This window comes from Streptomyces sp. NPDC104381, from assembly GCF_055583745.1.
In genome coordinates this window covers 113342-167044 of record NZ_JBVJNK010000012.1, presented here as the reverse complement: position 1 = coordinate 167044, position 53703 = coordinate 113342, and the positions used below count along the sequence as shown (strand labels likewise).

Annotated in this window: 40 protein-coding genes, 6 tRNA genes, 1 pseudogene and 1 riboswitch; of the genes and pseudogenes, 20 read left to right on the top strand and 27 right to left on the bottom strand. The window is 72.0% G+C overall.

Annotated elements, in window-relative coordinates; translation table 11 throughout:
- Nucleotides 1–343: 343 nt before the first annotated feature.
- Entirely contained in the window at nucleotides 344–901 is a 558-nt protein-coding gene (locus ACZ607_RS33530; protein WP_099173040.1) for a MarR family winged helix-turn-helix transcriptional regulator, read from the bottom strand.
- A 140-nt stretch (nucleotides 902–1041) separates the two neighbouring features.
- Between ACZ607_RS33530 and ACZ607_RS33525 the strand changes: the two genes are divergently transcribed.
- Nucleotides 1042–2340, top strand: a complete 1299-nt coding sequence (locus ACZ607_RS33525; RefSeq protein ID WP_469741368.1) for an MFS transporter — start codon at nucleotides 1042–1044, stop codon at nucleotides 2338–2340.
- Nucleotides 2341–2349: 9 nt separating this feature from the next.
- On the opposite strand, the gene ACZ607_RS33520 is transcribed toward ACZ607_RS33525, so the two are convergent.
- Nucleotides 2350–4020, bottom strand: a complete 1671-nt coding sequence (locus tag ACZ607_RS33520; protein ID WP_469741354.1) for an ATP-binding SpoIIE family protein phosphatase — start codon at nucleotides 4018–4020, stop codon at nucleotides 2350–2352.
- A gap of 328 nt (nucleotides 4021–4348) precedes the next feature.
- Complete coding sequence (locus ACZ607_RS33515; protein ID WP_469741352.1) at nucleotides 4349–5782, bottom strand: NAD(P)/FAD-dependent oxidoreductase; 1434 nt, start codon at nucleotides 5780–5782, stop codon at nucleotides 4349–4351.
- 339 nt (nucleotides 5783–6121) lie between these two features.
- On the opposite strand from ACZ607_RS33515, the gene ACZ607_RS33510 reads away from it, so the two are divergent.
- Together ACZ607_RS33510 and ACZ607_RS33505 are read left to right on the top strand one after the other, a co-directional pair.
- Nucleotides 6122–6928: a TetR/AcrR family transcriptional regulator gene (locus tag ACZ607_RS33510; protein ID WP_469741349.1), complete on the top strand. Its 807-nt coding sequence runs from the start codon at nucleotides 6122–6124 to the stop codon at nucleotides 6926–6928.
- A gap of 215 nt (nucleotides 6929–7143) precedes the next feature.
- Entirely contained in the window at nucleotides 7144–9099 is a 1956-nt protein-coding gene (locus tag ACZ607_RS33505) for a sigma-70 family RNA polymerase sigma factor (protein WP_469741345.1), read from the top strand.
- 62 nt (nucleotides 9100–9161) lie between these two features.
- On the opposite strand, the gene ACZ607_RS33500 is transcribed toward ACZ607_RS33505, so the two are convergent.
- Nucleotides 9162–12491 (bottom strand): ATP-binding protein, encoded by a 3330-nt coding sequence (locus ACZ607_RS33500; protein WP_469741343.1) that lies wholly within the window; start codon nucleotides 12489–12491, stop codon nucleotides 9162–9164.
- A 72-nt stretch (nucleotides 12492–12563) separates the two neighbouring features.
- On the bottom strand, nucleotides 12564–14675 hold the full coding sequence (locus ACZ607_RS33495; protein ID WP_469741341.1) for an asparagine synthase-related protein: 2112 nt from the start codon (nucleotides 14673–14675) through the stop codon (nucleotides 12564–12566).
- A 943-nt stretch (nucleotides 14676–15618) separates the two neighbouring features.
- Here ACZ607_RS33495 and ACZ607_RS33490 point away from each other — a divergent pair.
- From ACZ607_RS33490 to ACZ607_RS33475, 4 genes are all read left to right on the top strand, one after another.
- The gene (locus ACZ607_RS33490; RefSeq protein WP_469741339.1) at nucleotides 15619–17130 is read left to right on the top strand and encodes a sporulation protein; all 1512 of its coding nucleotides are present in this window, start codon (nucleotides 15619–15621) and stop codon (nucleotides 17128–17130) included.
- 142 nt (nucleotides 17131–17272) lie between these two features.
- Entirely contained in the window at nucleotides 17273–18526 is a 1254-nt protein-coding gene (gene lhgO, locus ACZ607_RS33485; RefSeq protein WP_469741337.1) for an L-2-hydroxyglutarate oxidase, read from the top strand.
- A complete protein-coding gene (trmB, locus tag ACZ607_RS33480) occupies nucleotides 18519–19451 on the top strand; it encodes a tRNA (guanosine(46)-N7)-methyltransferase TrmB (RefSeq protein WP_469741335.1) in 933 nt (310 codons plus the stop codon). The genes lhgO and trmB overlap by 8 nt, the downstream gene beginning before the upstream one ends.
- A gap of 71 nt (nucleotides 19452–19522) precedes the next feature.
- On the top strand, nucleotides 19523–20971 hold the full coding sequence (locus ACZ607_RS33475; RefSeq protein ID WP_469741333.1) for a PrsW family intramembrane metalloprotease: 1449 nt from the start codon (nucleotides 19523–19525) through the stop codon (nucleotides 20969–20971).
- Nucleotides 20972–21027: 56 nt separating this feature from the next.
- Here the strand turns inward: ACZ607_RS33475 and ACZ607_RS33470 are convergent, their stop codons facing one another.
- The 6 genes and pseudogenes from ACZ607_RS33470 to ACZ607_RS33445 all read right to left on the bottom strand — a co-directional run bounded on the left by ACZ607_RS33470 (nucleotide 21028) and on the right by ACZ607_RS33445 (nucleotide 25877).
- The gene (locus ACZ607_RS33470) at nucleotides 21028–21531 is read right to left on the bottom strand and encodes a GNAT family N-acetyltransferase (protein WP_469741331.1); all 504 of its coding nucleotides are present in this window, start codon (nucleotides 21529–21531) and stop codon (nucleotides 21028–21030) included.
- A gap of 92 nt (nucleotides 21532–21623) precedes the next feature.
- Nucleotides 21624–22568: an aldo/keto reductase gene (locus ACZ607_RS33465; RefSeq protein WP_469741329.1), complete on the bottom strand. Its 945-nt coding sequence runs from the start codon at nucleotides 22566–22568 to the stop codon at nucleotides 21624–21626.
- A 288-nt stretch (nucleotides 22569–22856) separates the two neighbouring features.
- Complete coding sequence (locus ACZ607_RS33460) at nucleotides 22857–23897, bottom strand: M23 family metallopeptidase (RefSeq protein ID WP_469741326.1); 1041 nt, start codon at nucleotides 23895–23897, stop codon at nucleotides 22857–22859.
- An 11-nt stretch (nucleotides 23898–23908) separates the two neighbouring features.
- Nucleotides 23909–24061, bottom strand: a riboswitch (cyclic di-AMP (ydaO/yuaA leader).
- Between the two features lie 233 nt (nucleotides 24062–24294).
- Entirely contained in the window at nucleotides 24295–25452 is a 1158-nt protein-coding gene (locus ACZ607_RS33455; protein ID WP_469741323.1) for a PP2C family protein-serine/threonine phosphatase, read from the bottom strand.
- 137 nt (nucleotides 25453–25589) lie between these two features.
- Nucleotides 25590–25718: pseudogene (locus ACZ607_RS33450) on the bottom strand (TipAS antibiotic-recognition domain-containing protein); the annotation flags it as partial.
- 85 nt (nucleotides 25719–25803) lie between these two features.
- Nucleotides 25804–25877: transfer RNA gene (locus ACZ607_RS33445), tRNA-Met, on the bottom strand.
- Between the two features lie 245 nt (nucleotides 25878–26122).
- Here ACZ607_RS33445 and ACZ607_RS33440 point away from each other — a divergent pair.
- The 3 genes from ACZ607_RS33440 to ACZ607_RS33430 all read left to right on the top strand — a co-directional run bounded on the left by ACZ607_RS33440 (nucleotide 26123) and on the right by ACZ607_RS33430 (nucleotide 28174).
- Nucleotides 26123–27508, top strand: a complete 1386-nt coding sequence (locus tag ACZ607_RS33440; protein WP_469741321.1) for an FAD-binding oxidoreductase — start codon at nucleotides 26123–26125, stop codon at nucleotides 27506–27508.
- A gap of 208 nt (nucleotides 27509–27716) precedes the next feature.
- Complete coding sequence (locus tag ACZ607_RS33435; RefSeq protein ID WP_469741319.1) at nucleotides 27717–27875, top strand: hypothetical protein; 159 nt, start codon at nucleotides 27717–27719, stop codon at nucleotides 27873–27875.
- Between the two features lie 77 nt (nucleotides 27876–27952).
- Nucleotides 27953–28174, top strand: coding sequence for a hypothetical protein (locus tag ACZ607_RS33430; protein WP_319655778.1), 222 nt, complete (start codon nucleotides 27953–27955; stop codon nucleotides 28172–28174).
- 18 nt (nucleotides 28175–28192) lie between these two features.
- Here the strand turns inward: ACZ607_RS33430 and ACZ607_RS33425 are convergent, their stop codons facing one another.
- Nucleotides 28193–29533 carry an ABC transporter substrate-binding protein gene (locus ACZ607_RS33425; protein ID WP_469741316.1) on the bottom strand — a complete coding sequence of 447 codons (1341 nt, stop codon included), beginning with the start codon at nucleotides 29531–29533 and terminating at the stop codon, nucleotides 28193–28195.
- Nucleotides 29534–29875: 342 nt separating this feature from the next.
- Here ACZ607_RS33425 and ACZ607_RS33420 point away from each other — a divergent pair, with 342 nt between their 5' ends.
- Nucleotides 29876–30331: a MarR family winged helix-turn-helix transcriptional regulator gene (locus ACZ607_RS33420; protein ID WP_469741315.1), complete on the top strand. Its 456-nt coding sequence runs from the start codon at nucleotides 29876–29878 to the stop codon at nucleotides 30329–30331.
- A gap of 24 nt (nucleotides 30332–30355) precedes the next feature.
- On the opposite strand, the gene ACZ607_RS33415 is transcribed toward ACZ607_RS33420, so the two are convergent.
- From ACZ607_RS33415 to ACZ607_RS33375, 9 genes are all read right to left on the bottom strand, one after another.
- Complete coding sequence (locus ACZ607_RS33415) at nucleotides 30356–30994, bottom strand: hypothetical protein (protein ID WP_469741313.1); 639 nt, start codon at nucleotides 30992–30994, stop codon at nucleotides 30356–30358.
- A 144-nt stretch (nucleotides 30995–31138) separates the two neighbouring features.
- Complete coding sequence (locus ACZ607_RS33410; RefSeq protein ID WP_469741311.1) at nucleotides 31139–31459, bottom strand: hypothetical protein; 321 nt, start codon at nucleotides 31457–31459, stop codon at nucleotides 31139–31141.
- Nucleotides 31460–32067: 608 nt separating this feature from the next.
- Nucleotides 32068–32141 (bottom strand) — tRNA-Lys (locus tag ACZ607_RS33405).
- Between the two features lie 91 nt (nucleotides 32142–32232).
- Entirely contained in the window at nucleotides 32233–33798 is a 1566-nt protein-coding gene (locus tag ACZ607_RS33400) for an amino acid permease (protein ID WP_469741309.1), read from the bottom strand.
- A 103-nt stretch (nucleotides 33799–33901) separates the two neighbouring features.
- Nucleotides 33902–36061, bottom strand: coding sequence for a DEAD/DEAH box helicase (locus tag ACZ607_RS33395; protein WP_469741307.1), 2160 nt, complete (start codon nucleotides 36059–36061; stop codon nucleotides 33902–33904).
- Nucleotides 36062–36300: 239 nt separating this feature from the next.
- Complete coding sequence (locus ACZ607_RS33390) at nucleotides 36301–36858, bottom strand: hypothetical protein (RefSeq protein ID WP_469741305.1); 558 nt, start codon at nucleotides 36856–36858, stop codon at nucleotides 36301–36303.
- A 120-nt stretch (nucleotides 36859–36978) separates the two neighbouring features.
- Nucleotides 36979–37362 carry a fluoride efflux transporter FluC gene (locus tag ACZ607_RS33385; protein WP_469741303.1) on the bottom strand — a complete coding sequence of 128 codons (384 nt, stop codon included), beginning with the start codon at nucleotides 37360–37362 and terminating at the stop codon, nucleotides 36979–36981.
- Complete coding sequence (locus ACZ607_RS33380) at nucleotides 37359–37856, bottom strand: FluC/FEX family fluoride channel (protein ID WP_469741300.1); 498 nt, start codon at nucleotides 37854–37856, stop codon at nucleotides 37359–37361. Before ACZ607_RS33380 ends, ACZ607_RS33385 begins: the two co-directional genes overlap by 4 nt.
- On the bottom strand, nucleotides 37853–38206 hold the full coding sequence (locus ACZ607_RS33375) for a metallopeptidase family protein (RefSeq protein ID WP_015578045.1): 354 nt from the start codon (nucleotides 38204–38206) through the stop codon (nucleotides 37853–37855). Before ACZ607_RS33375 ends, ACZ607_RS33380 begins: the two co-directional genes overlap by 4 nt.
- Nucleotides 38207–38330: 124 nt before the next feature.
- Here ACZ607_RS33375 and ACZ607_RS33370 point away from each other — a divergent pair, with 124 nt between their 5' ends.
- The 4 genes from ACZ607_RS33370 to ACZ607_RS33355 all read left to right on the top strand — a co-directional run bounded on the left by ACZ607_RS33370 (nucleotide 38331) and on the right by ACZ607_RS33355 (nucleotide 40288).
- On the top strand, nucleotides 38331–39866 hold the full coding sequence (locus ACZ607_RS33370) for a metallophosphoesterase family protein (RefSeq protein WP_469741296.1): 1536 nt from the start codon (nucleotides 38331–38333) through the stop codon (nucleotides 39864–39866).
- A gap of 136 nt (nucleotides 39867–40002) precedes the next feature.
- Nucleotides 40003–40075 (top strand) — tRNA-Glu (locus ACZ607_RS33365).
- 39 nt (nucleotides 40076–40114) lie between these two features.
- Nucleotides 40115–40189: transfer RNA gene (locus ACZ607_RS33360), tRNA-Asp, on the top strand.
- 22 nt (nucleotides 40190–40211) lie between these two features.
- Nucleotides 40212–40288 (top strand) — tRNA-Phe (locus tag ACZ607_RS33355).
- Between the two features lie 40 nt (nucleotides 40289–40328).
- Here the strand turns inward: ACZ607_RS33355 and ACZ607_RS33350 are convergent.
- Entirely contained in the window at nucleotides 40329–41162 is an 834-nt protein-coding gene (locus ACZ607_RS33350) for a cytochrome c biogenesis CcdA family protein (protein WP_469741293.1), read from the bottom strand.
- Nucleotides 41159–41953 carry a DsbA family protein gene (locus tag ACZ607_RS33345; RefSeq protein WP_469741291.1) on the bottom strand — a complete coding sequence of 265 codons (795 nt, stop codon included), beginning with the start codon at nucleotides 41951–41953 and terminating at the stop codon, nucleotides 41159–41161. Before ACZ607_RS33345 ends, ACZ607_RS33350 begins: the two co-directional genes overlap by 4 nt.
- A gap of 177 nt (nucleotides 41954–42130) precedes the next feature.
- Between ACZ607_RS33345 and hrpA the strand changes: the two genes are divergently transcribed.
- The 3 genes from hrpA to ACZ607_RS33330 all read left to right on the top strand — a co-directional run bounded on the left by hrpA (nucleotide 42131) and on the right by ACZ607_RS33330 (nucleotide 46788).
- Nucleotides 42131–46063, top strand: a complete 3933-nt coding sequence (gene hrpA / locus ACZ607_RS33340; protein ID WP_469741289.1) for an ATP-dependent RNA helicase HrpA — start codon at nucleotides 42131–42133, stop codon at nucleotides 46061–46063.
- A gap of 116 nt (nucleotides 46064–46179) precedes the next feature.
- A tRNA-Asp gene (locus tag ACZ607_RS33335) sits at nucleotides 46180–46254 on the top strand.
- A gap of 141 nt (nucleotides 46255–46395) precedes the next feature.
- Nucleotides 46396–46788 carry a DUF6274 family protein gene (locus ACZ607_RS33330; RefSeq protein WP_469741287.1) on the top strand — a complete coding sequence of 131 codons (393 nt, stop codon included), beginning with the start codon at nucleotides 46396–46398 and terminating at the stop codon, nucleotides 46786–46788.
- Between the two features lie 515 nt (nucleotides 46789–47303).
- Here the strand turns inward: ACZ607_RS33330 and bldC are convergent.
- Both bldC and ACZ607_RS33320 read right to left on the bottom strand, forming a co-directional pair.
- Entirely contained in the window at nucleotides 47304–47510 is a 207-nt protein-coding gene (gene bldC / locus ACZ607_RS33325) for a developmental transcriptional regulator BldC (protein WP_003949541.1), read from the bottom strand.
- Nucleotides 47511–48170: 660 nt separating this feature from the next.
- Nucleotides 48171–49013 carry a DUF8083 family protein gene (locus tag ACZ607_RS33320; protein WP_469741285.1) on the bottom strand — a complete coding sequence of 281 codons (843 nt, stop codon included), beginning with the start codon at nucleotides 49011–49013 and terminating at the stop codon, nucleotides 48171–48173.
- A 178-nt stretch (nucleotides 49014–49191) separates the two neighbouring features.
- On the opposite strand from ACZ607_RS33320, the gene ACZ607_RS33315 reads away from it, so the two are divergent.
- Both ACZ607_RS33315 and ACZ607_RS33310 read left to right on the top strand, forming a co-directional pair.
- Nucleotides 49192–50283 carry a Leu/Phe/Val dehydrogenase gene (locus ACZ607_RS33315; RefSeq protein WP_469741283.1) on the top strand — a complete coding sequence of 364 codons (1092 nt, stop codon included), beginning with the start codon at nucleotides 49192–49194 and terminating at the stop codon, nucleotides 50281–50283.
- A gap of 343 nt (nucleotides 50284–50626) precedes the next feature.
- Nucleotides 50627–50884 carry a DUF3073 domain-containing protein gene (locus tag ACZ607_RS33310; RefSeq protein ID WP_014155056.1) on the top strand — a complete coding sequence of 86 codons (258 nt, stop codon included), beginning with the start codon at nucleotides 50627–50629 and terminating at the stop codon, nucleotides 50882–50884.
- A gap of 140 nt (nucleotides 50885–51024) precedes the next feature.
- Here the strand turns inward: ACZ607_RS33310 and purM are convergent, their stop codons facing one another.
- Nucleotides 51025–52098: a phosphoribosylformylglycinamidine cyclo-ligase gene (purM, locus tag ACZ607_RS33305; RefSeq protein WP_469741280.1), complete on the bottom strand. Its 1074-nt coding sequence runs from the start codon at nucleotides 52096–52098 to the stop codon at nucleotides 51025–51027.
- Between the two features lie 60 nt (nucleotides 52099–52158).
- Complete coding sequence (gene purF, locus ACZ607_RS33300; RefSeq protein ID WP_469741278.1) at nucleotides 52159–53685, bottom strand: amidophosphoribosyltransferase; 1527 nt, start codon at nucleotides 53683–53685, stop codon at nucleotides 52159–52161.
- Between the last annotated feature and the right edge of the window lie 18 nt (nucleotides 53686–53703).

Below are 53703 nucleotides of genomic sequence, written 5' to 3'. Positions count from 1 at the left end.
AGTTCTTCGCTTTCGCGTTTCCCTTTCCGGCGAGTCCGACTCTATCAGATCCTTTCGGGCCTGATTCCCAGTCAGCGGGGTTTGCCATCCCGGCCCTTGGGCCGTTCCGACGCTCAAACTCTAGCGGATTCTCCCGGCGACTCATAATCGAGCCTTCGAATTGAATTTCGGCATGCCGAAATTCTCCCCGGTGGGAGATCGTGCTGAGTTTGGTTGCCGCATTCGCGGCGGGATCGGCTGCCCCGGATCCGTACCGGCTCCGTGACAACTCGAAGAACCTTACGGACGGGAGCGAGGCGTGTCAAGCCCGCTCTGGGCACCTCCCGCACCCCGTCGCGAGCCGTCAGTCCAGGTCGGTGAGCCGGCCGCCCGCGTCCGGCTGTTCGTGTTCCACCCGGCGCAGGAGCCGGATCAGGATCTCGCCCAGCGCACCGCGCTCGTCGCCCGAGAGGTCCTGGAGAAGGTCCTCCTCGAATGTGGTGGCCATCCGCATCGCCTCGAGCCACTTCGTACGGCCCTCGTCGGTCAGTTCGACGATGACGCGCACCCGGTTGTTCTCGTCCCGGTCCCGCGTGACCAGGCCCTCGCCCGCCATGCGGTCGATCCGGTGGGTCATCGCGGCGGGCGTCAGGCCGAGGCGCTTGGCCAGCTCGCCCGGGCCCAGCCGGTACGGGGTACCGGAGAGGACCAGAGTCTTGAGGACCTCCCACTCGGCGTTGCTGATGCCCAGGGCCGCGACCTGTCTGCCGTAGGCGACGTTCATCCGGCGGTTCAGCCGGCCCAGCGCGGAGACGATCTGCTCGACCTGCGGGTCGAGGTCACGGAACTCGCGCTGGTAGGCCGCGATCTGCTCGTCGAGGCTCGGCTCCTGGAGCTCGGGCTGCTCGGTGGTGTCAGACATGGCGGGCAGTATCGCACGGCACCCATGGCCATCGAAGTCCTTCAGGGTGAAGAGTTCAGCCTCTAACTTTAGTGCTAAAGTCTACGGGTCTGTGTTCTTGAAGGTTCTTCGTGTTGAGGTAGGTGAGTGTGACCAGGGAGATGGGTGCAGCGCTGCGGCGGATCCAGCTGGGCAGTGCGCTGAGCGCGTTCGGCCTCGGATTCACCGTCCCGTATCTGTACGTCTACGTGGCGCAGGTGCGGGATCTCGGTGCCGGTACGGCGGGCGTCGTGCTGGCCGTCTTCGCCATGGCGGCGCTGGCCGTGCTGCCGTTCGCGGGCAGGGCCATCGACCGGCGCGGCCCCTTGCCGGTGCTGGTCGTCGCCTCCGTGGCCGCCGCCGTGGGCGCCTGCGCCCTGGGGGTCTCGGACGGTGTGACGTCCGCCGTGCTCTCCGCCGCCGTCCTCGGCGCGGGCACCGCGGTCATGCAGCCCGCCCTCGCCACGATGCTGGTGTGGTGTTCGAGCGCGGCCACCCGTACGCGCGCCTTCGCCATGCAGTTCTTCCTGCAGAACCTCGGGCTCGGCATCGGTGGCCTGGTCGGCGGACAGCTGGTGGACGTCGACCGTCCGGCGAGCTTCACCCTGCTCTTCCTCATCGAGGCGGCGATGTTCCTGGTCCTCGGGATCGTCGCGGTCACGGTGCGCATGCCGCGTAACCCCTCACTCGCGGGAGCGGTGCCGGCCGACGGCACGGCGCCCAAGGCCGGACTGAGGGTGCTGCTCTCGCACCGGGCGATGGTGCAGCTGTGCGTGCTGGGCTTCGTGATCTTCTTCGCCTGCTACGGGCAGTTCGAGTCCGGGCTGGCCGCCTACGGCACCGAGGCCGCCGGGATCGACCCGTCCACCCTGGGTATCGCGCTGGCCGCCAACACGGCCGTCATCGTCGTCGCGCAGTTCGTCGTGCTCCGCCTCGTGGAGCGACGCCGGCGCAGCCGGGTCATCGCCGGGGTCGGCCTGATCTGGGCCTTCGCCTGGATCGTGGCGGGTTACGCGGGCCTCGGGCACGGCAGCCAGACCATGGCGACGGCCGCGATGATCTCGACGTACGCCCTGTTCGGGCTGGGTGAGGCCATGCTGTCGCCGACCGTGGCGCCGCTCGTCGCCGATCTGGCTCCGGAGTCCATGGTGGGTCAGTACAACTCGGCGTTCGCCCTGGTGAAGCAGCTGGCCCTGGCTGTCGGGCCTGCCGTGGGCGGACCCATGGGGGCGTCGCTGCACGGGCCGTACATCGTGACCTTCGTGCTGTTCTCGCTGGGCATCACCGTGCTGGCGCTCAAGCTGGGCCGTCGGCTCACTCCCGTACAGGACAAGCCGTCGCTCGCTGCGGTCCCGTCCCGGGTGGTCGCCGTCTCCCTGCCCGAAAGCGAACCGGTCACCGCTCCCACCACCGTGCGCTGAGGGGCACGGTCAGGCGGGGAGGGCGAATTCGCACCAGACCGCCTTGCCCCCGCCCGGGGTGCGGCGGCTGCCCCACGACGAGGCGATGGTCGCGACGATGGAGATGCCGCGTCCCGCCTCGTCGGCGGGCTCCGCGCGGCGGCGCCGCGGCAGGTGGTCGTCCCCGTCCGTCACCTCGATGATCAAGCGGCGGTCGGTCCTGCGCAGCCCGAGCCGCATGGGCGGGGTGCCGTGCTGGAGGGAGTTCGCGACGAGCTCGCTCGCGGCGAGGACCCCCAGGTCGCACAGCTCGACGGGAAAGCGCCAGGACGCCAGGACACCCGTGGCGAACGCACGTGCCCTGGGGGCGGCCTCGATGCCGCCGAGCAGTTCGAGCGAGGCGTTGTGGAAGAGCTCCGCGCTCGCACCGGTGCGGGCGGGGTGCTGGACCACGAGGACCGCCACGTCGTCGTCGTGCTCCGCGGTGACGCCCAGGGAACGGATCAGCCGGTCACAGACGACCTGGGGCGTCCCCTTGGCGCCCGACAGGGCGCGCTCCAGGGCGGCGACACCCTCGTCGATGTCCTCGCTGCGGCGCTCGACCAGGCCGTCCGTGTAGAGCACGGCCGTGGAGCCGGGCGGCAGGGGGATCGTCCCCGAGGTGTGCACCCAGCCCCCCGTGCCGAGCGGCGGGCCCGTGGGGTCCTCGGCGCGGTGGACCGTGCCGTCCTCGTCGCACACGAGGATCGGGAGATGCCCGGCGGAGGCGTAGACGAGATGCCCCTCGTTGGGATCGTGGACGGCGTAGGCGCAGGTGGCGATCTGGCTGGCGTCGATCTCGGCGGCGAGGACGTCGAGGAGCTGGAGCACCTCGTGCGGCGGGAGGTCGAGGCGGGCGTAAGCGCGGACGGCGGTGCGCAGCTGGCCCATGACGGCGGCGGCGCGCACCCCGCGTCCCATCACGTCACCGATGACGAGCGCGGTCCGGCCGGCGCCCAGGGTGATGACGTCGTACCAGTCGCCGCCGACCGCAGCGTCCGTGCCGCCCGGCTGATAGGTGGCGGCGATGCGCAGGTCGTCGGGCTGTTCGAGGTCCTGCGGGAGCAGCGAGCGCTGGAGGGTGACGGCCGTCTCCCGGTGCCGGCGCTCGCTGGCGCGGAGCCGCTCCGCCGCCTCGGCGTGGTCGGTGACATCGGTGGCGTAGACGAGGACGCCCGCCTCACCCTCGGGGTCGTCCGCGGCGCCGGTGGCCACCGGGGTGCAGGTCACCGTGTACGAGCTGCCAGCCAGCACCTTGCGGGACTTGACCGTACGGGGGGTGCCGCTGCGCAGGACCTGGTCCATGAGGGGCAGCAGGCTGAGCTCGGCGAGCTCGGGCATGGCCTCTGCGGCGGGGGCGCCGCTGGGGCGCTCGCCGAAGGCCGACGTGTAGGCGGCGTTGACGTAGGTGATGCGGTGCTCGGGGCCGTGGAGCAGCGCCACGGGAGCGGGGAGCAGGCCGAGGAGTTCGCGGGCCGGCAGGGCTTCCAGTGACGGCCCGGCGGCGGGGGCGGGGGTTTCCGAGGTGTCGTCCGGTGGCGTGGCTGCGGCCTGCGGTCGTACGGACTCGGCGCGGGCGGCGGGGACGGAACTGTGGTCGTCCCGCGCGGCGGCTCGACGCTGCGTTCCGGGAAGGCGGGCGCTCCAGCGCGTGAAGTTCACGGAATTTCTGGCCTCGTGTGTCGGTCGGATCCGCTCGGGCGAGCTGCTGCTTCTGCTGATTCTGCGGCCGGTCCCCGCCGTTCCCTTGCCGGGTCGGGGCGCGGAGGCCGGTCTTCCGGGAACGCGCGGCCGGACCTCTTCGTGCGGGTGGTCGTCGCTGCCGGTCACTGTAGGTGACTGCCTGTCGGGTAACTCTGCGCAGGTGTGAGCCCACCTATGGTCACACGCCCAGTGTGACCGACCGTACTGACAGTTGTCGTACGGCAGTCGGTCCATCCGCTGAACCGCGGACGTTCCAGGGGCGTGCCGGTCCGTGGGGGACCGTGGATCAGCCGGACGTGTCCGGTGGCCTGTCGTCCTTCGGCGGGGTGTCGTGCGGAGCTCCCGGGTGTGCGTGCCCCCGGGCCGCCAGGGCGAATTCGGCGCGCGGGTGTTCGAGCGAGCCGAGGGAGACGATCTCCCGTTTGAAGAGCCCGGCCAGGGTCCACTCGGCAAGGACACGCGCCTTCCGGTTGAACGTGGGTACGCGGCTGAGGTGGTAGACGCGGTGCATCAGCCAGGCCGGATACCCCTTGAGCTTGCGCCCGTAGACATGGGCGACGCCCTTGTGCAGGCCGAGGGAGGCGACGGAGCCGGCGTAGGAGTGCCGGTAGTCCTCGGCGGGCCGGCCGGCGAGCGTGGCCGCGATGTTGTCCGCGAGGACCTTGGCCTGGCGCACCGCGTGCTGGGCGTTCGGGGCGGTGTCCGTACCCGGTTCGGACGAGGTGAGGTCCGGTACGGCCGCCGCGTCCCCGGCGGCCCAGGCGTGCTCGGCACCGTCGACGGCGAGCGTGGCGGTGCAGCGGATCCGGCCGCGCTCGGTGAGCGGGAGGTCGGTGGCGGCCAGGATCGGCGCGGGTTTGACGCCCGCCGTCCACACCAGGGTGCGGGTCGGGAAGCGTGAGCCGTCGCTGAGCACGGCGACCCGGCCCTCGCAGCTGTCCAGCCGGGTGTCGAGCCGTACGTCGATGTTGCGGCCCCTCAGCTCCCTGACGGCGTACTTCCCCATCGCCTCGCCGACCTCGGGGAGGATGCGCCCGGTCGCCTCGACGAGGATCCACCGCAGGTCCGAGGGCTTGATGTTGTGGTAGTACCGCGAGGTGTAGCGGGCCATGTCCTCGAGCTCCGCGAGGGCCTCCACCCCGGCGTAGCCGCCGCCGACGAAGACGAAGGTGAGCGCCGCGTCGCGGATGGCGGGGTCGCGGGTCGCGGAGGCGATGTCCATCTGCTCGATGACGTGGTTGCGCAGCCCGATGGCCTCCTCGACGGTCTTGAAGCCGATGCCGAAGTCGGCGAGACCGGGGACCGGCAGGGTGCGCGAGACGGATCCGGGGGCGAGGACGATCTCGTCGTACGGGATCTCCAGGGCGCCGGTGCCGTCCTCGCCGGTGGCGAGCGTCGTGACCGTCACCGTGCGCTTGGCGTGGTCGACGCGCTCCGCCTCGCCGATGACGATCGTGCAGTTCTTCAGGACCCGGCGCAGGGGCACGACGACATGGCGCGGCGAGATCGAACCTGCGGCGGCCTCGGGCAGGAACGGCTGGTACGTCATGTAGGGCTCGGGCGTGACCACCACGATCTCGGCCTCGCCGCTTTTCAGTCTCTGCCGCAGCTTCCGCTGGAGACGCAGCGCCGTGTACATCCCGACGTAGCCGCCGCCGACGACGAGAATGCGCACGCTTGGCCGGGTGCCGGGGGGTGCCCCTCGGGAATCTGGTGCCATCACCTTCCCATGACGCAACGGAGTCCGGTGTTTGTCCACAGGCCCGGCAAATTGTGTGACCGGAGCTCTCCGATCACCGCGCCGTCCACGGCCCCCGCCCGTTCGGGGAGCCGCGCAGGTCAGGTGTGGCGGAAGGGTGGCACCGCGGGGGTCGAATCAGGGTCCAACCGGTCCTTGCTCCGATCGGGGGGCGCTCCGTGCGGAACTACCCCCTTCTGAATTGACCCGGGCTCAACTATGTTCGTACCCCGTCGGGGTGTCGGATTCGGATGAAGGTCCGCACACCGGCAGACACGGCGGGGAAGTCTCCGGGGGGAGACGTCATAACCGGGGGAAGTTATGCACATTCAGGATTTGCATGGGCCGACCGCTGTCGCCTCCACCGAGGACCACGGGCGGCTGAGCTCCGTGGGAGCGATCGGTACGGTCGCGGCGGCGGGAGCGACGGGCGGCGTGGCCCGTTCCGCACCGCTCCGCGTGGACGCACAGCGCAATCTCGAACACGTCCTGCGCGCCGCGCGTGAGGTGTTCGGCGAGTTGGGTTACGGGGCGCCGATGGAGGACGTGGCGCGCCGCGCACGGGTCGGCGTCGGTACGGTATACCGGCGTTTCCCGAGCAAGGACGTGCTGGTGCGCCGGATAGCCGAGGAGGAGACCGCCCGGCTGACCGACCAGGCCCGCTCCGCCCTCGGCCACGAGGACGAGCCGTGGTCGGCACTCTCCCGCTTCCTGCGGACGTCGGTGGCGTCGGGCGCGGGCCGGCTGCTGCCGCCGCAGGTGCTGCGGGTCGGGGCGGAGCAGGACGAGCAGCCCGGGGCCACGGGCGCGGGCACGGCCGACGGCGAGACGCGCGTCCCGCATCAGCGGCAGGGCGTGGACCAGCCCGGGCTCCGGGTGGCCGGGCACGCCCCCGAGGGGGACGAGCTCGACGACGATCCGGGGGCGGCCGAGCTGCTGGAGGTCGTGGGCAGGCTGGTGGACCGGGCCCGTGAGTCGGGTGAGCTGCGGGGCGATGTGACGGTGGGCGATGTCCTGCTGGTCATCGCGACGGCGGCACCGGCTCTGCCGGACCCCGCGCACCAGGCCGCCGCTTCGGCCCGGCTGCTGGACATCCTGCTGGAGGGCCTCCGCTCCCGCCCCGCGTAGGGTGCGGCTGCCCCTGCGGGTGAGCTCACCTCCGCCGACACCTGTTCTTTCGGGGGCAGTTGCTCCTTCCCCGTAGGGGTGGGATCACCCCTACGGGGCGCGGGAAGACTCCACGGACGAGTGGTTGCTTCTGCTGCGGGGTTCGTCGCGGCGTGGCTCTGTGGCACTGTGGCCCCGGTATTCAGGGTCCGAGGGTGTATACGGGGGCTTCCGCGATGAGCGGTGAAGCGCAGCAGGAAGAACCGTCCGACAAGATCGCCGGCGCGGGCAGGGACGGCACCGTGCTGCCCGGTCCCTGGCCGCCCGTGCCCACGGACGGCCAGGATCCGTCGGCGCCCGGCGCGGAGAGCGGCACGGAGGACGGCGCCCAGGCCGGCGCGGACACGGAGGCCGTTTCGGCGTACGCGGTCCCGCTGCAGCGTGCGGGGCGCACCGGATCGGCCGATCTCGGCCCGTCCGACGCCCAGTTGATCCAGGGGATGCGCGCCGGCGAGGACGAGGCGTACGAGGAGCTGTTCCGGCGCCACTCCGGTGCGGTGCGCCGCTATGCCCGCACGTGCTGCCGGGACGCGCACACCGCCGACGACCTGACCGCCGAGGTGTTCGCCCGCACGCTGCAGGCGGTGCGCGGCGGGAAGGGGCCGGAGGAAGCCGTCCGGGCCTACCTCATGACGGCTGTCCGGCATGTCGCGGCCGCGTGGACCAGGAGCGCCAGGCGCGAGCATCTCGTCGACGACTTCGCGGTGTTCGCCGCCCAGGCCACCCGCTCCGCCGAGATGTCGGAGGCCGACACCCTCGACCTCGGTGCCGATGTGCGGGCGATGCACGAGGCGGACCGGTCGATGGCCATGCAGGCGTTCCGCAGCCTGCCCGAGCGGTGGCAGGCCGTGCTCTGGCACACCACCGTGGAGGAGGAGTCGCCGAGCGAGGTCGCCCCGCTCTTCGGCCTGACGGCCAACGCCACGGCGGTGCTGGCCGTCCGCGCCCGTGAGGGGCTCAAGCAGGCATATCTCCAGGCCCATGTGAGCCAGTCGCTGACCTCGGGCGGCGACTGCGCCCGCTACGCCGACCGGCTCGGCGCCCATGCCCGGGGCGGTCTGCGGACCCGGGCGGAGCGCGGGCTGCGCAAGCATCTGGACGAGTGCGCGAAGTGCCGGATCGCCGCCGGTGAGCTGGACCGGGTGAACGCCGGCATCCCGGCCCTCCTTCCGGTCGCCGTCATCGGCTGGTTCGCCGCGGGCTACTCGCTCAAGGCGGCAGGTGTCGTGGCGGGCGGTGCGGCGGGAGCGGCCGGCGCCGGTGCCGCCGCGGCGGCCACGGGCAGCGCGTCCTCCGGGAGCGGTACGGCGGGCGGGGCCGCCGCGTCGGAAGGGCTCGGCGCTCCGATGAAGGCCGGTATCGCCGCGGCGGTGGCGGTGGCGGCCGCCGCCGGCCTGGTGTGGGCCCTGGTCGGCGACGACCGGCCCGCGCCGGAACAGAAGCCGGTGGCCAAGCCGCCGGCCGCGGCGCCCGCCACCCCCGCTCCCCCGCCTCCGCCGGAGCCGACGCCGAGCCCGCAGCCGCCGGCCCCGCCCGCGGCACCCGCGCCCGAGCCGCCGCCCGCCCCGGAGCCGTCACCGACGCCCACTCCCACGCCGACCCCGACACCGACGCCGCCCCCTCCGGAGGAGCCCGCGCCGACGCCCACGCCGACCCCTTCACCGCCCGCCCCGGAGGAGCCGCCGCCGGCGCCGGAGGTCTACCAGGTGAACGAGCTGGCGTACTCCCTCACCGGTGATCACACGGGCCCCGAGATCCTGCTCGGGCGGAGCCAGGGTGTGTTCTGGCAGCGCCAGGGGCTGTCGATCGCCTCCACGACGTATGCCCACGGGGTGACCGCCCCCTCCCGCTCCTCGGTGACCGTCCAGCTCAACCGGGAGTGCACCCGCTACGAGGCGATGGCCGGGGTCGACGACCTGACCCTCGGGCTCGGCGCGGTGCGCTTCTCCGTGTACGACGGTGAGGGGGCGCGACTGTGGCAGTCCCCCGTGGTCCGGGGTGGTGAGCCGGCCGTGCCGGTGAGCGTCGGCATCGAGGGCCGGGAGACGATCCGGCTGGTCGTGGAGCCGTCCGGCCCGCTCGGCGGGGCCGCGCTGGCCGACTGGGCCTCGTCACGCATCAGCTGCCGCTGAGGCTCGGACGGGCAGCTGATGCACGGCAGGCGCAACGCCGAGATCCAGGGCGGTGTCGCGCGTCAGGTGCCGTCGCGGTCCTCGGCGGTATCGGTCAGGAGGGCCAGGACCTCGTCCGGTGTCAGGGTGAGGCCCAGGGTGCGCTCCTCCTCGTACCGCCGGGGACCCAGCGCCGTGTGCAGCCGCGCCGTCGCCCCGGTCACCTGGGACTCCTCCGCCGCGGAGCGGGGGCTGTCCGCCCGCCAGGCGCCGGCCGCCCCGAGGATCCGGGCCGCGGTCACGCCCCGGTCCAGCTCCGCCAGGACGGCCGCGGCCGTCTCCGCCAGGTGCGCGGTGAAGTTCTCCGCGCACCTGGCGGAGACGGCCAGGCGCAGTGCGCCGGTCAGCCCGCGCAGCCCCTCGACGGGACCGCCGGACGGTTCGCGCACGGTGATGCCCGCCGACAGCGCCATGAGCGCCGCCTCGAACTGCGCCGGCCGGCTGCCGTACGCGTCGGCGCCGTTGGCCACGTCGGCGTAGAGGCGGGCCTGTGGGATCTCGTCGGCCGCCAGGGCGACGGTGGCCCGCAGGAAGTGCACATAGGCGCGGGCGTCCAGCACATGCTGGCGCTCGGCCTCCGCCTCCGCCTCGTCCAGCCCCTTCCTCGCCGCGTCCAGATCCCCCGCGTGGTAGGAGAGTTCGGCGAGACGGGCGATCAGGAAGGGCGCCTCGGCGTGGGCGCCGACCTCCCGGGCGAGCTCCAGCGCGTCCTCGTACGCCGTACGCGCCTCCTCGTACCGCCCGTGCGTCATTCCCGCCTCGGCGGCGGCGCTCGCCACCTGGGCGCGCAGATAGCGGTCGCCGACGCGGCGGCTGAGCAGGCGCAGCTCGGCGAGGTCCTCGTGGATGCCGGTGATTCCGACGGGGGTGTCCACCAGCATGTGGGTGCGGAACATCAGGGTGACGGCGTACTCCCAGGGCCCGCCGTGCGCACGGGTGTTGGCGACCGCCTCGTCGAAGCGCGCGTGGGTGCGGGGCGTGTACGTGCGCCTCATGTACGCGGTCATCGGCCAGAGCAGCCCCGGGAAGCGCGCCGCCTCCGGGCCGCCCGTGCCGAAGACCTCGGTCACCCGGCCGATGAGCGCGTGGAAACCCTCGTCCTCGTTGATGGTGTCGATCGGCCGGCTCTCCACCGCGAGGAAGAACCGCAGCATGTGCAGGTGCATCCGGGGCCAGAAGCGGGGGTCCGTCCGGTCCTCCGGGTCCTCGCCGAGTGCGGCGGTGCGGTCGGCCCAGGCCAGGCCCTCGATGCGGTAGTTGCGCATCCACCAGAACCACCCCATGGCCAGCACGAGGCGCAGCGCGGCGTCCTCGGAGGGGCGGGCGGTGACGGTGCGGTGGAGGACGGCGCGGATGTTGTCGAGGTCCGCTTCCAGGCGCCGGATCCATGGGAGCTGGCCACCCGAGCGCAGCTGCGGATCGGCTTCCTCGACGAGTGCGGTGAAGTACGCGGTGTGGTCCGAGGCGGCGGCCGCCCGGAGTTCGGCGGTCTCGGCGGCCCGCTCCGCCGCGTACTCGTGGATGGTCTCCAGGAGCCGGTAGCGCATCTCGGTGCCGCCCGTGGGAACGGCCGCGACGACGAGTGACTTGTCGACGAGCGCGCCGAGCAGGACGGCGGCGTCCGGGCCGGTCACGGCTTCGGCGGCGGCCAGGTCCCAGCCGCCCGCGAAGACGGAGACCTGCCGCAGGACGGTCCGCTCGTCCGGGGACAGCAGGTCCCAGGACCAGTCCACGACCGCCCGGAGCGTCTGCTGGCGGGGCAGCACGGTGCGGCTGCCGCTGGTCAGCAGCCGGAAGCGGTCGTCGAGGCGGTCGGCGATCTGGCGCGGGGTGAGCAGGCGGAGGCGGGCGGCGGCCAGTTCGATGGCGAGCGGGAGGCCGTCGAGCCTGCGGCAGATCTCGGCGACGGCCCGCGCATGGTCGGCCATGTCCGCGTCAGTGTCGAAGTCCGGGTCGAAGCTCGTGTCGACGTTCGGGTCGAAGCTCGTGTCGACGTCCGGATCGAAGTCCGTGTCGACGTCCGTGTCGAAGTCCGTGTCGAAGTCCGGCCGTACGGCGCGGGCGCGCTCGGCGAACAGCCGGTGCGCGGGTTCCGGTGGCAGGGGGTCGACGGGGCGGACGGCCTCGCCGGGTACGCCGAGGGGCTCACGGCTGGTGGCGAGGATCCGCAGCCGGGGGCAGTGCGTCAGCAGGGTCTCCGCGAGGGTGGCCGCCGCGTCGACGACGTGTTCGCAGTTGTCGAGCACAAGGAGGAACGGGGTGTGCCGTGACCGGTACGAGAGGTGCTCGACGAGCCGCGCCGTGGGGTCCGGCGAGGCGCCGTGCCCCTCGCGGGTGCGGCCGGACAGGAGCGTGGTCTCGCGCAGTCCGAGGGCGGAGAGCACGGCCCCCGGTACGGCGGAGGGGTCGTCGAGCGGGGCGAGTTCGGCGATCCAGGCGCCCTGCCCCGCAGCGGACTCCTCGGCCAGCCTGGTCTTGCCGGAGCCGCCGGGTCCCGTGAGGGTGACGAGACGGGCCCGGGCCAGATCGGAGCGGATGAGGCGGAGCTCGGGCTCGCGGCCCACGAACGAGGTGAGCCGGGGGCGGATGTTGCCTTCGGCCGGCCGGTGCTCGTCCGGGGGCGCCGCGGGCGGCTCACCGGCGGCGAGCAGTTCCCGGTGGAGCGCGGTCAGCTCCGGCCCCGGATCGGCGCCGAGGCCGTCGGCGAGGGCCCGGCGGGCCTCCTCGTACGCGACGAGCGCGTCGGCCCGCCGTCCCTCGGCCCGCAGGCCCCGGAGCAGTTGGCCGTGCAGGGGCTCGTGGTAGGGGTGGGCGGCGGTGAGTTCCCTGAGCTCTGGCACGAGGCCGGCCGTGGCCCCGCGCCGCAGGTCCGCCTCGATGCGCTGCTGGAGCGCGGTGAGCCGGTGGGCCTCGGCCTGGAGCCCGTGTTCGTGCCCGGGAAGGTCGGCGAGGGCGGGGCCGCGCCACAGGTCGAGCGCGGCGCGCAGGGTCCGGGCGGCGTCCTCGGGGGTGCCCGCGTCGAGCTCGGCGGCGCCCTGGCGGGCGAGGCGCTCGAAGACGTACAGGTCGACGTCGTCGGGACCGGCGGTGAGCCGGTAGCCGCCCGGGGTTCCGGCCACCGCCTCCCGGCCGAGGACGCGCCGCAGCCGTCCGACGAGGGCCTGGAGCGCGGCGGGGGCGTCCTGCGGAGGATCGTCGTCCCATACGTCGTCGATGAGTCCGGCGACGCTCGCGGGGCGGCCCGCACGGAGGGCGAGGGCGACGAGCAGGGCGCGCAGCCGGGCGCCGCCGACAGGCAGCGGCCCGCCGTGCTCGTCTCGCGCCTCGGTGACGCCCAGGATCAGATACCGCACCCGGTCATTGTGTCCCGCCGGGCGCGGTGGCGGCCGGGTACCCGACGCGGGGTCGGGGGCCGGCGAAATGCCCTACGGCTGGAGCGTGCGGCGGGCCGGGACCACGCCGCCCGCCACCGCCCGCTGCCGTGGGGCCGCCGTACCGGTCCAGCAGGTGCCCCGGCGGGTGACCAGGCGGCGGAGCCAGAGTTCGGTGGACGCCAGCTCGGCCAGGCCGTCCAGCGGGAGGGGCTCGCCCTCGGAGGCCGCGCGGAGCGCCTTGCGTACGACGCGCGCCTCGATCAGGCCGGCGTCGGCGAGCAGCGGGGCGTCGAACAGGGCGATCAGGTCGGGGAGGGCGGCCCGCAGGCCGATGCGTCCGGCCGCCGTCGAGGTGGCCTGGGACGGGGTGCCCCAGCCGGGCGGCAGGTCGTGGATGCCGGCCCCCGCGAGGACCCGGCGCAGGATCGCGGCGCGGGCGCCCGGCTGGACCCGCAGCGACTCGGGGAGGGCGCGGGCGGCCCGTACGACCTGGTTGTCGAGGAAGGGGGCGTGCAGCCGCTGGCTGCGGATCTCCGCGGCCTGCTCCAGGATCCGCTGGTCCGCCGCGTGCCGGGCGAGCGCCGCGCGGGCCCTGGCCTCCCCCGGGCGCTGCACCGAGGCGGGCCGGACGGCCGCCTCCTGGAGACGAACCGATACTTCCGCGAGTGCCTCCCCGGTGAGCCAGCGCGCGGCCGGGCCCGGCCGGGACCACGTGAGGGAGGCGAGGGAGGCGTCGGCGGGGGTGTCGAGGTCCGGGGCGTCACGGTTGGCCTCGGGCAGCAGGGAGGCCGCGGTCTCCAGCCCGGTGCGGTACGACGTACGGGCGAGCCGGCGGGCCGCGCGGTAGACGGCCAGCGGGACGAACAGGGAGTGCGTGGACGGGCCTTCGGCTCTGGCGAGCGCGGCGACGGGCCGCAGGATGTGGCGTCTGCGCCGGTCCATGAGGAGGTCGGCCAGCCGCGCCGGGTGGGCGTCCAGGACCTGGCGGGCGCCGTGCCCGACGAAGTGGTCGGCGCTGCCTGCGGCCAGCCGGCGGCGGTGGCGTTCGGCGACGACGAGGGAGGGGGCCGGTTCGTCGGTGAGCGGGCCGCTCTCCAGCGACGCGTAGGGCAGGGCCTCCTCGCCCGCAGCCACGACCACGTGGTGCAGCCGGGGGTTGGACGCGATGGCCCGGGCGCGCTCCAGCTCGTCCTCGCGGCCCTGCGCGGACAGGTCGTTGAAGGTGACGGCCAGGAGCCGTTCGCCCGCGCCCGTGCCATGGCCCAGCACGGTCCCCGGCAGCCCGGGCAGCCCCGCGGCCAGCAGGGCGAGGGTGGCGGATGCACTGCCACCGGAGAGGTCCGCGCCGATGCCGGGTACCGGCGCCCCCCGGGCCGCGCGGCGCTCGGCCGGACCCATGCCGGGTACCGGCCCGGGGTCCGGCGGGAGCGTCTCCGGGGCGTGGCGCGGGGCGGTGAGCCGGGCCCGTACGGCGTCGACCAGTGCGTCCCGTACGCCTTCGACCGCGCTCACCGGATCGGTCTGGGGGGCCGCGACGGCGAGCGAGGCCACCGCCTCGTACCCGGTGATCTCCCGTGAGCCCTCGCGCAGGATCAGCGCGTGCCCGGGCGGGATCCGCTTCACCCCCGCGTACGGGGTGCCGTCGCCCAGCGCCTCCGGGGTCTCGGGGCAGGCCAGCAGCGCGGCGAGGTGGCCGATGTCCAGCTGTGCCTCGATGAGGTCGGCGAGCGGGAGGGCGGCGGTGGCGTACGCGGTGCCGTTGGCCCAGGGGGTGTGGAAGACGGGGCGGGCGCCGGCCAGGTCCCCGGCGACGGTGATGCGGCGGCCGATCTGCACGACGGCGGTGTAACTGCCGGACCAGGCCGTGAGATGGCGCAGCGCCCCGCCCCGGGCGGCGAGCAGTCCGACGCGGAGCTGTTCGTCGGTGGCCCCGCAGCAGCCGAGGACGGCGAGCCGGGTGCTGGGCGCCCCCTCGGGGGTCGCGACCGTGATGACGCGGATCTCGTCGGGCCGCCAGTCACCCACGGCCCAGAGCGGATCCGGGTCGCCCCACAGGAGCTGGGAGCCCACGGGGTGGACGGTGCGCCCCTCCGCGTGGTGGCCGACCGCACCCACGGTGCCGAAGCTCGCGGCGATACTGCTCCACCCCACCAACCAACGCATCGCCGCCTCCACAGGCTGTGGACGAACCGGCGTACCAGGACACGGGAAACGCCGTTGCGGGACATGCTGCCACGACAACGGCGCCCTGGAGGGGGTACGGGCGGCGCACAACGGATGCGCATGCGCCCCTGGCAAGAGCCTGGCCACGGCTCCACGGCTTCCACCACAACGGAATTGGATCTTCCGGGAGTTGCGGCGGCCGGACCGGACGCGGGCCCCGCCTCGGCCGGGCGGCGCGACAGGCGCAATCCGGCCATAGTCGGGCGACTGCGCGCCGCCCTGCCCCACCGGCGTTATCCGGCCATTCTCCGGTCGCGGCGGAACCGGGTGTTTCGCCCCGCGGCGACACACCGGGACCACGTCCCCCCCCGGCTCCCCCGGGTCGCGGGCAGGTCTCCCGGGAGCCCGTGCGGGCACCCCCGGGACCCCCGGCGACATGCGACGACGTGCGGGCCGGCGCATCCCCCCGGTGCGCCGGTCCGCCCGTCCATTTCTCCGAACCCCGCCCGTGCGGCGCACAGTCCGGGAGGTGTCATCACCTCCCGGACCGGTTCGCCGCCCGCGGGGATTGGGGCGGCGGTCTCCCCCAGCCCGCCGAGTCCAGTTCAGCGGGCCGACCCACGCAGGACCATCGAAGCGCTTGCCGCACCGGCCGGGCCAGAGCGCACGGCCGGGCGCACGGCCACACATCAGGAGCACGGATCCCACGCCCTCGCGCCGCACGGGCAACATTCCCGCCATACGGAGGTCTGCCCCTTAACGGTGGGGATGCGGCGAACTACGCTGGGTGTACCGATGTTCTCAGCAGGGCGGCATATTCCACGGGGCTCGGCCAAATGCGTGTGCGGCCGGAGTGCCCGGGACCGTACCTGGGGAGAACACGGTACGAATGCCGCGCGCCTGACGGTGACGCGGCGGCCGTCTGTGTGTCGAGGGGTGACGCATGTCCAGGGAACAACGCGGGCCGAACGAGAAGCTCGGCACGGTTCTCGCCCTCGCGGGAATCAGCAACGCCGGGCTCGCCCGGCGGGTCAACGACCTCGGAGCACAGCGCGGTCTGACACTGCGTTACGACAAGACGTCGGTGGCCCGCTGGGTCGCCAAGGGGATGGTGCCGCAGGGCGCGGCGCCCCATCTCATCGCGGCGGCGATAGGGGCCAAACTCGGCCGTCCTGTCCCGCTGCACGAGATCGGGCTCGCCGACGCCGATCCGGCGCCCGAGGTGGGTCTCGCCTTCCCCCGCGACGTGAACGAGGCGGTGCGGTCGGCGACCGATCTGTACCGGCTGGATCTGGCGGGCCGGCGCGGCGGCGGCGGGATATGGCAGTCGCTGGCCGGTTCCTTCGCGGTGAGCGCCTATGCGACCCCCGCGTCCCGCTGGCTCATAACCCCCGCCGATCCGTCGGTCGCGCGGGGCCCGACCGCCGCCCGGGCCACGATCCTCGGCTCCGAGGGCGCACCCGCGCAGGGCGGGGTGCCCGTACAGGCCGGCCCCGAGACCGCCGGCGGTACTGGCGGCGCCATCGACGGTCCGCTGCTGCGCGTCGGCCACAGCGATGTCACCAAGCTGCGCGAGGCCGCCCAGGACGCGCGCCGCTGGGACTCCAAGTACGGCGGAGGCGACTGGCGTTCCTCCATGGTCCCGGAGTGCTTACGCGTCGACGCCGCTCCGCTCCTGCTGGGCTCGTACAGCGACGAGGTGGGCCGGGCGCTCTTCGGCGCCTCCGCCGAGCTGACCAGGCTCGCCGGCTGGATGGCCTTCGACACCGGCCAGCAGGAGGCCGCCCAGCGCTACTACATCCAGGCGCTGCGCCTGGCCCGGGCCGCCGCCGACGTACCGCTCGGCGGTTACGTCCTGGCGTCGATGTCGCTCCAGGCGACCTACCGGGGCTTCGCCGACGAGGGCGTGGACCTCGCGCAGGCCGCCGTCGAACGCAACCGGGGGCTCGCCACCGCCCGGACCATGAGCTTCTTCCGGCTGGTGGAGGCGCGCGCCCATGCCAAGGCGGGCGACGCACCGGCCGCGGGGGCCGCGCTCAGGGCCGCCGAGAGCTGGCTGGAGCGCTCCAGGGCGGGCGACTCCGACCCGGCGTGGCTCGGCTTCTACTCGTACGACCGGTTCGCCGCCGACGCAGCCGAGTGCTACCGCGATCTCAAGGCGCCCCGCCAGGTCCGGCGCTTCACGGAACAGGCCCTGTCGAAACCCACCGACGAGTTCGTCCGCTCCCACGGGCTGCGGCTCGTCGTCTCCGCGGTCGCCGAGCTGGAGTCCGGCAACCTCGACGCGGCGTGCGCGGCGGGGACGCGGGCCGTGGAGGTGGCGGGACGCATCTCCTCGGCGCGCACCACCGAGTACGTACGCGACCTGCTGCACCGCCTGGAGCCGTACGGGGACGAACCCCGGGTCGCCGAGCTACGGGAGCGGGCGCGCCCGCTCCTCGTCACCCCCGCCTGACCCGGGCAGCGCGCCCGGTCCGCCGCTACGCCCCGGTTTCGCCGGATCCGGTGGAGAAACGTCCCGCCACGCGGACGCCGCCCCTGGTTTGAGCCCGTTGTCAGTGGGTCAGTGCACTATCGGGTTGGGAGGTGGCGTGAGGATGACGCACGCGGCGTACGACTGCGACGTACTGGTGATCGGTGGCGGAATCGTCGGTCTGTCGACCGCGTACGCCCTCACGCGCACCGCGCCCGGCACCCGGGTCACGGTGCTGGAGAAGGAGTGGGGCCCGGCCCGGCATCAGACCGGGCGCAACAGCGGGGTGATCCACAGCGGCATCTACTACCCGCCGGGCTCGCTCAAGGCGCGCTACGCGGTGCGCGGCGCCGCCGAGCTGGTGGACTTCTGCGCGGAGCACGGCATCGCCCACGCGGTCACGGGCAAGCTGATCGTCGCGACGGACCGGGCCGAGCTGCCCCGGCTGCACACCCTGGTGCAGCGCGGCCGGGCGCACGGCCTGCCGGTCCGGGAGCTCGGCCCCGCCCAGATCGCGGAGTACGAACCCCACGTGCGCGGCCTCGCCGCGATCCGGGTCGGGACGACGGGGGTCTGCGACTTCACGGCGGTGGCCGTCCGGTTCGCCTCCGAGGTCAGCGCCTCGGGCGGACAGATCCGTTACGGCGCGGAGGTCGTCGCCGTCGACCGGCGCCCCTGGGGCGTCGCGGTGCGCACGGCCGACGGGCAGGTGGTCAGGGCGCGGGTCCTGGTCAACTGCGCGGGGCTGCACAGCGACCGGGTGGCGGCGCTCGCGGGCGACGACCCGGGCGCGCGCATCGTGCCGTTCCGCGGGGAGTACTACGAGCTGGCCAGGCCCGAGCTGGTGCGCGGCCTCGTCTATCCCGTGCCGGACCCGGCGTTCCCCTTCCTCGGGGTGCATCTGACCCGGGGCGTCGACGGCACGGTCCACGTCGGCCCGAACGCCGTGCCGGCACTGGCCCGCGAGGGGTACGGCCGGGCGGTCGTCCACCCGCGCGAGCTGGCCGCCACGCTGGCCTGGCCGGGCTCCTGGCGGATCGCCCGGCGGCACTGGCGGTACGGCGCGGGTGAGGTGCACAGATCGCTGTCGAGGAGCGCGTTCACCCGGGCCGTCCAACGGCTGCTGCCCGAGGTGACGGAGGCCGATCTGCGGCCCTCCCCGGCCGGGGTCAGGGCCCAGGCCGTCCTGCGGGACGGCACGCTGGTGGACGACTTCCTGATCCGGGACGCCCCGCACACCGTGCACGTGCTGAACGCCCCGTCCCCCGCGGCCACCGCGTCCCTGCCCATCGGGAGGGAGGTGGCACGGCGGGCCCTGCTGCGGGCGCGCGCGACGGGGTGGACGCCTCCCGCCGTAGAATCGGGTCATTGTGTCTGAGCCCCTGAACCCCACCCCAGAGACGCCCGGGCCCGCCGCGGAAACGCCCGGCCCCACGCCGGAGTCCGCGCTCCCCACCGAGGGCGCCGCCGCCGAGGACTCCCCCGGCCAGGACTCCCCCGCCGAGGACTCCCTCGCCCAGGACGACGCGGACGCGGCGGCACGGCGCGCCGCCTCCTTCGAGCGCCAGCGCAGGCTGCGCCAGGAGCCCCGCTTCCCCGGCGGCCCGGCGGCCGACCCGGCGGGCTCGCACCACGAGCGCCGGATCCGCAGCTTCCAGCCCCGCCGCAGCCGGGTCACCACCGGCCAGGAGGACGCCCTCCAGCGCCTGTGGCCCACCTGGGGCCTGGACATCGACGGCCGGAGCGTCCTCGATCTCCCCGCCCTGTTCGACGGCCTTCCGGTGGTCCTGGAGATCGGCTTCGGCATGGGCGAGGCGACGGCGCAGATGGCGGCCGACGACCCGGGCACCGGGATCCTGGCCGTCGACGTGCACACCCCGGGCCAGGGCAATCTGCTGGGCCTCGCGGAGCGCGCGGGAGTGTCCAACGTCCGCGTCGCCAACGGGGACGCGATCATCCTGCTCCGCGAGATGCTGGAGCCGGCCGCCCTGGACGGCCTCCGGGTGTACTTCCCCGACCCGTGGCCCAAGAAGCGGCACCACAAGCGGCGCCTGATCCAGCCGGAGTTCCTCGACCTGGTGGCGCAGCGGCTGAAGCCGGGCGCTCTCGTCCACTGCGCGACGGACTGGGAGCCGTACGCGGAGCAGATGCTGGACGTCCTGACGGCCCACCCCCTGTACGAGAACACCCAGGCGGACGGCGGCTACGCGCCCCGGCCCGCGTTCCGGCCGCTGACCCGCTTCGAGGGTCAGGGTCTGGACAAGGGCCATGTGGTGCACGACGTGCTGTTCACCCGTCGCTGATCGGCCATCGGCCCCACGCCCCGTCCACCGCGGCGTGGCCAGGTGTCGGTGGCCCTCGTTAGGGTCGTCGGGTGTACCAGGGGTCCGTGCAGCACCAGCAGCCGGCCGTCCCGGTTCTCGAGGAGCAGCAGCTCGACGAGTTCCTGGGCGCGGTCCCGGAGCGAGGCCAGTGGCGTTACCGGCCCCGCCGCGTCGGCATGGTCTGGCGCAGCAAGGCGTTCCGCGCCGGGGCGGTGATCACCGTGCTCGCGCTCTGCGGTCTGGTGATCCTGGCCCTGGTGCGGCAGCAGACGGGCACCGAGGGCTTCCTGGTGGGGCTCGGGCTGGCCGTGCTGCCCGTGCCGCTGCTGATGGCCGCGTTCCGCTGGCTCGACCGGGTCGAGCCGGGCCCCTGGCGGAATCTGCTGTTCGCCTTCGCCTGGGGTGCGTGCGCCGCCGCGCTCGTGGCGATCATCGCCAACTCCTTCGCGACCCGGTGGATAGCCACGGCCACCGCGGATCCGGCGAGCGCGGACACCCTCGGGGCCACGGTCGTCGCCCCCGTCGTCGAGGAGAGCGCGAAGGCCGTCGCGCTCCTGCTGATCTTCCTCTTCCGCAGACGGCAGTTCGGCGGGATCGTCGACGGCATCGTGGTCGCCGGCTTCACCGCGACGGGCTTCGCCTTCACCGAGAACATCCTCTACCTGGGCAACGCCTTCGGCGAGGACCAGCAGCTGGGGACCACCGGCTTCGCCTCCGTGACGGTGGGGACGTTCTTCGTCCGTGTGGTCATGTCGCCGTTCGCCCACCCCTTGTTCACGGTGCTCACCGGCATCGGCTTCGGCATCGCGGCGCTCGGCGGCGCGCGCCACCGGGTCCGCCGGGTCGTCATGCCCCTGCTCGGACTCGCCTGCGCCATGGGCATGCACGCCGTGTGGAACGGCTCGTCGGCCCTCGGCCCGTACGGCTTCTACATGGTGTACGGCGCGTTCATGGTGCCGTGCTTCGGACTGGTGACCTGGCTGGCCGTCTGGTCGCGCCAGCGGGAGCTGCGCACGCTCTCCACGGAGCTGCCGGTGTACGCGGCGGCCGGCTGGCTGACCCCCGCCGAGCCGCTCGCGCTGGCCTCGATGCGGGCGCGGGGCATGGCCCGCGACATGGCCAGGCACTGGAACAGCTACCCGGACCCGGCCCGGGGCAAGGCCGCGGCCCGCGCCGTCGCGGAGTACGAGTCGTTCGCGACGTCCCTGGCCATGCTGCGCCGCAGGGCCCGCCACGACGGCGCGGGCCCGGACTTCGCCCTCCGCGAGCAGGAGTTGCTGCACCACCTGTGGCACCGCAGGGAGATCGCGGCGCCGACCCTGACGTACGCCGCCCACGCGACGGGCCGGCTGCGCACCCGGCTGCCGGTGCCGCCCCCGATCCCCCGTCAGCTGCCGTACGGCGGCCTGCCTCCGCGGCACCTCCCCGCGCCGCACCGGCACTACGGCGGCCACAACCCGTATCTCGACGACGGCGGACGCCCTGCCCCGCCCTCCTAGGGCCTCCCGTTTGGATCATGCCGGGCAGGCGGGACTTTCGGAACACGCCCTGGACGTCAGGGCAACGCGCGGGTGAGCCAGGCGACTTCGCCGTTCTCCTCCGTGGAGACGTGGTCGTGCGCGAAGCCGAGCTTCTCCAGGACACGGAGCGAGGGCGTGTTCCACGTGCCGACGGTCGACCAGAGCCGCTTCCGCCCGGTCGCGACAGCGGCGCCGAGCACCGCCCCGGCCGCCTCGGTGGCGTAGCCACGCCCGTGCGCGTGCCGGAACAGCTCGTACGCGATCTCGGGCTCCTCCAGCGTGGAGCGGCCGATGATCAGCCCGCAGTAGCCGATGAAGTCGCCTTCCTCCCGGCGCTGGACGGGCAGCAGGGCGATCCCCGTCGTCCCTGTCGCGGCGAGCAGCTTCGCGATGGCCCCCCGGATGTGCTCGACCGTGGGCTTCCCGTCGCCGCGTTCGGCCAGCAGCTCGCAGAACTCGGCGGCGTCCGACTCGGCCCATGGCCGCAGTATCAGCCGCTCGGTCTCAAGGTGGAACGGCATCGTCCCGTACGTAGACATGCCCCCACTCTGGCCCACGGGCCGGAGTGGGACCACAGCCGCGTACGAGGGCGGGGCCGTCCGGCGCCCCGCCCTCGTACGCGTCCCTCACGTCAGGCGGACGCCTCGGTCAGCTCCGCCAGCTCGCCCTCGGTCAGCCGGAGTCCGGCCACCGCCGTCAGCGCGGGCAGCTGCTCGACCGTACGCGCGGAGGCGATCGGCGCCACCACGGTCGGGCGGGAGGTCAGCCAGGCGAGGGCGACCGTGGCGATCTCGGCGTCGTGCTCCTGGGCGATCCTGTCGAGCGCCGCGAGCACCTTCCGCCCGCGCTCGGTCTCCAGGTGCTTGCCGGCACCCTCGGCCCGCGGGCTCTCGACCGACGCCCCCGGCCGGTACTTGCCGGTGAGGAAGCCCGCGGCGAGCGCGTAGTACGGGACGGCGGCGAGGCCGGCGTCGGCCGCCGTGTCCTGGAGCGCGCCCTCGTAGGTGTCGCGCGAGACGAGGTTGTAGTGCGGCTGGAGCGCGACGTAACGCGCGAGGCCCTCACGTTCGGAGAAGTCCAGGGAGGCGCGTAGCCGCTCGGGGCTGATGTTGGAGGCGGCGATCTCCCGCACCGTACCGGCCTTGACCAGCTGGTCGAGCGCCGTGACGATCTCCTCGACCGGGACGCTCTCGTCGTCGAAGTGCGTGTAGTAGAGGTCGATGTGGTCGGTGCCGAGCCGGCGCAGCGACGCCTCCGCCGCCCCCTTGATGGTGGCCGCCGAGAGCCCCTTGTACGCGGGGTGGGCGCCGACCTTGGTGGCGATGACGACATCGTCGCGGCGGGAGCGGGCCGCCAGCCACTTGCCGATGAGGGTCTCCGACTCACCGCCCTCGTTGCCCGGGACCCAGGCGGAGTACGCGTCGGCGGTGTCGACGAAGTTGCCGCCGGCCGCCACGTACGCGTCGAGGACGGCGAAGGACCGGTCCTCGTCGGCCGTCCAGCCGAAGACGTTGCCGCCGAGGGCGAGGGGGAAGACCTGAAGGCTCGACGAACCGAGCGGGCGCAGAGATGTCATACCCAGGCACAACCAACCGGCTGAAGCGACTATTCCGGTTCGACGGTCGCCGCAGGGGCCGGGCCGGGGCCGCGCCCAGGGCTCCCCGGTTCCGGACAGACCGACGGCCCTGACGTCGGGGGGTTGTGCGTCAGGGCCGCCGGGGTCGCGATGCGCCGGTCCTCGGCGCCGGGGTCTTCCGTCCGGGCCGGGCACATGGGCCCGGCAGGATCCGGACGGGTGCCCGGGGCGTGTTCCGAACGTGGCCCCGTCCGCCCGGAGGGGCGGGCGGAGCTTTCACGACACGCCCTAGATCGTCAGGCCCTTTCCGCGCAGCCAGCTCATCGGGTCGACGCCCGAGCCGTCCGCGGTGTGGACCTCCAGGTGGAGGTGCGGGCCTGTCACGTTGCCGGTGGCGCCGACGCGGCCGATGGTCTCGCCGGTGGTGACCTTCTGCCCGGCGGTGACGTCCATCGAGGACTGGTGGCAGTACCAGATCTCCGTGCCGTCATCGAGCTCCAGGACCGTGCGGTAGCCGTACGAGCCGGACCAGCCGGCCGACTTCACGGTGCCGCTGTGCACGGCCTTGACCGGCGTACCGGTCGGGGCCGCGAAGTCCAGCCCGGTGTGGTAGCCGGACGACCACATCGAACCGGCCTGCCCGAAGGTCGAGGTGATCGTGTACGACGAGGTCGGCACCGCGTAGCTGGCGGCGAGCTTGGCGAGACGCTCGGCCTCGGCCTTCTTCTTCGCCGCCTCCTCGGCCGCCTTCTTCTTCGCGGCGGCCTTCGCCTCGGCATCGCTCTGCTGCTTCGCCGCCTCGGCGGCGGCGGCCTCGGCCGCAGCCTGCTCCACCGCGGCCTTGGCCTCGGCGTCGGCTCCGGCCTGCTGCTGCTCGGCCTGCTGGAGGATGCGGGCACGGAGCGCCTCGCCGGCGTCGGTGGTGCCCTGCTCCGCCTCGGCGGCGGTGATGCCCGCGCTGGTCAGCGGGGCGGACGCGGCGACCGTCTCATGGTCCGCGTCGGAGTCGCCGGACATGAACGCACCCACGCCGGGAAGGGACTTGGCGTCGGGAAGATTGTCCGCGATGGAATCGGGAAGGGAAATGGAGACCGGCGGCTTGCTCTGGGCAGTGGCCATGCCACCCGCTCCGACGGCCGCGATGACGCCGACGCCGAGGACGGTGGAGCTACGGGCGAGACCCCGCTGCTTGGCCACGCGGTGCCGGCCGCGTACGGGACGGATGGACTCCTCGGTGGGGTTCCATTCCTCCCAGGTCCTGCCCTCGTCACCGAAGCTGTCGGGCCTGAAGGGTGCCGGGGCCTCGGGGGCAGGCTGATTGGACGCCACGTGGGCGCACTCCTTTCCTTCCTTCTCGCCTACCGGGTTAGCTGACGGGTTCGGAGCAGGAAGGTCTCCTACGGGCCCCTCTGCCTCTCACGAGACACAGGTGTCCGATTCACCCCATGTAGGTGGTTCCCCGGTTCCCTTGCGGAATTCGGCGCTGCGCACGGTGCCGTCTCTTGCGACGGCGGGTACAACCGCACTGCGTTATCGAACGTTAATAGACACCCGGGTCCGATTCCAAGCTGTTCCCCTACATCAGTCATCACTCCGGCCAGGACTTTCAGGGGTCAAACGGTCGCAAACGGGCGAGTTGAGCGCCCTTCAGCCGGAGCGCACTTTCTGACGGTGCGTCAAATGTTATGCGGAGCGAGGTCCTTCGACTACCGACCGTCGCGACGGATCATCCACCGTCCCGCCCCACGATCTTCACCGTCGTCCGCCGCTCCTGCTGCCCCCGCGCGGGACGGCCCACCGCGAGGAGCGCCAGATCGTCCGTGGAGCGGCCACCGGTGTGCAGCCGTACGTCGTCGGTGAGCGCGGACAGCAGTTCGTCGGGCCCCGGGAAGATCCGGCCGCGCAGCCGGGCCGCCGGATCGTAGAAGACGCCCTGCGCGTCCCGCGCCTCCGACAGCCCGTCGGTGAACGCCAGGAACATCGACCCGGCCGGCAGCGTCCACTCGTCCGACCGGTCCGGCCACGCGCCCAGCCCCATGCCGAGCGGCAGGGCGGGCACCGTCGGCGCCAGCACGTCCAGCGCCCCGTCCTGGTGCAGGACGAGCGGCTCGGGATGCCCCCGGTTGATCACCCGCAGGGTGTCCGAGCCGGACGGGATCTCCGCGAGGACGGCGGTGACGAACCCCTCCATGGAGTCAAGCCCGCCCCGCCGCGACCCCTCACGGGCCAGCGCCCGCTCCAGCCGCTGGACGACCCCCTCCAGGGACAGCTCCTGCTCGGCCGCCTCCCGGAACGCGCCGATCACGACCGCCACCGCCGCCACCGCGTCCAGCCCCTTGCCCCGTACGTCGCCGAGGACCAGGCGCACCCCGAACGGCGTGTCCGCGACGGCGTACAGGTCGCCGCCGACGAACTCGTCCGCCTGGGCCGCCTCGTACCGCGCCGCGACCAGCAGCCCGCCGATCCGGTCCTCGGGCGTCGGGAGCACCGCGCGCATGGCGGTCTCCGCGATGACCCTGGCCGAGGCCAGCTGCTCGTTCCTGCGGCGCACGACGCGGTTGATGACGAGGGAGAGCGCGGCGACGGTGATCAGCGTGAGCAGGTCGGTGATCGGCACGACCCGGCCGAGAGCCCCGTCGGAGATCCTGATCCCGAGCACCACGACGATCGAGACCACCCCGACGCGGACCGTGCTGGCCAGCGAGAAGAACGGGGCGGCGATCAGCGGGGCGGCGGCGAAGAGCGGCACGGCGGTCACCGCGGCCGGTGTCAGGAGGTCGAAGGCCACACCGGCGCAGATCATCAGGGCGGGCAGCGCGCGCACGAACCGCCGGGAACGGACGCTCCCGGCATCACTCCCCGGCCGTACGTCCCGCTTCCCCACCTGTGCACTCCTGCCGGCTCCACCCACGGGTGCGGACGGTACCGCGCCCCGCCCGCACCGGCCGGAGCCGCGCCGTACGGCGAGCCGCCGTCGGCCGAAGGGAGGAGCGCGCCGCAGATCCCGCCCTCCGATGGTCGGTCGGAGAGCCGGTGCCGCGCGAAGATCGTCAGTGCGTCCCGTACGAAGACGGCGGTTCCGTCCCCGCAGCGATCGTAGTTGCTCCCCGGGCGCGGATCCGCGACGTACATCTCGGCGAGGCCGGTCACGGGCGGAGGCGGCGTGCGCACCCCGGACGGACGGCATACGACGGAGGCCCGGATCCTCGAAAGGATCCGGGCCTCCGTCTTTCAGTAGCGGGGACAGGATTTGAACCTGCGACCTCTGGGTTATGAGCCCAGCGAGCTACCGAGCTGCTCCACCCCGCGTCGTTGTGATGACAACTCTACGCCATCCGGGAGGGTGCTCCGACCACCCCGGGCCCCGCGCACCACCCGTGGAGGAACGCCGCCCAGCGATTGCACGGCCTCCGGCACGGCGGGACGCTGGACGTACACGCTTTCGGTGTTCGGTCCCGTCCGCGCGGCATCCCAGGTGCCGGCGTCGGCCCAACCAGCCTCACCCGGTGCGGTGCCGCAGGGGAGGCCGGGCGCACACGCGCTAGGAGACGATCATGGACGGCACCCTGCTGGAGACGATGCGAACCGCGTTGCGCGGCCCGGTCATCGGTCCGGACGACCCCGGGTACGACCGGGCCCGTACGGTCTACAACGCCATGATCGACAAGGAGCCGGCGGCCGTGGTCGAGTGCCGCGACACGGCGGACGTGATGGCCGCCGTCGACTTCCTCCGCGAGAACGGGCTGGAGCCGGCGGTCCGGGGCGGCGGGCACAGCGGCCCCGGCCTCGGGCTCCGCGACGGCGCCGTCACGCTCGACCTCTCCCCCATGCGCGGCGTGCGGGTCGACCCGGCCACCCAGACCGCCCAGGCCGACGGCGGTGCCACGCTGGGTGACTTCGACCACGCCACCCATGCCTTCGGCCTCGCCACCCCGGCGGGCATCATGTCGACCACCGGCGTCGGCGGGCTGACCCTCGGCGGCGGGCACGGCTACCTCACCCGCAAGTACGGCCTCACGGTGGACAATCTGGTCTCCGCGGACGTCGTCCTGGCCGACGGAAGCTTCGTCGCCGCGAACCCGAGCGAGCACGCCGACCTCCTCTGGGCCCTGCGCGGCGGCGGCGGGAACTTCGGCGTCGTCACGTCGTTCGACTTCGAGCTGCACCCCGTGGACACGGTGGGGGTCGCGATCACCGTATGGCCCCTGGAGCTCTTCCAGGACGTCATGCGCTGGTACCGGGACTTCCTGCCGGGGGCACCGGACGATCTGTACGGCTTCTTCGCCTCGCTGACCGTCCCGCCCGGTCCGCCCTTCCCCGAGGAGATCCACGGGCAGAAGATGTGCGGTGTGGTCTGGTGCTCGACGGCGGACCCGGAATCCCTGGGCGAGACGCTCTCCGTGGTGACCGAACCGGGCCCGCCCGCCTTCCACTTCACCTCTCCGATGCCGTACCCGGCCCTTCAGTCGATGTTCGACGCCCTGCTGCCGGCCGGGCTCCAGTGGTACTGGCGCGGTGACTTCTTCGACCGGATCACGGACGAGGCGGTCGACGTGCACGCGTCCTTCGCCGAGAAGCTCCCCACCGGCCTGTCGACCATGCACCTGTACCCGGTCGACGGAGCGGCCGGCCGGGTCGGCTCCGACGAGACCGCCTGGGCCTACCGTGACGCGCGCTGGTCGGGCGTCATCGCCGGCATCAGCCCCGACCCGGCCGACGCGCCCGCGCTGCGGGACTGGGCCGTGAGCTACTGGGAGGCGCTGCACCCGTACTCCATGGGCGGCGGCTACGTGAACTTCCTCGGCACCGACGAGTCCCAGGACCGGGTCCGGGCCACCTACCGCGGCCACCACGACCGGCTCGCGGAGATCAAGCGGTCCTACGACCCGCACAACCTCTTCCACGCAAACCAGAACATCGAGCCCGCGCCGCCGCACTGAACCGTCACGCCGGGCTCGCAATACCGGGGGAAAGCCGTGCCGGGAGGGTTACAGTCTGCATGCACCGCACGATGATCCGGACGCCCCCGGAGCGGAGCGGCACCGGTGGCGGCACCTCGTAGCCCTGCCGGTCAGGACCGGTCCGGCATGTACCGCGGCCATTCGGTCACGGGGCTCTCACCACACACCTACGTACAGGACACCTGAGATGACCGACTCGTCTGCCCGCACGACCCAGCGGCACTCCGACGGCACGTCCGCGGCCACGGCCGCCGACCCGGGCGCCTCGGCGCCGCTGCCGACACCGCAGTACGCCGGGCTGTTCATCGAGCCCGATCTGCCGCCGTTCACCGACGAACCCGAATGACGGCCGGCCCCTGAGTGACCGGCCGCCGGGTGACCGGCCCTGAGTGACCGGCCCGGCCGCACGGTCGTTGGGAGACCATGCGCATCCGTATCGGCGTGGTCGTCCTCGCAGTGGTCCTGCTCATCGCCGCGTTCATCTCGAACATCCCGTCCGAGGCCGAGACCGAGGCGGCCTGCCGGCGGGCCCTCGACAACACGTCGACGTGGACCAACCGGCCGGACGTCTGCCTGGACGTGTCGTCGGAGACCTACCGCACGTTCCTCCTGATGTACGAACTGCGGGAAGAGGGCCTGGACTGAGGGGCCGGGCCCCTCCCCTCAGCCCTGCTGTTCCTTCCACTCCGCCTGGGCCTCGTCGAGGTTCTCGGCGAGGGTGTCCAGGAAGTCCTCGGCGCTCGTCTTGCCGAGCAGCACCTTCTGGAAGCCCGCCTCGCTGTCGGCCTTGGACAGGGTGTTCCAGTCGGGCAGGTAGTAGGGGAGCTGCACGATTTTGGTGTCGCCCGAGAACAGCGCCTCCGCCCCGAGCTTGGTGGTCTCGGACTTGTCGAGCCAGGGGTCCTCCGCCGCCTCCTTGTTGGCCGGGATCAGGCCCGCGGACTCGCTGAACTTGGAGTTCGAGGCGTGGGAGGCGGCGAACTCGATGAACTTCCAGGCCGCCGCCTTGTTCTCGGACGACTTCAGCAGACCGAGCCCGGAGACCGGGTTGGAGACCATCACCCGGGTCCCGTCGGCCAGTTCGGGCTGCGGGATACCACGGAACTTGTCGCTGCCCAGCGAGGTCACGTGGTCCTGGTAGGACCCCAGGTTGTGGTTGAGCATGGCGATGCTGCCCGAGTCGAACTGGGCGACCATCTTCGTGAAGTCGTTGTTGAGGTCGGCCTCCGGGGTGGTCTTCCGGTACAGGCCGGCGTACCTCTCCAGCGCCGCGACGTTCTTCGGGTCGTTGACCGTCGTCCTCGTCCCCGACTTGTCCCAGAAGGACTCGATGCCCGACTGCCCGTACATCGCGTCCAGCGCCTGGGCGATCGAACCCGGGCCGCCGCGGATGGTGTAGCCGAACCGGTTCTTCTGCCGGTCCGTCAGCTTCGTCGCGGCCGCGTAGAAGTCGTCCCAGGTGGCCGGCTGGCCCAGCCCGGCCTTCTCGAACAGGTCCGTGCGGTAGTAGAGGACTCCGTTGGTGGCGGAGATCGGCACCGTGTACAGCTCGTCCCGGCCGCCGGCGCTCCGTACGTTCTCGGTCATCGCCTCGTTGAGCTTGCCCTTGAGGGAGCTCGCCTCGATCCGGTCGTCCAGCGGCTCCAGCGCGTCCTGGGCGGCGATCCCGGCGACCATCGCGGCCCCCACGCCCCCGACGTCCGGCAGCCCGCCGCCCTGGATGGCGGTGTCGTACTTGGACTGGGCCTCGGTGGAGGCGATGCCCACGTACTGCACGTCGATGTCCGGGTTGGCCTTCTCGAAGTCGGCGATGATCTCCTTCCAGACCGCGGTGCGGACGCCGCCGTTCTCGTCCCAGAACACGATCTTCCCGGTGCCGGGACCTTCGGCGCCCTTCGCTCCGGTGATGCCGCTGCCGTCGTCACCGCAGGCGGTCGCGGTGAGGGACAGGGCGCTGACCAGGGATATCGCGGCGGCGAGACGGCTGGTGCGGGGGTTGATCACGGTCGGCTCTCTTCTCTGGGTGCGCACCGACCGAAGGGAGAAGGCTCGGGGCCGGCGGCATACGGCGCTCGGTCTCATATCGCGTCTCATATATGACATACGAAGGGCAACGCGATGAACGTAAGTCGGCCCACCCGCCCGGTCAATGCCCGTGCAGCAGAAATCTCCCGACCCCGGAACGCCGGAGCGCCCCGCCGGTGGGGCCGGTCGGGGCGCTCGGGCTATGCATCATGCACACTGTGTGGTCCATGCACTTCTTCGGAAACATACGATGAAGCCAGCACGCACCACGGCAGGACGACACACCGGCCTCGCCCGGCAGGAAGCAGGAGGTGCCCGCGCATGAAGAGGGCGACACGAGAGGTCGAGTACGAGCAGATGCTGCTCAGCCGTCACGGCCTGCTGGCCCACCGGAAGGGCCGCCGCAAGGACGGCCTCCTGGAACGCAGCGCCTACATCCTGCTCAGCCGCATCCGCGTCCAGGGCCCGATGTCCGTCGGCGAGCTCAGCGAGGCCTTCGACCTCGACGTCTCCACCCTCAACCGCCAGACCGCGGCAGTCATGCGCGCCGGCTTCGTGGAGCGCATCCCCGACCCGGACGGGGGCATGGCCCGCAAGTTCCGCATCACCGAGGAGGGCGTCAGAACCCTCGACGCGGAGCGCGAGGGCATGGTCAACTCCCTGCAACGGGTCATGGCCGACTGGCCCGACGAGGACATCTCCGCCTTCGCCGGCTACCTGCGGCGCTTCAACACCGACATCGAGGGCCTCGCCGGCCGCCCCTGGCCGCGCCCCTGAGGGCCGGCCCGTTCCCGGGGCTTCTCAGCGCTTCCTCCGGGCGGGCCGCGCCTCCGCCCGCCCGGACGAGCGCCTCCTGCCGGCCGACTCGGCGTCCGCCGCCGCACGCTCCATCGCCCTCCTGGCCGGCGGGTTCTTCGGCCCCGGCTTCCGCTCCGCCGCCTTGCGCGCCATGGCCCTCTTCGCGGGCGGGTTCTTCGGTCCGGGCTTCCTGTCGGTGGGCCTCTCCGGCCGCGACCGCCGCGCGGAACGAGAGCGAGAACGAGCCGGACGCGAGGGCTCCTGCTCCTCCGGCTCCTCCATCTCCTCGTCGTACGCGGGCTCTTCCCCGTCGAAGCCCTCTTCCTCGTCCGGCGCACCGGCCAGGGAGAGCATCCGCTGCTGAAGGACCTCGGTCAGGGCCGCGACACCCCTGTCGGTCACCTCCGACAAGGCATCCCGCCCGGAGGACAGCAGCTCCCCACGGATCTGCTCGCCGAGCTCGGCGTACCGAGGGTTCTCCGCGAGCTTCCTGACTCCCTCGTCCATCAGCGCCCTGGGATCGAGCGACTTCCCGGCGGCGGCCAGCAGGAGCCCCAGAGCGAGCTTCTCCTGCCTCGTCCTGCCGATGACGTATCCGGCCGCGAGCGCGGCCACGAGTGTGGCTCTGGTGGTGGTGTCCATAGCGGTTCGCCTCGCACGCTTGCGATGGGCGACGGTCGGGCGCAACGCTCGGACCCGAGAGTTTCGCTCGTGTACCCGCCGTTCGGCCGCCCCCCTACCCATTGTGCGCGGGATGCCCGGGGATGCCACAGGCCGCCACCGGCTCTATTCTTCGGAGGCATCGTCCACGCCGAGATCGTGGCGCATGGCGGCCCTCAGATCGGACAGCACAGCCCACGACATTTCCGTCTCGATCTCGAGGGCATCGAGTTCGCCGGCGTCGGGAGGGCCGCCTGCCAACATTCTCTTCAGCAGCCCGTAGGTCTTGTTGAGCTGGTGGTTTGTTGCTCGGGCGTCTGCCAGCACGGCGCCGGGCACGATCATCTGTGCTTCCGCGTAGCTGTCGCGAAGGACCAGGCGCCGTGCCTCGAGTTGCTCGGCACATGCCTGGGCTTCCGCGTCGTCCCGGGCGCGCAGGACGTGCATGAGGTTGATCTGTGCGGTCTGGAACTGCCGTGGTGTTGAGGGAGATATAGCAGGCGCGGCGCAAGTCGGTCAGCTCGCGTCGCGCCGTAAGGCGAGCTTCCTGTTGCCGGACCAGTTCGGCGTGGGCGCGGTCTTCGCGTTGCCGGCGAGCGGTCGCTTCCAGTTCATGGCGCTTGAGCCGGTCGGCTCTGCTCTGTGTCAGCAGAGACGCGCCCAGGGTGCCTATGACACCCACGACGGCCACAGCGAGCGCACCCCAGGTCTGTCCCACAGCTCCCACCTCGCATCGGGCAGGTGGGACGCTGCCCCGCCTGCATCAACGGTGCCGATCATAAAGTTCGGCCTTGTGCCACGACTCGCTGTCCGCCTGTTCGGCAGAACCTCCCGTGGTCAGGTGCTCGTGGCCGTCGGCGCCGGCGCCGAGGCGGCTCACGAATTCATGGAGGAACATCAGTCCCCGCCGACCCCGCGCAGTAGCGCTGGACAGCGCTCCATCTCGGAGCATCCGCTCACGCATCGGCCCGGCAACGACTGAGCGCCCCTTCTGACCTCAACCAGAAAGGGCGCTCAGCACCAGGTCAGGGGAGATGTGCCCCGCCTGTGATCGGTAGGCCGTGTGGGACTCGAACCCACAACCAACGGATTAAAAGTCCGCTGCTCTGACCAATTGAGCTAACGGCCCCTGATGGATCACCCCCGAGCATAGCTGCCCGGGACCCGGCAGCCGATCGGGTATCGGGTGCCGGGCCCCGTCGTCGCCGGGGACGGGCGGGTCAGTCCGCGGATTCGTCCGCGATCGTGCCCTTGTGATCCGGGGCCGGCGGTACGAGGAACCAGTGGCGGGCCGAGACCAGCCACCAGACCGCGGCGAAGCCGAGCACCACCAGGACCGCCAGCGGCGCGTAGTTGAAGCTCTCCCAGGTGACCGGGGAGACCTGGGGCAGCATGAAGAGCACCGTGATCACGCCGACCCAGGTCACCGCGATGACGCCGACGGGCCGGGACCAGCGGCCCAGGTGCCAGGGCCCCCGGACGAAGTCGTCGCCCCGCAACAGCCTGAGCAGCGTGGGGATGACGTAGGCGATGTAGAGGCCGATGACCGCGATGGACGTCACGGCGGCGTACGCCGTCACGTTGATCAGGTACGGCAGGCCGAGCGCCAGCGCGCCGAGGGCGGCCAGCCAGACCGCCGCGACGGGCGTACGGGTGCGGGGGCTGACCGTGTGCCACACCCGGGAGAACGGCAGCGCCCCGTCGCGCGAGAAGGCGTAGATCATGCGGCTGTTGGCGGTCACCGAGGCCATCCCGCAGAACAGCTGCGCCCCGATCACCACGAGCAGCAGGAGCTTGCCCGTGGTGGCGCCGAGCGCGTCCAGCAGGATCTGCGCGGGCGGGGCGCCGGTCGGGGAGTTCAGGGCGCCGTCGTACGACTGGATGGCGAACGTGAAGCCCAGCAGCAGCACGAAGCCGGCGATCCAGGACGTCCAGATGGACTGCACGATGCCGCGCGGGCCCGCCACGGCCGCGTCATGGGTCTCCTCGGTCATATGGGCGGAGGCGTCGTACCCCGTGAAGGTGTACTGCGCCATCAGCAGGCCGATCATCACGACGTAGAACCCGCTGCCCCAGCCGGTGTTGTTGACGAACTCCGTGAAGACGTACGACGCCGACTGGTGCGAGTCCGGCACGAAGGTGAGCGCGCCCACGATGACGGCGACCCCGATGACGTGCCACCACACGCTGACGTTGTTCAGTACGGCGACGATGCCGACCCCGAAGGTGTTCAGCAGGCCGTGCAGGACCAGGATCGCCGCGAAGAGCAGGATCGTACGGCCGGGCGTGACCTCGAAGCCGAACTGGAGGTTCAGGTACGCCCCGAGGAACGACGCCGCCCCGAAGTCGATGCCCGCGGTGACGGCGACCTGGCCGAGCACGTTGAACCAGCCGGCGAACCAGGCCCACGCCGCCGCCGAGCGCGGTGGGGCCAGGCGGTGGGCCCAGAAGTACAGGCCCGCGGACGTCGGGTACGCCGAACAGATCTCGGCCATCGCCAGGCCGACGAACAGCGTCATCAGCCCGACCCCGACCCAGCCCCAGGTGATGACGGCGGGTCCGCCGGTGTTCATGCCGAACAGATACAGCGTCAGACAGCCGGACAGCACCGAGATGATCGTGAACGAGACGGCGTAGTTCGAGAACGCGGACATCCGGCGCGCGAGCACCTGGGTGTAGCCGAGTTCGGCCAGCCGTTCCTCGTCGGAGGTGGCCGGGGTGGGCGCGGGCGCGCCCGTGAGGGCATCGGGCGGTGGCTCTGCCGCCACGGCTTCGTCGTTTGTCATGCCCCCAGCGATGCCCGGGCAGGGGCGCCGGAAACGCCCGCGGGGCCCGTACGCCACCGAAGTGTCGTACGGGCCCCGCGGGTCGGTCTGCTGTCAGCCGGACTCAGCCGTTGCGCTTCCAGCGCGGCTTGTCGTCGCGGCGGCCGAAGGTGCCGGTGCCGGTACCCGTGCCGGTGCCACCGCGGTGGTCGTCACGACGGCCGGTCGGCCGGTCGCCGCCACCGGAGCGGAAGCCGCCGGAGGGGCGGTCGTCACGACGGTCGCGGTTGAACGGACGGTCGCTGCCGCCGGAGCGGAAGCCACCGGAGGGGCGGTCGTCACGACGGTCGCGGTTGAACGGACGGTCGTTGTCCCGGCGCTCGAAGGAACGGCCACCACGGTCGTCCCGGCGGTCGCCACCGGAGCGGAAGCCACCGGACGGGCGGTCGTCACGACGGTCGCGGTTGAACGGACGGTCGTTGTCCCGACGCTCGAAGGAACGGCCACCACGGTCGTCCCGGCGGTCACCACCGGAGCGGAAGCCACCGGACGGACGGTCGTTGCTGCTGCGGAAGGACGGGCGGTCGTTGCTGCCGCGGTAGCCGGAGCCACCGGACGGGCGGCCACTGCGCTCGCCGACGCGGTCGTTGCCACCGCGGTAACCACCACGGTCGTCACGGCGGTCGCCACCGCGGTCGTCACGGCGGTTGAAGTTGCCCCGGTCGTCACGACGGTCGTCGCGCGCGGCCGGCTGCTCCGGGACGGACACCGCGGCGATGAGCGCGGCCTCGGCCTCGGCGGTGACCTCGGCCACCGCCGCCTCCGGGTCGTCGCCCCGCTCGCGGGCGGCACGGGCGACCAGGCGGTCGGCCTCCTCGCGCAGCTCGACGGCACGGCGCTGGACGCGCTCCAGCTGCTTGGTGAGGTCGGCGGCCTCGCGCTCGGCCTGCTTGGCCGCGTTGTTCGCGGAGTCGGCCTGGACCTCGGTCAGCGAACGGGCACCGGTGATCTCGGCGACCTCGGGCTCGAAGACGCCCGCGCCCTGCACGATGTGGCGCGAGGCGTCGACGCCCGCGTCCTCCATCAGGCGGAAGATCTGGCGGCGCTGGTGCGGGAGCGCCAGCGAGACGACGACACCGGACTTGCCGGCACGGGCGGTACGGCCCGAGCGGTGCAGGTAGTCCTTGTGGTCGCCGGCCGGGTCCACGTTGAGGACGAGGTCGATGCCGTCGACGTGGATGCCGCGGGCGGCGACGTCGGTGGCGACCAGGGCGTTGACGTAGCCCTTCTTGAAGTCCTCGAGCACGCGGGTACGGGCGCCCTGCGTCATGCCGCCGTGCAGCGCGTCGGCCTTCACACCGGACTCGATGAGCTGCTCGGCGATGCGGTCGGCGCCCAGCTGGGTGCGGACGAAGATGATCGTGCGGCCCTTGCGGGCGGCGATCGCGGCCGTGACGGGCGCCTTGTCCTTCGGCTTCACGACGAGGACGTGGTGCGACATCGTCGAGACGTTGCCCTGGGCGGAGTCGACCTCGTGGGTGACCGGGTTGCTCAGGTAGCGCTTGACCAGCGTGCCGATCTCGTTCTCCATGGTGGCGGAGAAGAGCATGCGCTGACCGCCGCCGGGGATCTGGTCGAGCAGCTCGGTGACCTCGGGCAGGAAGCCCAGGTCCGACATCTGGTCGGCCTCGTCGAGGACGGCGACCTGGACGCTCGAAAGGGAGCAGGCGCCGCGGTTGATGATGTCGCGCAGTCGGCCCGGGGTGGCGACGAGGACGTCGACACCGCGCTCCAGCGCGTAGATCTGGTTGCCCATCGACGTACCGCCGCAGACGACCTTCATCTTCAGGCCGAGCACGTCGCCGTAGGGCTGCAGCGCGTCCGCGACCTGCATCGCGAGCTCACGCGTCGGCGTCAGGATGATGGCGCGGGGCTTCTTCTTCTCGGTGTGCCCGCCGGCCAGGGCGGCCAGGGTGGGCAGACCGAAGGAGAGGGTCTTGCCGGAGCCGGTACGGCCACGGCCCAGGATGTCCTTGCCGGCCAGGGCGTCCGGGATGGTCGCGGCCTGGATCGGGAAGGGGGTGGTCACACCGTTCTGCGCGAGCTTGCGGACGACGCCCTCGGGCAGACCCAGGTCCGCGAAGGTGACGGTCGGCTCGGCGTCCTTCTCGGAGGCGTCGGAGGCGTCCGCGGCGGGGGCCTCGTCGGCGGTCTCGGGGGCCTGGGCGACCAAGGCCTCGGCGGCCTCCACGACCTCGATGTTCTCGACGTCGTTCTCGGACATGACGGTGTGGTCAGAACTGGAAATTGACATGCGAAATGCGAAACCTTCCGGAGTCTCGGCACGCGCCCGTAACTCCGTGTTTTCGCAATTTCGACCGCCTCAATGCGGTCCAGCCACGGCAAGGGAGAGTACGCGCCACACGGCGCTCTTCTGTGTCGGCGCCGGGCATAGGATCAAACGATCTACTACCATACGCACCCTCCCCCCATTCATGCAAACCGGGTCGGGCGCGACCCCGCTCACACCGGCGCGACCTGCGGTGACACCCGCGGAGTGGGCCACACCTCGACCCCGCCCGGAGCCCCCAGCGCGTCCGTACGGGACTGCGCCGCAGGCGAGGCCGAGGGCGGATCCGGCGGTGACGAGGGCTCCGGGTCCGGCGAGGGCGGGGGCTCCTCGGGGGTGACCGGCGAGGGCGGCGGCTCCCCCGGACCGGGATCGCTGGCCTCGGGGGTGGGCAGGGAACCGCCCCGGGTCGGCTCCGGGGTCCCGGGACGACCGGGCTCCGGCCGTGCCTTCTCCGGGCCCGCCGACGCCGGGCCGCCCGACGCCTCGGCCCCCGGCTCACGGGAGGGGCCACGGTCGGACTGCGCCTCGGCACGGCCACCGCCGGAGCCCGACCGGCCGGTGCCGGAGGCGGGGTCGCCGCCCGGCCGGGCCGACGCACCCTTCTCACCGGCGGAGTGCGAGGGAACCGGCTTCCCGGCGTCGTCGCCGACGCTCACACAGGCGGTGGACGCGGCGATCGTCAGCGCGGTGACGGCTGCCCAGCGGACGCGGGCGGACAACTGGTGCACGGGGTGGCACCTCCGGGGAGGGGAGAGGGACGGCGGAACGGGAGCGATGTGTTCAACTCCCCTGCCCCTGCCGGGGACACGCCCGGACACAACACCCGCACACACCCCCGGTCGGCCGGCTCACGCGCCGGGACCACCGAAGCCCCCCAGGAGCTCCGCCCCCAGGAACACCGCCCCGAGCCCCACCAGCAGGGACGCCAGCAGATTGGCCCCGGCCAGGAAGCCGCGACCCGTCTCGGCCAGCCGCAGGGTCTCGTACGAGAACGTCGAATACGTCGTCAGCGCCCCGCACAGGCCCGTGCCCAGCAGCGCGTACACCGGCGAGGAGACCGTGGCCCCCGTGAGCACCCCGAGCAGCAGACTGCCCGCCGCGTTCACCGAGAAGGTGCCCCAGGGGAACACGTACGGCGTCCCCGCCCCGTGCCGCGCCTGCACCGCACGGTCCGTCAGATAGCGCAGCGGCGCCCCGACGGCGCCGCCGAGGACGACCAGCAGCCAGTTCACGCCGCCCGCCCCCGCCGGTCCACGAGCGCCCGGGTCAGCGTGGCCGCCGCCCACACCGCGCCGAGCGCCGCCACAGCCGTCGCCACCATGTACGCCATCGCCGTCACCGCCTCCTGACGGGCCAGCAGCGTTGACACATCGGCGGCGTACGTCGAGAACGTGGTGAACCCGCCGAGCACCCCGACCCCCAGAAAGGGCCGCACCAGCGGACGGGTGATCCTCCCGCGCTCGACGGTCAGCACCATCAGCACACCGATCAGGGCGCAGCCCGTCACATTGACGACGAAGACCGCCCAGGGGAAGCCGCCATCGGCGGCGGGCCAGGCGAGGGTCGCCGCGTAGCGCGCCGTGGCCCCGGCCGCGCCGCCCGCCGCGATCACCCCCAGGACCCGCCACTTCCCCGGGCCCTCCGCCTCGGCGCGCTGCGCGGGGACGGAGAGATCGACGTCCGGGTCGACGACGGGCCGCGCCGGCACGGGGTCCTGGGTGCTCACCCGTACCCCAGTTCGTGCAACCGCTCGTCGTCGATGCCGAAGTGGTGGGCGATCTCGTGGACCACGGTGATCTCGGTCTCGGCGACCACGTCCTCGCGGGTCTCGCACATCCGCAGCGTCGGCCCCCGGTAGATGGTGATCCGGTCCGGCAGCACCCCCGCGTACCACTCACCGCGCTCGGTGAGCGGCGTGCCCTCGTAGAGGCCGAGCAGCTCACGGTCCTCCGGGTCCTCCGGCTCCTCCTCCACGAACACCGCGACGTTGTCCATCAGCCGCATCAGCTCCGGCGGGACCCGGTCAAGAGCCAGGCTCACCAGCTCTTCGAACTCCTCGCGCGTCATCTCCAGCACCCCGCCATTGTCACGTACGGAGGGCCGGAACGGGCGGGCCGCACCCGCCGCCCGGGCCACCCGCCCGGCCCACACGTCCCGGCCCGTCCGCATGTCCGCCGCCCGATCGGGGCATACGCGCCCAATGGCACGCCCGTTCCACGCCGCAGCCGCCCGTGTCCGCCGCCTCCGCCGCTCCCGCCCGCGCGCCACCGCCCCCACCGGCGGGCTCGTCGCCGCCGCGCACCCCTGGAAACGCGCGTTCGGCCTGCTCGCCGTGGTCGTGCTGGGCGCCTGGCTCGGGCTCCTGGTCGTCGGCAGCGTGCGTACGCCGGTGGGACCCATGGACACCACCATGACCCTGCGGCCGTCGGTGAGCGGAGGGACGAAGATCAACGTGTCACCGCTGGGCGCCCTGGAGCTGGACTCCCACCACGCCCCGGTCCGCCTGGACGTGGACGTCGACCAGCTGGACCCGGAGCGCTCGCAGGCCCTGGTCAAGCACCCCGAGCGCCTCTCCGGCCTCCAGGACGAGGTCACCGACGACGTCGCCTCCGGCACCCGGGAGCTGGCCGTCCGCTCCTGCGTGGCCGTGGTCTCCGGCGCCACCGCCCTCGGCCTCGTCGTCTACCGGCGCCCCCGCCGCGCCCTGGCCGCCGGGGGCCTCGCCCTGGCCCTGCTGGCCGCCTCGGGCGTCAGCGCCTACGCCACCTGGAACCCGAAGTCCGTCCTGGAGCCGAAGTTCTCCGGGCTGCTCTCCAGCGCCCCCTCGGTCGTCGGCGACGCCCGCTCGATCGTCACCGAATTCGACGTCTACCAGCAGGAACTGGCCCGGCTCGTCACCAACGTCACCAAGCTGTACGACGCCACGTCCACGCTCCCCGTCTACCAGCCGGACCCGGGGACCATCCGGGTCCTGCACGTCTCCGACATCCACCTCAACCCCGCCGCGTGGCACATCATCGCCTCGCTCGTCGAGCAGTACGACATCGACGTGATCATCGACTCCGGCGACACGATGGACCACGGCACCGCCGCGGAGAACGGCTTCCTGGACCCCATCAGCAACCTCGGCGCGCCCTATGTGTGGGTGCGGGGCAACCACGACTCCAAGGAGACCCAGGCCCACCTGAGGAAGACCAGGAACGCGCACGTCCTGGACGAGGGCGACGCGGTGAGCGTGGCCGGGCTGCGGATCGCCGGCACCGGGGACCCCCAGTTCACCCCGGACCGCACGCGCCCCACCGGCGGCAAGGCCTCCGAGCAGCTCGCGGGCATGCGGCTCGCCTCGGCACTGCGCGACCAGAGGCGGGCGGGCACCCCGGTGGACATCGCGGTGGCGCACGACCCGAACGCGGCACGGGAGACGGACGGCACGGTCCCGCTGGTCCTGGCCGGCCATGTGCACCACCGGGTCAACGAACTTCTGCCCCTGGGCACGCGGCTGAAGGTCGAGGGCTCCACGGGCGGCGGCGGACTGCGCGCGGTGCAGAACGAGAAGCCGGAGAAGGTGCGCGCCTCGGTGCTCTACCTGGACCGGCCGACCCGGCATCTGCAGGCCTGGGACGAGATCACCCTCGGGGGCCTCGGCCTGACGACGGCCGAGGTCAGCCGCCACCTCCCGGAGGAGAACCTGAAGAGTCCGGCCCCCTCCCCGAGCGTCTCGACGACCTCCCCGTAGGGCCTCCGGTTCGGATCGGGCCGGGCTCGCGCGCCCTGATCCGAACGCGAGGCGAAACCGTTTTGGCGATACCTCCTCGCATCCCATATGCTTCTCACGTCCCCGACGCGCTGGAAAGCGCGCAGGTGGGCCCTTAGCCCTCATCGTCTAGTGGCCCAGGACGCCGCCCTTTCAAGGCGGTAGCACGGGTTCGAATCCCGTTGGGGGCACGCTTTACCGTGTGCGAGACTTGTCTCGCACATTAGCTAGGTCCTGTGGAGCAGTTTGGAGTGCTCGCCACCCTGTCAAGGTGGAGGCCGCGGGTTCAAATCCCGTCAGGACCGCTGCAGCCCGTATGAGCTGCGTGGCTGGGTAGCTCAGTTGGTACGAGCGATCGCCTGAAAAGCGATAGGTCGCCGGTTCGATCCCGGCCCCAGCCACCACCCGAAGGCCCCGTCCACCGGACGGGGCCTTCGCCGTGCTTCAGCCGCCGTCGTCACGCCGTCGCCGGACCGTCTGCACGGTCACCCCGAGCGCCACCACGGCCACCAGGCCGGTCAGCGCCGCGGCGTCCGGCACCCGCTCGCCGAGGCGCCGGGCCCACTGCTCGACGGCGAACGACTCGTCCACGCCCAGGAGTCCGGGCAGCGCGGTCGTCCCGTCGTACACGAGGAAGAGCGCGCCGAGCCCGACGAAGAGGAGGCCGGAGAGCAGCGAGGTGCTGTGCAGCTCGAAGCGGCCGGCCCGCAGCGTCCTGCCGCGCAGCCAGGTCCGGTGGCCGAGGTCGAAGCGCTCCCAGAGCAGGGCGAGCACGAACAGCGGAACGGCCATCCCCAGGGCGTACACGGCGAGCAGCAGACCGCCGTAGAGGGGACTGCCGCTGACGGCGGCCACCGTGAGGACGCCGCCGAGGATGGGGCCCGCGCAGAAGCCCGCCAGCCCGTAGACCGCGCCCAGGGCGTAGACGGAGAGGGCGGTCGTGGGCCGGATCCGGCCACTGAGCGCGGCGATCCGCCGGGAGGCGAAGCCCCGCCCGGCGATCTGGGCGAGGCCGAGGGCGATGATCAGCCAGCCCGCACCGACGACCAGGGCGTCCCGGTGCCCGTAGAAGAGCCGTCCGGCGTACGAGCCCGCGGCACCGAGCGGGACGAGGGTGGTGGCGAGCCCGGCGTAGAAGATGCCCGTACGCGCCAGGAGCCGTGAGGCGGAGTCGACGGAGTACGCGAAGAAGGCCGGGAGCAGCAGGGCGCTGCAGGGGCTGACGAGGGCTAGCAGGCCGCCGAGCAGCGCCGCGAAGTAGCCGATGTCCGCAGTCACTTGGCGGGGTCCCCGGCGCTTCCGACGTTCGCTTCCTCCGCCGCCGCGTCCTCGATGGCCTGGGTGAAGACGGCCGTGGGCTGGGCTCCGGCCAGCGGGCGGCCGTTGATGAGGAAGGACGGGGTGGACGTGGCGCCGATGCCGTAGGCCTGTTCCTGGTCCGCGCGGACCGCTGCGGTGGCTTCCGCGCTGTCGGAGTCGCGCGCGAACCGGTCGAGGTCCTGCACGCCGGCCTGCCGGGCGAGCGCCCTGAGGCGGTCCTTGCCGAAGCCCTTCTCCTTGGCGTCCTCGGCGTAGGCGACCCGGTGGAAGGCCCAGAAGCGGTCCTGCCGGCCGGCCGCCCAGGAGGCCCGGGCGGCGGCCTCGGACGCCGCGCCGAAGATCGGGAAGTTGCGCCACTCGATGCGCAGGGTGCCGTCGTCGACGTACCTCTTGATCAGTTCGGGTTCGGTGTCCCGGGCGAACTTGCCGCAGTAGCCGCACTGGAAGTCGGCGTACTCGATGAGGACGACGGGGGCGTCGGTGCGGCCGCGCGCCAGCTTGTCGCCGGCGTCGCGCCGGGCGAGCCCCGCCAGCTCCTCCTGGACGTCCGGGTCGGGTCCGGTGGCCGTGGTGGCGGCGGGGGTGTCGGAGGCGGGTTCGTCCGGGGCGGTCGCCCGGTAGGAGACCAGGCCGAGCAGCCCGGCGGCGACCGCGACGACGAGGCCGAGGAGCAGCGGCTTCCTCGACGGCCACCGCCTGGCGGGCCGCTTCTTCGCGGGGGACGAGGGGCGGCGGTCGGGCATGGGCATGGGTGGGCCGCCTTGCACGGGGACGGGTGATCAGTTGCCCGGAATGGTACGTGCTGTGACGTCACGGTTGCGTTCGGTGACCGATGCTGTCGCGGAGTCGTCCCGGCGGCAGTGTGACGCGGCCCGGACGAAATACGTTCGCCACTCCTCGCGCGCGGGTGAGATCCTGGGGTCCGTATGTCTACTTCCTTCGCCGATCTCCAGTCCCAGCTCGGACAGCTCTCGCTCCGCGACGCGCACAGGCTCGGCCGCCGCCTCGAGGGTGCCCGGCGCATCCGCAAGCCCGAGGCCCGGCAGTCCGTGCTGGACGAGATCTCCGCCGAGGCCGGAAAGGCAGCCGAGCGGCTCGCGGGGCGCGCCGGGCGGATGCCCGCTCTGTCGTACCCGGAACAGCTCCCGGTCAGCCAGAAGAAGGACGAGATCCTGGAGGCGATACGCGACCACCAGGTCGTGATCGTCGCCGGTGAGACCGGGTCGGGCAAGACCACGCAGATCCCCAAGATCTGCATGGAGCTGGGGCGCGGCGTCCGGGGCATGATCGGGCACACCCAGCCCCGCCGGATCGCGGCACGCACGGTCGCCGAGCGCGTCGCGGACGAGCTGAGGACCCCGCTCGGCGAGGCAGTCGGCTGGAAGGTGCGCTTCACCGACCAGGTGAACCCGGACGCGACCTTCGTGAAGCTGATGACGGACGGCATCCTGCTGGCCGAGATCCAGACGGACCGCGAGCTCCTCGCCTACGACACGATCATCATCGACGAGGCCCACGAGCGGTCGCTGAACATCGACTTCCTGCTCGGCTATCTGGCCAGGCTGCTGCCCCAGCGCCCGGATCTGAAGGTCGTCATCACCTCGGCGACCATCGACCCGGAGCGCTTCGCGAAGCACTTCGGCGAGGCGCCGATCGTGGAGGTCAGCGGGCGGACGTATCCGGTGGAGGTGCGCTACCGGCCCCTCCTCGAAGAGGACACGGACGACTCCGACCGCGACCAGATCACCGCGATCTGCGACGCCGTCGACGAGCTGGACCACGAGGCCCCCGGCGATGTCCTGGTCTTCCTCTCCGGGGAGCGGGAGATCCGGGACACGGCGGACGCGCTGAACAAACGCAACCTCAGACACACCGAGGTGCTCCCCCTCTACGCGCGCCTCTCGCACGCTGAGCAGCACCGGGTGTTCCAGCGCCACACCGGACGCCGCATCGTCCTCGCGACCAACGTCGCCGAGACCTCGCTGACCGTCCCCGGCATCAAGTACGTGATCGACCCGGGCAACGCCCGCATCTCCCGCTACAGCCACCGCACCAAGGTCCAGCGGCTGCCGATCGAGCGGATCTCCCAGGCCAGCGCCAACCAGCGCAAGGGCCGCTGCGGCCGTACGTCGGACGGGATCTGCATCCGGCTGTACTCCGAGGACGACTTCGTCACGCGCCCGGAGTTCACCGACCCCGAGATCCTGCGGACCAACCTCGCCTCCGTCATCCTCCAGATGACCGCGGCCGGCCTCGGCGACATCGAGAAGTTCCCCTTCATCGACCCGCCGGACCACCGCAACATCCGCGACGGCGTGCAGCTGCTCCAGGAGCTGGGAGCCCTCGACCCGGCCGAGAAGGATCCGAAGAAGCGGCTCACCCCCCTCGGCCGCAAGCTCTCCCAGCTGCCCGTCGACCCGCGCCTGGCCCGCATGGTCATCGAGGCCGACAAGAACGGCTGCGCCCGCGAGGTCATGGTCATCGCGGCGGCGCTCTCCATCCAGGACCCGCGCGAGCGGCCCTCGGAGAAGCAGACGCAGGCCGACCAGAACCACGCACGCTTCAAGGACGAGACGTCCGACTTCCTGGCGTTCCTGAACCTGTGGCGCTACGTCCGGGAGCAGCAGAAGGAGCGCGGCTCCTCCAGCTTCCGCCGGATGTGCAAGCAGGAGTATCTGAACTTCCTGCGGATCCGCGAGTGGCAGGACATCTACGCCCAGCTGCGTACGGTCGCCAAGCAGATGGGCATCACCGTCGAGGAGCCCAAGGGCGACGAGGGCGTCCCGGAGCAGGCGGTGCACACCTCGCTGCTGGCCGGCCTCCTGTCGCACATCGGGCTGAAGGACACCGAGAAGAACGAGTACGTGGGCGCCCGCAGCGCCAAGTTCGCGATCTTCCCGGGTTCCGCGCTCTTCAAGAAGCAGCCGCGCTTCGTGATGTCGGCGGAGCTGGTCGAGACGTCCCGGCTCTGGGCGCGGGTCAACGCGAAGGTCGAGCCGGAGTGGATCGAGCCGCTCGCCCAGCACCTGCTGAAGCGCACCTACAGCGAACCGCACTGGGAGAAGGACCAGGCGGCGGTGATGGCGTACGAGCGGGTCACGCTCTACGGAGTACCGATCGTCGCCCAGCGCAAGATCAATTTCGGCCGTATCGACCAGGAGGCGTCGCGCGATCTGTTCATCCGCAACGCCCTGGTCGAGGGGGACTGGCGCACCCATCACCAGTTCTTCCATGACAATCGCAAACTCCTCGGCGAGGTCGAGGAGTTGGAGCACCGTGCCCGGCGCCGCGACATCCTCGTGGACGACGAGACGCTCTTCGACTTCTACGACCGGCGGATCCCGGAGCACATCGTCTCCGGCGCCCACTTCGACTCCTGGTGGAAGCACAAGCGCCGTGACGAGCCGGACGCGCTCGACTTCGAGCGCTCGATGCTCATCAACGAGAAGGCCGGGGCCGTCACCAAGGACGACTACCCGGACTCCTGGCGGCAGGGGAAGCTCAAGTTCCGGGTGACCTACCAGTTCGAGCCGGGCGCGGACGCCGACGGTGTGACCGTCCACATCCCGCTCCAGGTCCTCAACCAGGTCACCTCCGAGGGCTTCGACTGGCAGATCCCGGGCCTGCGCGAAGAGGTCGTCACCGAGCTGATCCGCTCACTGCCCAAGCCGATCCGCCGGCACTACGTCCCCGCCCCGAACTACGCGGACAAGTTCCTCGACCGGGCCGTCCCGCTCCAGGAGCCGCTGCCGCAGACCCTGGCGCGCGAGCTCCAGCGGATGGTCGGCGTGCCGGTCACGGCGGACGACTTCGACCTCTCCCGGATCCCGGACCACCTCAAGATCACGTTCCGGATCGTCGACGAGCGGCGGCGGAAGGTCGCCGAGGACAAGGACCTGGAGGCGCTGAAGCTGAAGCTGCGTCCGAAGGCCCGCCAGGCCCTCTCCAAGGCCGCCGCGGCGACCGCCGGACCCTCCGGGGAGTCCATCGAGCGCTCGGGCCTCACGGACTGGACGATCGGCACCCTGAACCGGGTCTTCGAGACGCGTCGCGCCGGCCAGCCGGTCAAGGCGTACCCGGCGCTCGTCGACCAGGGCGCGACCGTCGCCGTACGGCTCTTCGACACGGAGGCCGAGCAGCAGCAGGCGATGTGGCGCGGCACCCGCAGGCTGATCCTGCTGAACATCCCGGTGAACCCGGCGAAGTTCGCCTCGGACAAGCTCACCAACCAGCAGAAGCTGGCGCTGTCCCGCAATCCGCACGGCTCCATCCAGGCGCTCTTCGACGACTGCGCGACGGCGGCGGCCGACCGGCTGATCGCCGCGCACGGTGGCCCCGCCTGGGACGAGGCGTCGTTCCGGAAGCTGTACGACAAGGTGCGCGCCGACCTCGTGGACCTCACCGTCCGCACGATCGGCCAGGTCCAGCAGATCCTGGCCGCCTGGCAGGCCTGCGAGCGCCGGCTGAAGTCGACGAACAGCCTGGTCCTGATCAACAACGTCACGGACGTACGGGACCACCTGGCGCGCCTGATGCCGCCCGGGTTCGTCACCGCGACCGGGCTGCGCAGGCTGCCCGACCTGATGCGCTACCTGGTCGCCGAGGACCGCCGGCTGCGGCAGATGCCGACGAACGTCCAGCGCGACACCACGCGCATGGAGAAGGTCCACGAGATGCAGGACGAGTACGCCTGGCTGCTCGAACAGCTGCCGCAGGGACGGCCCGTGCCGCAGGAGGTCCTGGACATCCGCTGGATGATCGAGGAGCTGCGGGTGAGCTATTTCGCGCATGCGCTGGGCACCTCGCAGCCCGTCTCCGACAAGCGGATCGTGAAGGCGATCGACGCGGCCGCACCCTGATCCGGCCCGCCCGGGAGCCGTAGCGGCTCCGCCACCGTGGGTGAGTTCGACCTGGCCCGCAGACCTCCTGTACAGTCTGTCTTCGCAGCAGGCCGCAAGGCCGGAAGCGAAAACCTGGTCCTGTGGAGCAGTTTGGAGTGCTCGCCACCCTGTCAAGGTGGAGGCCGCGGGTTCAAATCCCGTCAGGACCGCAGTAGACGGAAGCCCGGATCCTCTGGATCCGGGCTTCCGTGCGTCTTGACGCCGACCCCCGCCACGGGTAACCCCGTAGGACGGAGTCCGTCCCCCTTTCCCTCGACGGGGGCGGCCGGGTCCACCGGGAGGCCGCACGCATGACTGCGCCCACGGAAAGGCACGAGACCCGCGCGCTGCTGCGCGCCCATCTGGCGGCCGCTTCCGGCTACCGCCACCTCACCCGCCACTGCCCGATCTGCCACCGGCTGCTGCGGCTCGCCATGGAGCCTCTGACGGCCCCACAGGAGCCGCACAGGGCGGAGCGGGCCGACGGTGCGGCCGAAGCCGTACCGGCCGCCGAGCCCGCCGCCGACGACCCCGTGGAGGCCGCGCCCCGGGAGGCGGCGACGGAGACCGGGGGCACGGCCGGCACGGACCACCGCGCACCCGGCACGGACCGCCGCCCGCCCGGGCCGGACCAGGGCACGCCCGACCACGGCAGGCCCCACCCGGACCCCCTCCCCAGTGACGAAAGTCCTTACGCGACATGACCATCTGCCGCTGCGGGACGCCCCCGCACAGTGGCAAGCTCGAAGTTGGCAAGACCACGTCGGTGTGACGGGAGTCACCGAATCAGTTTTGCGCAGGGGGGACTTTACGCACTTCCTACAACTGGCGAATTTAATATGTGCAATTGCACTCCCCCGGAAGTACATCCCGGACCGTTCCACCCGAGCCGGCCCACGCCATCAGGGACCCGGGCGAACAGTCCCGAACAGGCCCGCCCACAGACGCACGGGACCGCCCGCAAACCGACCCGTCGGCCGGTTCGGGCGGACACCCCGGCCGTTCGGACCCCACTCACGGCACCGTGGACGCAGGAGGACCGGGCACAAAAAGATCGCGCTGGACCCGGCGGAGTCCAGCGCGATCGAACGACGTACCCAGGTGTCACAGGCATGGCACCCGTTGGGGCGGGCACCCGTCGTATGGAGCTATGAGTGCGGACACCCAGGGTTGGGGGACCCTTGAGCGCCCTGTTGTGGCTGCGGCGACAGGGGGTGTGTCAGGCCTCGCTGCGCTGCTGCGGAATACCCGCAAGCAGTGCGCGGACCTCTGCCTCGCGGTACCGGCGATGCCCACCGAGCGTGCGGATGGACGTGAGCTTGCCAGCCTTTGCCCAACGGGTGACCGTCTTCGGGTCCACGCGGAACATCGTGGCAACCTCAGCCGGGGTCAGCAGCGGCTCGGCATCAGGGGTGCGAGCGGTCATGAGCGGCCTCCTCGGGAGAACCGAACCATCTCGGTTCTTTCCTCTAAATTCTGCACCTTGACCCGCGTTGCCCGAAATGGCGGACGCGGGCCGAGTCGGTTATAGGACGAACGGCTTGTCTTCGGCACTACAACTACACCATCCGTCCAGCCACGTCGGCCAAACCGATGGAATTGCCCTCCCAGGTGTTCATCAGCGACGGAAGCCGATGGACCATGCCATAGCGGACAGTCACGCCCCAGTAACGATCAGTCACAGGACAACCAGGAGTCGTCAGAAGTCGTCAGACCCCCCATAGCGTGCAATGCTGAGCATTCCACCCATAGTTGGGCGGACAGAGCCCTCCCCGGACTCCTTGTCCTATTTTGGCATGAGGAGTAGGGAAGGGCGCAAGGGCCCCGTTAGTGCTATCCATCACGCTTGAGGCAAAGGCCCGGTTCGGGACGTAGGTCCCGGCCCCGGCGAGCGGTCTCCCGCCCCACCTGTCGCACGCGTCACACCGGATCCCGGTTCACAGCCCGTCAGTTCACCTCAGGACATCGCCGTTCACCTCCGCCGGGCTCCCTCGGTGCCGATGGATGTCGGACACCTCACAGGATGTCTCTTCCCTGCGGATAGCGCCTCTATGCGACGGTGCGTTCCTATTCACACCGCTTCGGGCTAGTTGGAGGATTGTAGGTCACGCACCGCGCGCCACCGGTCGGCGAGACGTCCGTACGCGACGGCCGCCGCGTCGCCGTCCCCGGCACGCAGCGCCGCGATGCCCTCGGCCACGTCCGCGGCCGAACGGTCCGCGGCGAGCTGCTCGCCGCTCAGCGCGTGGACGAGGCCGCCGTAGTCCAGCTCGACCATGGCGCGCGGATGGAACTCCTCCAGCCAGCGGCCCACCTCCACGAGGCCCTCGGTCAGCGGCCCTTCGTCGACGGTCTCCCGCAGCGTCCGCAGCGCCCGCGCCAGCCGGCGCCGCGCCTGCACCATCGGGGTGCGGTAGCGCAGCATCCGGTCCCCGGCGGCGCCGGCGGTCACGTACTCCCGCTCCTCGTCGTCGAAGAGCACGAACCAGCGCACCGGTACGTGCCACACGGTGGTCCGGATCCAGGGACGGGCGTCCGGGTTCCGCTCGGCCCACCGCTCGTAGTCCGCCGCCGCCTGCCCCCGCACCACCGGGGGCAGCACCGCGTCCAGCACCGTGGCCGGAAACAGACCCCCCAGTTCGCTCATCGCCATCCAGCCCCGCATCCGGGTCCGCCACGGACAGACGCAGACCACTCCGTCGACCAGGGCGACGAAGGCGTCCGCGCTCTCGTGCACCGGTACGGCCACCGGAGGGGTCGGGACCAGGTCCGCCAGCGAGCGCCGGAGCTCGTCCTGGGCCGTGGGGAGCCGGGCGCGCTGCGCGTAGCGCGTCCAGTGGCCCCGTTCGGGTTCACGGAAGGCGGCGAGCGGCTCGTACACCCGCAGGTAGGACGCGTAAGGGATGAGCACCGAAGACACCACCGACATGCGGTAAATCGTGTCACGCCGGTACTCCACAGGGGGGTGATCCCGGGCAGGGGAACCGATCCACGCGCCACGAGGACTTACGCTCTTGCCCAGTCGGACCGGCCGGTGGCGGTCGGTCCGGGACCCTCCCCACCTTCAGGAGGGTCTTTCCGCCGCTTCGTACTTGGGAGTCACCACAGTGACCGATGTGACCGGCGTGCCTGGAGATGTGCTGCGTACCCTGTTCCACTCGGATCAGGGGGGCCACGAGCAAGTCGTGATCTGCCAGGACCGTGCCAGCGGCCTCAAGGCCGTCATCGCCCTCCACTCCACCGCCCTGGGCCCGGCCCTCGGCGGGACCCGTTTCTATCCGTACGCCTCCGAGGAGGAGGCCGTCGCGGACGCGCTGAACCTGTCGCGCGGCATGTCGTACAAGAACGCCATGGCCGGACTCGACCACGGTGGCGGCAAGGCCGTCATCATCGGCGACCCCGCCCGGATCAAGTCCGAGGAACTCCTCCTGGCCTACGGCCGGTTCGTCGCCTCGCTCGGCGGGCGCTATGTGACCGCCTGTGATGTCGGCACGTACGTCGCCGACATGGACGTCGTCGCCCGGGAGTGCCGCTGGACCACCGGCCGCTCCCCCGAGAACGGCGGCGCGGGCGACTCCTCCGTCCTCACCGCGTTCGGCGTCTTCCAGGGCATGCGGGCCTCCGCCCAGCACCTGTGGGGCGACCCCACCCTGCGCGGCCGCAAGGTCGGTGTCGCGGGCGTCGGCAAGGTCGGCCACCACCTGGTCCAGCACCTGCTGAGCGACGGCGCCGAGGTCGTCGTGACCGATGTGCGCGAGGAGTCCGTACGCCGGATCACCGACCTGCACCCCGAGGTCTCCGTCGCCGTGGACACGGACGCGCTGATCCGCACGGAGGGGCTCGACATCTACGCCCCGTGCGCGCTCGGCGGCGCGCTGAACGACGCCAGCGTCCCGGTGCTCACCGCCAAGGTGGTGTGCGGCGCGGCCAACAACCAGCTCGCGCACCCGGGCGTCGAGAAGGACCTTGCCGACCGATCGGTTCTGTACGCACCGGACTACGTGGTGAACGCCGGTGGCGTGATCCAGGTCGCCGACGAGCTCCACGGTTTCGACTTCGACCGGTGCAAGGCGAAGGCCACGAAGATCTTCGACACCACGCTGGCCATATTCGCACGTGCGAAGGCGGACGGGATTCCGCCCGCCGCGGCGGCCGACCGGATCGCCGAGCAGCGGATGGCGGACGCGCGCCGTCGCTGAGGTGTGACCGCTGCGTAGGGCCCCGTCACCGGACGGCCGGAAGAACCCGGTGACGGGGGCTCTCGCACGCGCGGGGGCGGCCGGCGGGCCGCAGGGAGACAAGACTCACTCCGGTCGGCGGGTCGGCCGTCCACAAGAGGTTAAAATCGGGGTTGACCAGCGAGGACGGGCTCCTCTGCGGTCCTGTACCGAGGCGCGTGATGCGGGCGGCGTACCGTAGGGCCGAGGAAGCAGGTACCGTTAAAGCCACGGGCGCGGTCTCTCTGCTGAGAGTCCGTCCTGAAACATGAACGCGTGTCAAGACTCTGGGGCCGTCGAGCCCCGTCACCGAGGGGGTCGAGCCATGGGGCGCGGCCGGGCAAAGGCCAAGCAGACAAAGGTCGCCCGCCAGCTGAAGTACAGCAGCGGCGGGACGGACCTGTCGCGTCTGGCCAATGAGCTGGGCGCATCGCCTTCGAGTCAGCCACCGAACGCCGAGCCGTTCGAGGACGACGACGAGGAAGATGACCCGTACGCACAGTACGCGGATCTGTACAACGACGACGAGGACGCGGACGAGGACGACCAGTCCGGTCCGTCGTCACAGCGCCGCGGCGCTTGACCTCGCGCTGACACATCAACCCGGTCCGGGCCTGCCCGGACCGGGTTCTGTGCTGTCCCGGTACGGATCGGCGTGGGGCCGACGGGGCGTCTCCGCCCACCGCCGGCCCGATGGCGTACCGGACCGGCGGTCATGACGTCCTACCGTGCGTAGTCGCCGGTCAGCTCGGCGCCCGTGGCGTGGTCGCCCCGCTCGGTGATCTCGCCGGCGACCCAGGAGTCGACGCCCCGGTCCGCCAGGGTGGTCAGCGCCGCGTCCACCGAGTCGGCGGGCACGATCGCGATCATGCCGACGCCCATGTTGAGCGTCTTCTCCAGCTCCAGCCGCTCGACCTGTCCGGCCTTGCCGACCAGGTCGAAGACGGCGCCCGGCGTCCAGGTGCCGCGGTCGACCGTGGCGTGCAGGCCGTCCGGGATCACCCGGGCCAGGTTGTTGGCCAGACCGCCGCCGGTGACGTGGCTGAAGCCGTGCACCTCGGTCGTACGGGTCAGGGCCAGGCAGTCCAGGGAGTAGATCCTGGTGGGCTCCAGGAGCTCCTCGCCCAGCGTCCTGCCGAACTCCTCGACCTGACGGTCCAGGGTCCAGCCGGCCCGGTCGAAGACCACGTGGCGCACGAGCGAGTACCCGTTGGAGTGAAGACCGGACGACGCCATCGCGATCACGGCGTCACCCTTACGGATACGGTCCGGGCCCAGCAGCCGGTCGGCCTCGACCACGCCCGTACCGGCGCCCGCGACGTCGAAGTCGTCGGGGCCCAGCAGGCCCGGGTGCTCGGCCGTCTCGCCGCCGACGAGAGCGCAGCCCGCCAGGACACAGCCTTCGGCGATGCCCTTCACGATGGCCGCGACACGCTCGGGGTGCACCTTGCCGACGCAGATGTAGTCCGTCATGAAGAGGGGCTCGGCGCCGCAGACGACCAGGTCGTCGACGACCATGCCGACGAGGTCGTGGCCGATGGTGTCGTACACGCCCATCTGCCGGGCCAGGTCGACCTTCGTGCCGACGCCGTCGGTCGCGGAGGCGAGCAGGGGGCGCTCGTACCGCTTGAGCGCCGAGGCGTCGAAGAGGCCGGCGAATCCGCCGAGGCCGCCGAGGCCCGCGACCTCGGGGCGCTGCGTCTTCTTCACCCACTCCTTCATCAGCTCGACGGCGCGGTCACCGGCTTCGATGTCGACGCCCGCCGCGGCGTAGGAAGCACCTGTTGTCTCAGACATTGCCCGGGATCTTTCGTGTGGGAATACGGGGCTGGTGGGGAAGCAGCCGGCCGGTCCGGATCACGGACGACGCAGTGCGTCGGCCGCCGCGGTCGCGGCGGGGCCGGCCGCCAGCTCGGTCTCCAGCAGCTGCTTGCCGAGCAGCTCCGGGTCCGGGAGTTCCATCGGGTATTCGCCGTCGAAGCAGGCGCGGCAGAGATTCGGCTTGGCGATCGTCGTCGCCTCGACCATCGCGTCGAGCGAGATGTACGCCAGGGAGTCGGCGCCCATGGAGGTGCCGATCTCGTCGACGGACATGCCGTTGGCGATGAGCTCGGCGCGCGTCGCGAAGTCGATGCCGAAGAAGCAGGGCCACTTCACGGGCGGGGAGGAGATCCGGATGTGGATCTCGGCCGCGCCCGCCTCGCGGAGCATCCTCACCAGGGCGCGCTGGGTGTTGCCGCGGACGATCGAGTCGTCGACGACCACGAGGCGCTTGCCCTTGATGACTTCCTTGAGGGGGTTGAGCTTCAGCCGGATGCCCAGCTGGCGGATGGTCTGTGAAGGCTGGATGAAGGTCCGGCCGACGTAGGCGTTCTTGACCAGTCCGGCACCGAACGGAATTCCGCTCGCCTCGGCGTAGCCGATGGCCGCGGGCGTCCCCGATTCCGGCGTCGCTATGACCAGATCCGCCTCGACGGGGGCCTCGGCCGCCAGCTTCCGGCCCATCTCCACACGGGAGAGGTAGACGTTCCGCCCGGCGATGTCGGTGTCGGGACGCGCCAGGTAGACGTACTCGAAGACACAGCCCTTGGGCTTCGCTTCTGCGAAGCGAGAGGTGCGCAGACCGTTCTCGTCGATGGCGACGAGCTCGCCCGGCTCGATCTCGCGGACGAAGCTGGCACCGCAGATGTCGAGGGCGGCGGACTCGGAGGCCACCACCCAGCCACGCTCCAGCCGGCCGAGGACCAGGGGGCGGATGCCCTGCGGGTCACGGGCGGCGTAGAGGGTGTGCTCGTCCATGAAGACCAGCGAGAAGGCGCCCTTGACCTCGGGGAGCACCTTTGCGGCGGCCTCCTCGATGGTGAGCGGCTTGTCGTCGTCGTCTCTCTGGCCGGCGAGCAGCGCGGTCACCAGGTCGGTGTCGTTGGTCGCGGCGACCTGGGTGGCACGGCCGTCCTTGCGCGGGAGGTCGGCGACCATCTCCGCGAGCTGGGCGGTGTTCACCAGGTTGCCGTTGTGACCCAGGGCGATCGAGCCGTGCGCGGTGGCACGGAACGTCGGCTGCGCGTTCTCCCACACCGAGGCACCGGTGGTGGAGTAGCGGGCATGACCGACCGCGATATGGCCCTGGAGCGATCCCAGAGACGTTTCGTCGAAGACCTGCGAGACCAGTCCCATGTCCTTGAAGACCAGGATCTGGGACCCGTTGCTCACTGCGATGCCCGCGGACTCCTGTCCACGGTGCTGCAGGGCATACAGTCCGAAATAGGTGAGCTTGGCGACCTCTTCGCCCGGAGCCCAGACACCGAAGACGCCGCAAGCGTCCTGGGGGCCTTTCTCTCCGGGGAGCAGGTCGTGGTTGAGTCGTCCATCACCACGAGGCACGCCACCGAGTGTAGGGGA

Excerpts from the sequence above, each read along its gene's own strand:
- ACZ607_RS33435 (WP_469741319.1), top strand. The coding sequence starts at position 27,717 with ATGACCGACTCGTCTGCCCGCACGACCCAGCGGCACTCCGACGGCACG.
- ACZ607_RS33525 (WP_469741368.1), top strand. The coding sequence starts at position 1,042 with ATGGGTGCAGCGCTGCGGCGGATCCAGCTGGGCAGTGCGCTGAGCGCG.
- ACZ607_RS33370 (WP_469741296.1), top strand. The coding sequence starts at position 38,331 with ATGGCACGCCCGTTCCACGCCGCAGCCGCCCGTGTCCGCCGCCTCCGC.
- ACZ607_RS33345 (WP_469741291.1), bottom strand. The coding sequence starts at position 41,953 with ATGCCCATGCCCGACCGCCGCCCCTCGTCCCCCGCGAAGAAGCGGCCC.
- ACZ607_RS33510 (WP_469741349.1), top strand. The coding sequence starts at position 6,122 with ATGCACATTCAGGATTTGCATGGGCCGACCGCTGTCGCCTCCACCGAG.
- lhgO (WP_469741337.1), top strand. The coding sequence starts at position 17,273 with ATGACGCACGCGGCGTACGACTGCGACGTACTGGTGATCGGTGGCGGA.
- ACZ607_RS33400 (WP_469741309.1), bottom strand. The coding sequence starts at position 33,798 with ATGACAAACGACGAAGCCGTGGCGGCAGAGCCACCGCCCGATGCCCTC.
- ACZ607_RS33495 (WP_469741341.1), bottom strand. The coding sequence starts at position 14,675 with ATGCGTTGGTTGGTGGGGTGGAGCAGTATCGCCGCGAGCTTCGGCACC.
- ACZ607_RS33490 (WP_469741339.1), top strand. The coding sequence starts at position 15,619 with ATGTCCAGGGAACAACGCGGGCCGAACGAGAAGCTCGGCACGGTTCTC.
- ACZ607_RS33320 (WP_469741285.1), bottom strand. The coding sequence starts at position 49,013 with ATGTCGGTGGTGTCTTCGGTGCTCATCCCTTACGCGTCCTACCTGCGG.
- ACZ607_RS33310 (WP_014155056.1), top strand. The coding sequence starts at position 50,627 with ATGGGGCGCGGCCGGGCAAAGGCCAAGCAGACAAAGGTCGCCCGCCAG.
- ACZ607_RS33530 (WP_099173040.1), bottom strand. The coding sequence starts at position 901 with ATGTCTGACACCACCGAGCAGCCCGAGCTCCAGGAGCCGAGCCTCGAC.
- ACZ607_RS33470 (WP_469741331.1), bottom strand. The coding sequence starts at position 21,531 with ATGTCTACGTACGGGACGATGCCGTTCCACCTTGAGACCGAGCGGCTG.
- ACZ607_RS33430 (WP_319655778.1), top strand. The coding sequence starts at position 27,953 with ATGCGCATCCGTATCGGCGTGGTCGTCCTCGCAGTGGTCCTGCTCATC.
- hrpA (WP_469741289.1), top strand. The coding sequence starts at position 42,131 with ATGTCTACTTCCTTCGCCGATCTCCAGTCCCAGCTCGGACAGCTCTCG.
- purM (WP_469741280.1), bottom strand. The coding sequence starts at position 52,098 with ATGTCTGAGACAACAGGTGCTTCCTACGCCGCGGCGGGCGTCGACATC.
- ACZ607_RS33440 (WP_469741321.1), top strand. The coding sequence starts at position 26,123 with ATGGACGGCACCCTGCTGGAGACGATGCGAACCGCGTTGCGCGGCCCG.
- ACZ607_RS33410 (WP_469741311.1), bottom strand. The coding sequence starts at position 31,459 with ATGCACGTCCTGCGCGCCCGGGACGACGCGGAAGCCCAGGCATGTGCC.
- ACZ607_RS33505 (WP_469741345.1), top strand. The coding sequence starts at position 7,144 with ATGAGCGGTGAAGCGCAGCAGGAAGAACCGTCCGACAAGATCGCCGGC.
- ACZ607_RS33420 (WP_469741315.1), top strand. The coding sequence starts at position 29,876 with ATGAAGAGGGCGACACGAGAGGTCGAGTACGAGCAGATGCTGCTCAGC.
- ACZ607_RS33515 (WP_469741352.1), bottom strand. The coding sequence starts at position 5,782 with ATGGCACCAGATTCCCGAGGGGCACCCCCCGGCACCCGGCCAAGCGTG.
- ACZ607_RS33415 (WP_469741313.1), bottom strand. The coding sequence starts at position 30,994 with ATGGACACCACCACCAGAGCCACACTCGTGGCCGCGCTCGCGGCCGGA.
- bldC (WP_003949541.1), bottom strand. The coding sequence starts at position 47,510 with ATGACCGCTCGCACCCCTGATGCCGAGCCGCTGCTGACCCCGGCTGAG.
- ACZ607_RS33330 (WP_469741287.1), top strand. The coding sequence starts at position 46,396 with ATGACTGCGCCCACGGAAAGGCACGAGACCCGCGCGCTGCTGCGCGCC.
- ACZ607_RS33465 (WP_469741329.1), bottom strand. The coding sequence starts at position 22,568 with ATGACATCTCTGCGCCCGCTCGGTTCGTCGAGCCTTCAGGTCTTCCCC.
- ACZ607_RS33395 (WP_469741307.1), bottom strand. The coding sequence starts at position 36,061 with ATGTCCGAGAACGACGTCGAGAACATCGAGGTCGTGGAGGCCGCCGAG.